Genomic DNA, 54499 nt, shown 5'->3' with positions numbered 1-54499 from the left:
CGATGGCCTGCACGATCGAGATCGGCAGGTCGCCCTGCGTCAGCGACAGCGTCGGCAGGTCATCCCCGATGCCGCCCTTCTCGAACACCTCGCGCGCGGTGGCTTCCGCCGCCGCAGCCGCCTCGGCCCCGTGGCACAGGGTCGTGACCTCGCCCGCGAGGATGATCTTGGCGTCGTTGATCTCGGACCCCGCAAGCGCCCCCAGACGGTCGCATTCCGCGACCGGCAGTTCGGTATAGAGCTTGAGGAACCGCCCGACATCGGCATCGGTGGTGTTGCGCCAGAACTGCCAGAACTCGTAAGGGCTTAGCATGTCGGCATTGAGCCAGATCGCGCCGCCCTGGCTCTTGCCCATCTTGCGCCCGTCGCTGGTGGTCAGCAGCGGCGAGGTCAGCCCGTAGATCTCGTGATCGAGCACCCGGCGGGTCAGGTCGATTCCGTTGACGATATTGCCCCACTGGTCGCTGCCGCCCATCTGCAACAGGCAGCCATAGCGCCGGTTCAGTTCGAGAAAGTCATAGGCCTGCAGGATCATGTAGTTGAATTCGAGGAAGGACAGCGACTGCTCCCGGTCGAGCCGCGATTTCACCGATTCAAAGGACAGCATCCGGTTGACGGAAAAATGCCGCCCGATGTCGCGCAGGAAATCGAGATAGTTCAGATCGTCCAGCCATTCGGCGTTGTTCAGCATCAGGGCGTCGGTCGGCCCGTCGCCATAGGTCAGGTATTTGGCAAAGACCTGCTTCATGCCGGCGATATTCTCGTCGATCTGCGCCGGGGTCAGCAGCGGCCGTTCGTCGGCGCGGAAGCTGGGATCGCCCACCTTGGTGGTGCCGCCGCCCATCAGGGTGATCGGCTTGTGCCCGGTCTTTTGCAGCCAGCGCAGCATCATGATGTTCAAGAGATGCCCCACATGCAGCGACTTGGCGGTCGCGTCATAACCGATATAGGTGGGCACCACCCCGGCGATCATGGCCTCGTCCAAGCCCTGGTAATCGGTGCAGTCGGCGAGATAGCCGCGTTCCATCATGATGGCGATGAAATCCGATTTGGGATGGTAGGTCATGGCTTGCCTCGGGTTGCTGTTGCGGGGCAGTGTATAGGCGGCAGTTGCGCAAAGGAAAAGGCCATGAATAAGGCCGTGAAACGATCAGGCAGGACCACTGGACCGATGCTGGCGCTTGGCCTCATGTCGGGCACATCGCTGGACGGGGTGGACGCCGCGGTCGTGGAAACCGACGGGCATTGGATCATTGGATTCGGGCCAAGCCGATACCGGCCGTATTCGCGCGAAGAGCAATCGGTTCTGCGGGCGGCCCTGGGGCAGTGGACCGGGCCGGATGTCGAGGCCGCCGCCGCCGCCGTGGACGCGGCCCATGCCGAACTCGTGCAGGCTTTCGATCCGGTCGATCTCATCGGCTATCACGGGCAGACCCTGGCGCATGACCCGCGCGGACGCGGCACGCTTCAGGTCGGCGACGGAGCGGCATTGGCGGAAGCCGCCGGCGTTCCCGTCGCCTGGGACTTTCGGAGCGATGACGTGAGGATGGGCGGAGAAGGCGCTCCGCTGGCGCCATTTTTTCATTTCGCCTGCGCCAAGATGATCGGCGCCACGGACCCGATCTGTTTTCTCAATCTCGGCGGTGTCGGGAACCTGACCTATGTGGACCCGTCATTCGCCCGGCCCGAAATCGCCGGTGCCTTGCTGGCCTTCGATACCGGCCCGGCCAATGCCCCGGTGAACGACCTGATGCAGGCGCGTCTGGGTCAGGACATGGACAGGGACGGTGCGCTGGCGGCCCGTGGCGCGGTGGAAGCCGGCGCGCTGGAGTTGTTTCTGGCGGAGCCGTATTTCTCAAGGATTCCGCCGAAATCTTTGGACAGAAATGACTTTTCAGAGATGATCGACCTCGTCCGGGAATTGGCGGATGCCGATGCGGCGGCGACGCTGACCGGCATGTGCGCCGCCGGGGTCGTGCAGGCGATGGAGCATTGCCCGAGCCCGCCCGCGCGCATGCTGGTCACGGGTGGCGGGCGTCACAACCCGGTCGTGATGGAAATGCTGCGCGTGGCGCTGGATTGCCCGGTCGATCCGGTCGAGACTGTCGGACTCGATGGCGACATGCTCGAAGCGCAGGCATTCGCGTTTCTTGCGGTGCGGGTGGCGCGCGGGCTTGCGACCTCCTGTCCGGGAACGACCGGGGTGAGCGCGGCGGTGGGCGGCGGGGTGATCAGCGTTCCCTCGACAGAAGCCACACCCGTCTAGGTCCCGCCCGGCCGGGAGAGCCTGATCTCAACCCCGAGGGATGTCAAAGCCTTGCGGCGCGAGGGTGAAACCCGAGAACCGGAACCCCGGCGACACGGCGCAACTGACCAGCGTGAACGATCCGGTGCTGCGCGCCGATTGCCAGTGATCCGCCGGCACGATGACCTGCGGGCGGTCGGTGGCCAGATCCGGTCCAAGCCTGTGATCGGTGCAGGGGCCCGCGTCCGTCGCGGCAATCGACAGGATCAACGGCGCGCCCAGGTGAAACAGCCAGATTTCGGTGGCATCCACCCTGTGCCAATGGCTGCGTTCGCCGTTTCGCAGCAGGAAATAGATGCAGGTGCCGGTTGCGCGCCCGGCATTGTCCGCCTGCCAGGTCTGGCGATACCAGCCGCCTTCGGGATGCGGGGCGAGATCGAGCCGGGAAATGATGTCCTCTGCGGTCATGGAGCCTCCTCGTCCGGCCGAACCGGATACCCGGCGCGCGCCGGGTCTATGGTAATTTCGAACTGGTCGATTATCTATCTCCCATGGCCCTGATGATCCCGTTTGACAACAGCTATGCCCGCCTGCCCGCGAGTTTCTATTCGCGGCAGGCGCCCGATCCGGTGAAATCCCCGCGCCTCGTCGCCTTCAACGACGATCTGGCGCGGCTTCTGGGGATCAGCCCCGGCGATGCCGAACAAATGGCGCAGGTCTTTGCGGGCAATGTGGTGCCGGATGGCGCCGCGCCCATCTCTCAGCTTTATTCCGGCCACCAGTTCGGCCAGTACAATCCGCAGCTTGGCGACGGGCGCGCGGTGCTGCTGGGAGAGACCCTGGGCACCGACGGGGTGCGCCGCGATATCCAGTTGAAGGGATCGGGCCGTACGCCCTATTCGCGGGGCGGCGACGGGCGGGCCTGGCTGGGTCCGGTGCTGCGTGAATACGTGGTCAGCGAGGCGATGCATGCCATGGGCATTCCGACCACCCGCGCACTGGCGGCGGCGGAAACCGGCGAAGCCGTCTATCGCGAGACGGTTCTGCCCGGAGCTGTCCTGACCCGCGTCGCCAAAAGCCACCTGCGGGTGGGAACTTTTCAGGTGTTCGCGGCGCGCGGCGATGCGCGCAGCCTCAAACAGCTGACCGACTATGCCATCGCGCGCCACTATCCGGATGTCAGCGGTCCGATGGGGCTGCTCGCCGCCGTGCGCGACGCGCAGGCGCGTCTCATCGCGCAGTGGATGGGCGTGGGGTTCATTCACGGGGTCATGAATACGGACAATTCGTCGATCTCCGGCGAAACGATAGATTACGGTCCCTGCGCCTTCATGGATGTCTATCACCCGGACACGGTGTTCAGTTCGATCGACCGGATGGGGCGCTATGCCTATTCCAACCAGCCTGATATCGCGGTCTGGAACCTGGCCCAGCTGGCCACCGCGCTGATCCAGCAGGCCGAAGACCGCGAGGCGCTGGTAGAGGAGGCGACGGAAATCGTTCATGCGATGCCGGGGCTGATCCGCGATCGCTGGCTTCACGTTTTCCGCGCCAAGATCGGTATCACGCAAGCCTCGGACGGCGATCATGTGCTGATCAACGACCTGCTCGATCTCATGGCGGCGGGGCAGGCGGATTTCACCAACACTTTCCGTGCGCTGGCCGGGACCGCGGCGCGGGATCAGTTCGCCGACCCCGAAGCCTTCGACGCCTGGGCCGACGGGTGGCGCGCGCGGCTTCGGGATGAACCGGATCCCGTGCCCGTGATGAATGCCGCGAATCCCGCCTTCATCCCGCGCAATCACCGGATCGAACAGATGATCGCGGCGGCGGTCGATGGCGACTATGCCCTGTTCGACCGGCTGAACGCGGTGCTGAAGCGGCCGTTCGACGATCAGCCCGACCATGCGGACCTGATGCGTCCCCCGGCGCCTTCCGAAGTCGTCGCTGCGACCTTCTGCGGAACCTGAAAGGTCAGCGGCGGTTGATCAGCGTGATTCCCGCGGCAACGAGGCCAAGTGCGACCCAGATCTGGACCCCGATCGTTTCGCCCAGAATCGCCCAGCCGAAGAACACCGCGAGAACCGGCGACAGGAACGAAAACGACGCGACCGCGTTGGCCTGATAGATCGTCATCAGCCAGAACCACATGAGATATCCCAGACCGACGACGACGATGGCCTGAAAGCCGATCCCCGCGATGTGAAACCATTCCGGTTCGCGGATCAGGGCGCCAAAGAGCGGAGCGAGGGCCATCAGCACGACCGCCGACACCGCCACCTGGCAGAGCAATTGCGATTCCGGCCGCATCCGCGCCATCGGCGTCACGCGCACCATGATCGCGATGGCGGCCCAGGCGAGCGCTGCGCCAAGCGCAAGAAGGTCGCCCGCGAGACTGGCCTGGCCGCTGCCGCGGTCGGCGAAGGCGAGCGCGACGCCCACCAGCGCCAGCGCCAGTCCGATGGCGCGCACCGGAGTGAGGCGCTCGCCGGGCAACAGCATGTGGCCGGCCAAGGCCACCCAGACCGGCATCGAATAGAAAAGAATCGAAGCCCGCGATACGGTCGTCAGGTCAAGTGCGTTGTATATGAATATGAATTCAATGGAAAAAACCAGTCCCGATAGCGTTCCCCACAGCAGGGTTCCCCTTGGCGGGGCCAGCGGAATGTTGCGGGCGCGCATCCAGATCAGGAGAAAGAACGCCGCTCCGACGGAGCGCAGGGCTGCCTGAAAGACCGGTCCGAACCCGTCTCCCGTGACCTTGATCACCACCTGGTTGAACGCCAGGATCGCGGCAAATCCGGCGAGTGCCGCCGCTCCGAACCCGTCGATTGCGCGCTTTTGATCCATTCGCTCAAGGGATGTGCAGATGCTTCACAAGTCAAGGGGTTCAGGATTGCCGGGCTTGCGGTTCCGGAGAACTGGCCGCAAGAAATGGGAGGACCGAAACGGGAGTCCCAAACCGCATGAAACCGTCTACCGCCGATTCCGCGACCCTGCGCCTGGGCAGCTACAACATCCAGAAATGCGTCGGGCTCGACATGCGGCGCCGGCCGCGGCGCATCCTCCAGGTGCTGGACGGGATGGGCGCTTCGGTCGTGGTTCTTCAGGAGGCCGACAAGCGGCTACCGCCCCGGCCTGCGGCGCTGCCGCATTTCGTTCTGAACGAAGCGGGCTGGCAGATCGCGGATCTCGGCGGCGCCGGATCGCTGGGCTGGCATGGCAACGCGGTGATCTGGCGCGACGACCGTATCCGTCTGACCGGATTGGGGCATGTTTCCCTGCCGGGTCTGGAACCGCGCGGGGCCGTGCGGGTGGAACTGGACACGCCGCTGGGACCGTTGCGGGTCATCGGCCTGCATCTCGGGCTGATCGGTCAGTATCGCCGCCAGCAACTGTTGCACCTGACCGCGGAAATGTCAGACTGGCCGGAACTCCCCACGGTCTGGGCCGGCGATTTCAACGAATGGTCGCGCCAGCCGGTTCTGGACCATTGTGCCCCGCAGATGCGTTTCCTGCCGCCTCAGGCCAGTTTTCCCGCGCCGCGCCCTGTCGGGGCGCTGGACCGGATCGCGCTGGGGCGCGGGCTGAGCGCGGCGCGGCACGGGGTCTATTCCCAGCGTCCCGCGCAGATCGCGTCGGACCATCTTCCGATCTGGGCCGATCTCGTCGCGGACTGAATCGGCGGGACGGCAAGTTTTGTGGCCCGGACCATTTTTTTCTTTCATACTGCGTGCGATCTGTCACCGTAAGGCAGGTTTTTCATTTTGGACCGGGGGGTGACACGATGAGTTTGATGGGAACGCTGGCGAAGGTTGCGATCGGCTATGCCGCGGCGCGCGGAATCGACAGGATGGGCGGGTCGAAAGGCATCGGGGAACTGTTCGGCGGCGCACGCATATCGCCGGACGAGGCTGAAGCGGATCAGGCGCCGGGCCTGGGCAACATGCAGGACATGATGTCCCAGATGGCCAGCGGCTCCGGCATGGGCGGCTTGCAGGACATGTTGGCCAAGATGTCCGGCGGCGGCGGTCTTGCCGACATGCAGAACATGATCGCCAAGATGGCGGGGCAGAGCGGGTTCGACCTGTCGTCGATGCTTGGCGGCGGCGCATCTTCGGGCGACAAGGGCGGATTGCTGTCCGGCGCCGCCACCGGCGGCGGGGCCGGGGCGGGGCTGGCCGGGATCCTGGCCGCTCTTGGCGGAGCCGCCGCCGTGACCGGAAAAAGCACCAGCGCGATGATCGACCAGTTCGATACGGCCAGGACCGCCCCGCAGGCGGAGGATGCCGCCGGGCTGATGCTGCGGGCGATGATCCAGGCGGCCAAGGCGGATGGCGAGATCGACCGCGCCGAACAGGACAAGATCATGGAAACCGTCGGTGAAGACGCCGACGCAAAAGATATCGCCTTCGTCAAGGCGCAACTTGCCGCCCCCGTGGATGTGGAAAGCCTCGCCGCGGATACGCCGGACGCGCAGAAGATGCAGGTCTATGCCATGTCGCTGATGTCGATCCGGCTCGATACGCAGGGCGAAGCGCATTATCTGGACCGGCTTGCCAGGGCGCTGGGTCTCAACCAGCAGATTGTCAATGCGCTGCATTTACAGATGGGGGCTCAGCCGCTTTACGCTTGATCGCGAACGATGCTCGCATCGTGAGCACATGGCTCCGGCAGGGGAGGGACTGGTAAATGGCGGTGGTGGCGACCCTCGCGAAGGTCGCGGTGGGCTATGCCCGGTCGCGCAGCTTGCTGAAAGGTGCCGCGGACGAGGATGACGAACAGAGAGCGGTCGATGCGGAACGGGCGCGGGCCTTGCTCGACCGGGCCAGCGAAGGGCGCGAAAAGGTCGAGCGCCTGGCCAGTGATCTCAGGGACGGCAAGGGCAAGGAGAGGCTGCGCAACCTGGTCAGGGAACAGGCGGGGCGACGCCTGCCCGAACGTTTGAAGGCGCCGGATAGCGATCCGGCACCCTCCGCCTCGGAACCTGTCGACAGTGAAGTCACCGTGCAAACCGCATCCGACAGCGAAGCCGATCTGGGTGTGAACGCGATGATGACCGCGCTCAGCGGCGCGGCGGCTGAAACCGGTGAAACCATCGGCGACCTGCTGGATACCTACAATTCGGGCGCGCCGGTTCCCGAGGCCGAGAAATCCGCGGCTCTGATACTGCGCGCCATCCTCATGGCCGCGAAGGCGGATGGGGAAATCGACGCGGAGGAAAAGGAGGTCATACTCGGCAGCCTCGGAGCGAATCCGGACCCCGCCGACAGGGCCTTGGTTCAGGAACTTCTGGCGGAGCCGCTGGACGTCGCGGCCTTGGCGCAAGCGACGCCGGCAAGCCAGATCGTCCAGATCTATACGGCGGCCCTGATGGCGGTCCGGCTGGACACGCCGCCCGAGGCGGTGTTCCTGCATCGCCTGGCGGAAGGTCTGGGCATGGGCGAGAGGGTGGTCAACGCGCTGCATGCCCAGATGGGGCGGCCGCTGTTGTATGTTCAGGACTGACAGGCCGGGCCAGAGCCCGGCCTTTTCGCCATCAGGCCGCCGATTTCTGGCCGCCGCCCTTGCCCCGTTGCGGGCCGCGGCGACGCCTTGATGCGTTCCCCGGCTTGCCGCCGGACGGACCGCCCCGGCGCGGGTTTCCGCCCGGTCGTCCGCCACCGCGTTTGGGTTTGGCTTCTTCTTCCATCGGTTCCCACGGGCGTCCCGACGCAACCGGAATGCGAAGCCCCATGGTTTTCTGGATCGCCTTGAATTCGTCCATCTCGTCGGGCGCGCAGAATGCAATCGCGGCTCCGTCCTTGCCGGCGCGCGCGGTGCGGCCGATCCGGTGGACGTAATTGTCCGGCACGTTCGGCAGGTCGTAGTTGTAGACGTGCTTCACATCCGGGATGTCGAGCCCCCGCGCGGCGACATCTGTCGCCACCAGAACCTTGATCTGGCCGGACTTGAAGGCCGCGATCGCGCGGTCCCGCTGGCCCTGGCTCTTGTTGCCGTGGATCGAGACGGTGGCGAAGCCGCGTTTTTCAAGCGTCTTCATCAGCTTCTCGGATCCGTGCTTGGTCCGTCCGAACACCAGCGCGCGTTCGTCCCGGTGCTTGTCGAGCAGTTCGATCAGCAGGTTGGTCTTTTCCGCCTTGGCGATGAAATGGACTTCCTGCGTGACCTTGTCGGCGGCCTTGCCCGGCGGGGAAACCTCTATCCGGATCGGACGGTTGAGATAGCTGTTGGCGATCTCGTTCATCTGCTTGGGCATGGTCGCGGAAAATAGCATCGTCTGGCGTTCGGCGGGCAGCATCGCGGCGATCTTGCGCAGGGCATGGATGAAGCCCAGATCGAGCATCTGGTCAGCCTCGTCCAGGACCAGGAACGAACAGCTGTCCAGCGTCAGCGCGCGGCGGTCCAACAGGTCGAGCAGGCGGCCCGGCGTGGCGACGAGCAGGTCGGTGCCGCGTTCCAGGCGGTTGATCTGGGTATTGATGGATTGCCCGCCGACGACCATTCCGACCTTCAGCGGCGTGCCTTCTGTCATGGCGCGCAGGTTGTCCGCGATCTGTCCCGCCAGTTCCCGCGTCGGAGCGAGGACGAGACCCCGCACGGTGAAATTTTCCGGCTTCCTGCCGAATTCGAGGATGCGCGTGACCAGCGGCAAGCCGAAGGCCGCCGTCTTGCCGGTCCCGGTCTGGGCCAAGCCCATCACATCGCGCCCGTTCAAAGCGTGCGGGATCGCCTGCTTCTGGATCGGGGTCGGGTCTTCGAAACCCATCTTCTTCAGGCGCTCCACCAGTTTGGCGGGCAGACCCATCATTTCAAAGTCGCTCAAGTCAAATCCTTTCGAGCCCGCGATGATCGCGGGCCGATTCAATCGGGCCATCCTGCGATGGCCCATGGGGGCGCCAGCCCTCGGGTCCGGCGGCGACATGCCGCGATCGGACTGGTCCGGCGTTTTGGCCCCACGCGTGATTTTGGGAACACGGTGCCGATGTCTCTCAGTCGGGCCAGCGTCTGGCCGGGCGGATGTGCCGCCTCCGGTCTGTCCTGCTCACGCGGCAGAAGACATCGAATGAACGGGACATGGGCCTTTTCGCGCCTCAAGTCAACCCGCTAGGCTTGCGGGGGCGGGAAGTCGCGCTGCGTCACGGACGGGCGCGGGCAGGGTTTTATCGTCTGGCTCTGTCTTTTCCTGCCCGTGGAAATGATCTAGACCCGGCGCCACCGCTGCAAGGACGAGGATGGCCATGGCGAAACCGATCATCTCACGTTGCGAGGCCATGGGCCTGCGCATGACCGGCCAGCGGCGCATCATCGCGCAAGTGCTGGAGGACAGCCAGGATCATCCGGATGTCGAGGAACTCTATGCGCGGGCGAGCGCGCAGGATTCGGGCATTTCGATCGCAACGGTCTACCGGACGGTCAAGCTCTTTGAAGAGGCGGGCATCCTTGACCGTCTCGAATTCGGCGATGGGCGGGCGCGTTATGAAGACGCGGAACGCGATCATCACGATCACCTGATCGACATGAATTCCGGCGAAGTGATCGAGTTCGTCGATCCCGAGATCGAGGCGCTGCAGGAACGGATCGCGGCCAAGCTGGGTTATGAACTGCGCGGCCACAAGCTGGAACTCTACGGCGTTCCGGCCCGCAAGCGCTAGCCCGACGGGCTGACCTGCGTTCGGCGTCCGGCGAAGATCGGGATCAGCACGATCAGGATCATCAGCCGCGCGACGTGACATGCGGCGATGAACCCCGGACTGGCGCCCATGGTGACACCGAGGGCGATCATCGTTTCCAGTCCGCCGGGGGCGAAGGCGGCCAAAACATGCGCTGTCGGCATCTGCAAGGCCATCGCCACCGGCGCAGCGGCGAGGATGGCGATCGCGACGGAAATCATGGTGGTGGAGGCGCCCGCCAGCAGCGAGCCGCCGAACTGGGCGCGGCTCATTCCGCTGAACCGGGTGCCGATCAGGGTTCCGAGCACCAGCAGGGCCGGGGTCAGCAGAAGCTGCGGCACCGCGCCGGGCGTCAGGCCGGTCACATGGCCGCAGGCCGACACGGTCATCGCCGCCATCAGGAGCGGGGCCGGGAACCGCAGGGCGCGAAATGCGAACCCCAGCACGATGGAGGCCACGGCCAGCGCGAGCAGAACCGCCATGTTCATCGGTGGCCCCGAGGACATCTGGATCGTTGCGAATTCGTATCCCATGGCCTGCGCCGCGAACGGGACCGACACCGTCAGAAACAGCAGGCGGATGGACTGCACGACCGCGATGCGTCCGACGTCGCTTTTCAGATCGGCTGCGAGGCCCAGAACGAAACTGAGATGACCGGGCGCGGCGGCAAGACTCGCGCTCCGGGCGTCAAATCCGAATCCCCGGATCAGGACCGCGCGGCAGCAGAGCATCGTCACGGCAAGCGCGACCGCCAGGACGACAAAGGCCATCGGCCAGCGGAACAGGACCTCGCGGGCATCCGTATCGAACCCCGCTCCGATGCTCAGCCCAAGAACCACGAAACAGGCATCGCGGATGGGATCGGCGACCTGCACCCGCAGGCCGGTCAGGGCGCCCAGGCTGACGGCCAGCGCGGGGCCCATCAGGACCCAGGCGGGCAGGGATGCGGCATGGGCCAGCCAGGCGCCGAACGCGCCCAAGGCGACCGTGAACACCGAAACGACCAGGATGTTGTGGCGAAATGTAACCGGCATGGGCCTGCCTAGCATCGGGCCACCGTCGCCGCAATCCGGGTCGCCGGCCCTTGAAGTGTCGTTCGAATCGGCCCACTGCCGGTGCCGACGACTTATTTTCCCGAAAGAGGCTGACATGGACAATCTGCGAGGCGCAGCGCTGATGACGCTCGCGATGCTCGGCTTCGCCATCGAGGACATGCTGATCAAGCTGATGTCCGGGGCTCTGCCCACGTGGCAGATCATCGGCGTGATGGGTTTGGGCGGGTCCGCCGCCTTTGCCGGTCTCACGCTCTGGAAGGGCCAGAGCCTGCTGCCGCGCGCCGCGGTCAGCCCGGTGATGCTGTTGCGCAACCTTGGCGAACTGGTCGGCACCGTCGGATTCGTGACGGCGATTGCCCTGACTCCGATCTCGTCGGCCTCGGCCATTCTTCAGGCGACGCCGCTGACGGTGACGCTGGGGGCGGCGCTGTTTCTCAAGGAACCGGTCGGCTGGCGGCGATGGAGCGCGATTCTCGTCGGTTTCTGCGGCGTCCTGCTAATCATCCGGCCGGGTATGGACGCGTTCGATCCCCTGTCGCTGTTCGCGGTTCTCGGCGTTGTCGGTCTCGCCCTGCGGGATCTGGCGACCCGCAACGTGCCGCCCGCGATTTCATCCTTTCAGGTGAGTTTCCTGGCATTCCTGACCCTGATTCCGACCGCGGGCCTGCTGTCCCTGTTCAGCCCGCAGGACATCGTGATGCCGACGCCGCGTCTCTGGCTGCTGATCGCGGGGGCCATCGTTATGGCGGTCGGGGCGTATTACGCGATCGTGGCGGCGATGCGTGTCGGGGACGTCTCTTTCGTGACGCCATTCCGCTACAGCCGGATGATCTTCGCCCTGATCGTCGGGGTCACGGTCTTTGACGAAAACCCGGACGCGGCCATGCTGTTCGGTTCCGCGATCATCGTGGCCTCTGGAATCTATACGGTCTGGCGGGAACGCAAACGCGGTTATGCGACCCAAGCGCCTCTTCCCCTTGTGGGGATGGACCGCTATGACGCGGGCGAGCCATCAGCGAGGAACAACTGACATGAGCACGATTATCGACATTCACGCGCGTGAAATCCTGGACAGCCGGGGCAACCCGACGGTCGAGGTGGATGTGATCCTCGAAGACGGCACCATGGGCCGTGCCGCGGTTCCCTCGGGCGCGTCGACCGGGGCCTACGAGGCGGTCGAAAAGCGTGACGGCGACAAGTCGCGCTACATGGGCAAGGGCGTGCTGGAAGCCGTGGCCGCGGTGAATGGCGAGATCGCGCAGGAACTCGTGGGTTTCGATGCCACCGAACAGGTGGCCATCGACAGCGCGATGATCGAACTTGACGGAACCGACAACAAGGGCCGGCTCGGCGCCAACGCGATCCTGGGCGTCAGCCTCGCCGTGGCCAAGGCGGCCGCCGATTTCACCACCCAGCCGCTGTTCCGCTATGTCGGCGGCACTTCGGCCCGCCTCCTGCCGGTGCCGATGATGAACATCATCAACGGCGGCGAACATGCGGACAACCCGATCGACATTCAGGAATTCATGATCATGCCGGTCAGTGCGACCAGCATCCGCGAGGCGGTGCGCATGGGCGCCGAAGTGTTCCACACCCTGAAAAAGGAACTTTCCGCCGCCGGCCTGTCTACCGGCATCGGCGACGAGGGCGGGTTCGCTCCGAACATCGCTTCGACCCGCGAGGCGCTGGATTTCGTGCTGAAATCGGTGGAAAAGGCAGGCTACAAACCTGGCGAGGATATCTGGCTGGCGCTGGACTGCGCCGCCACCGAATATTTCCGCGACGGCCGCTATCAGCTCAAGGGCGAGGGCGTCAGCCTGACGTCCGAGGAAAACGTCGGCTATCTCAAGGCGCTGGTCGCCGATTATCCGATCCTGTCGATCGAGGACGGCATGTCCGAAGATGACTGGGAGGGCTGGAAGATGCTGACCGAGGTTCTGGGCGACAAGGTGCAACTGGTGGGAGACGATCTCTTCGTGACCAACCCGGCCCGACTGGCCGAAGGCATTAGCCGCGGCTGTGCGAACTCGATGCTGGTCAAGGTCAACCAGATCGGCAGCCTGACCGAAACGCTCAGGGCGGTCGATATGGCGCATCGCGCGGGCTATACCAATGTGATGAGCCACCGTTCGGGCGAAACCGAGGACGCCACCATCGCCGATCTCGCGGTCGCCACCAATTGCGGCCAGATCAAGACCGGCAGCCTCGCGCGTTCCGACCGGCTGGCGAAATACAACCAGCTGATCCGCATCGAGGAAGTGCTGGGCGAGGTGGCGGAATATGCCGGGCGCTCGATCCTGAAATAGCCGGGACCACAGTCTGATCGACGCGGGGGAAATTCAATCCCCCGCGTTCGTTCGCCGGCAAGCGCCGGTCACAACTTGCGCGACATCAGCATGTATCGTTCACGCGGGGAAAATCCCGAACGGGCATAGAGCCGCCGCGCCGCCTCGTCTTCGCGGCCCACTTCCAGGTGAAGCCCCTTGACCCCGGCCTTGGCCAGCGCCTTGGGCAGGGAAACCAGCACTTCAGAGGCTATCCCGCGGCCGCGCACCGCACGGCGCATGTAGATTTCGTCGATGAAGGCATCCATGCCGCCGAATTCCACCGACCAGCCGAAGGTCACGATCACATAGCCGATCGGCGCGCGCGCGGGTCCGATCAGGTAGGCGGCCCCGTGCGGACTCCCGTCAAGCAGCGGGGACAGGCCGTCGCGCCGCGCCGCATCCGACTGGACGATGCCCTGTTCCTCGTGAAAGGTCGCAACGAGGGCGGCGAGCCGGTCCAGATCCTCCGGCTTGGCGAGGTGAAGCGCGGTGCTCATAGCCGGGCCAGACGCTCTGTAAGCAGGTCAAAGAATCCGTCCGCATCGACATCCCCGATGAACAGCGCATTGGCCGGGCGGTCCGTCACCCGCCACCAGTCGGCCACTGTCATGCCCATGGTCAGTTCCGACCGGGTTTCGATCTCGACGTTGATGCGGCGGCCGGAAAAGAGCTCCGGGCGGATCAGGTAGGCGGTCACGCAGGGATCGTGCAGCGGCGCGCCCGCGCTTCCGTATTTTTCCTTGTCGAACCGTTCGAAGAAATCGGTCATGTCGGCCACCGCCGCGCCGACCCGGTTTCCCAGGGCGCGGAACGCGTCGTTGCGTGGGGCGGTGACGAGCGCCTTGTGGGTCACATCCAGCGGCATGACGGTAATGTCTGTCCCTGATCTAAACACGATATCGGCGGCTTGTGGGTCGACATAAATGTTGAATTCCGCCGCAGGCGTGATGTTGCCGACCTGGAAATAGGCCCCGCCCATCAGCACGATCCCGGCCAGACGGTCGATGATGTCGGGCGCCTTTTCAAAGGCCATGGCGATGTTGGTCAACGGGCCTAGCGGGCACAGGGTCACGGCCCCGGAATCCTGCGCGCGCACCGTGTCGATGATGAAATCGACCGCATGCGCGTCCTGCAGCGGCATGACCGGGTCCGGCAGCACCGGCCCGTTCAGCCCGGTCTTTCCATGCACATGTTCCGCCGTCACCAGTTTGCGCCCCAGCGGACGGTCGCATCCGGCGTAGACCTTGATGTCCGGGCGGCCGGCCAGTTCGCACACGATCCGCGCGTTGCGCGCGGTTAGCGCCAGCGGCACGTTGCCGGCGACAGCGGTGATGCCCAAGACCTCGATCTCTTCGGGGCTGGCGAGGGCCAGCAGGATGGCGACCGCGTCGTCCTGGCCCGGATCGGTGTCGATGATGATCTTGCGCGCGCTCATGTCGTTGTATGCTCCGGGGTGCAGGCGCGGACAGTGTCAAGCCGCGCCCGGATTGTCCAGAAGCCGATTGCGCCCCGGCATGGCTTCGCCCATCGTGCCCGCATGAAGAAAGCGGTTTTCATTCATGCCGGCGCCCACCGCACCGGGACCAGTTCCTTCCAGGCCTGCCTTTCGGAAAACCGCGGCTGTCTCGACGCGCTGGGATACGACCTGGCCTATCCCGGACGGGACGGCGTGCCGGGGGGCAGTTTGCGTCTGCGCCTGCCACGCCCGCGGCATGGCGAAAAGCGCATCCCGGAATTCGCCGCCGGGGTGCGAAACAGGCTCGCGGAGCTGAGCCCGGACCCGTCGCGCCGCCTGATCCTGTCCGAAGAAAACCTTGCCGGGCCGATGCACCATCTTTACGAGGGCCGGTTCTTTCCCGCCGCGCGCAAACGATTCCGGACTCTCGCTGCGGCGCTGGACGCACCGCCGGATCATTTGGTCTTTGTCGTGCGGTCCTATGCCGATCTCTATGTGTCGGCCCATCGCAAACGGGCCGAAGACAATGCCGTAGCGCCTTTTTGCGAACTGGTTCCGCATTTCATGGCGATGGATCGGGGTTGGCCCGGCCTGCTGGCCGACCTGCGGGATCATTTGAAACCGGCGCGCCTGACAGTCCTGGCTTACGAAGGTCGTGGTGAAAGCCGCGCCTTGCTCCAGACGCTGGTGCCGGGCCTCGCGTCTGCCGATCTGGCCGAGCCCGCCGTTCCGATGAACCAAAGCGCGACGGATGCGGCGCTGGATGCAGTGCAATCGCGCTACCACGCTGGCGACAAGCTGCGCCGGCGGGAGTGGCGCACAATTCTGAACGACCATTCGCACGAGACGGCTTCAACCGGTTTCGCGGCTTTCCCGGATCGGGAACGCGCGCTACTGGAAGACCTGTATCACGCCGATCTGGCGCGGCTGAGCGGCATGGGCGGGATCACGTTTCGGCGCCACGTTCCTCTGCCTTGACGGTGTCCCAGATCCTGTCCATCTCGGCGAGATCGCTGTCCTGCGGCGACTTTCCCATCTCGGCCAGGCGCGCTTCGACCGCTTGGAACCGCCGGATGAACTTGGCATTGGCGCGTCGCAGGGCGGTTTCGGGTTCGACGTTCAGGTGGCGGGCCAGATTGGCCATCACGAACAACAGGTCACCGAATTCCTCTTCGATCTCCGCCGGACCCAGGCGGTCGCGGGCATCGGCCAGTTCCGCCGCCTCTTCGGTGATCTTGTCCAGCACATGCGATGCATCCGGCCAGTCAAACCCGACCCGCGCGGCGCGTTTTTGCAGTTTGACGGCCCGCAGGAGGGCAGGCAGGTTCGCGGCCACCCCGTCAAGCACCCCGGCCTGCGCCTTGCCCGCGCGTTCGCCTGCCTTGATCGCTTCCCAGTCGCGGGTCTGCTGCTCTGCGGATTTGTCGCGCGACTCGTCGCCGAACACATGCGGATGTCGCTCCACCATCTTGTCGGAGATCGCCTGCACGACGGTTTGAAATGTGAAATGCCCGGCTTCCTCGCCCATTTGCGTATGATAGACCGTTTGCAGCAACAGATCGCCCAGCTCGCCCTGCAACTCGCCCCAGGCCGCGCGGTCGATGGCGTCGGCGACCTCGTATGCCTCTTCGATGGTATAGGGCGCGATGGTCTGGAAATTCTGTTCGATATCCCAGGGGCAGCCCGTCCGGGGGTCGCGCAGGCGGCGCATGATTTCAAGAAGGCGTTCGATTCCCGCCGTCCGGTCGTGAATCAGCGTGTCATCTGGCATTGCGGCGACCTTTGTTCCTGTGTCAGATGCATCATCCACCGCATGAGAGAGGAGTCCACCCCATGCCGGTCGTGAACCGCATCGCCGATTTTTCAGCCGACATGACGGCGTGGAGACGGCATCTGCACACCATTCCGGAACTGGCCTTCGACTGCCCGCGCACCTCTGCATTCATCGCGGAACGCTTGCGCGACTTCGGTGTCGACGAGATCCACGAAGGGATTGCGCAGACGGGAATCGTCGCGCTGATCAACGGCCGGGAAGACGGGCCGACGATCGGGCTGCGCGCCGATTTCGATGGCCTGCCGATCCCCGAGGAAACCGGGCTCGATTATGCCAGCACCCACCCCGGAAAGATGCATGCCTGCGGTCATGACGGACACACGACGATGCTCTTGGGCGCGGCGCGGTATCTCGCGGAAACCCGCAACTTCGCGGGGCGCGTGGCGCTTATATTCCAGCCCGCTGAAGAGGCCGGCGGCGGTGCCGGGGTGATGGTGGAAGAAGGCATCATGGACCGTTTCGACATCGGACAGGTCTATGCCTTGCACAATGCGCCCGGATTCGATGTCGGCGCGTTCTACACGACACCGGGTCCGCTGATGGCGGCGGTGGATACGTTTCATGTCCATGTGCAGGGGGTCGGCGGGCATGGCGCGATGCCGCACGAAACCCGCGATCCGGTGATGGCGGCCTGCGGCATCGCCATGGCGATCCAGACCATCGTCAGCCGCAACCACTATGCCCTGGACGACCTAGTCGTGTCGGTCACGCAGATCCACACCGGCACGGTCGACAACGTCATCCCGGACACGGCCTATCTGAACGGAACCGTGCGCACCTTCGATCCGCAGGTTCAGGCGATGGTGCGGCGGCGGATGCGCGAAATCGTCGCCGGGCAGGCCGCCAGCTACGGGGTCGAGGCGGTTCTGGACTACGAAACCGGCTATCCTGCCACGATCAACGACCCCGACAAGACCGGCTTCGCGGCGATGATCGCGGGCGAAGTCGTCGGGGAAAACAGGGTGGTTGCCGACGCCGGCCGCGAGATGGGTGCTGAGGATTTTTCCTACATGCTTCAGGAACGGCCCGGCGCCTACCTGTTCCTCGGCCAGGGCGAAGGGGCCGGGTTGCATCACCCGAAATACGATTTCAACGACGAGGTCGCCCCGGTCGGGGCGTCCTTCTTTGCCCGGCTGGTGGAACGCGCCCAGCCGGTCCGCGCCACCATGGAGGTTTGAATGGCACTGGAAGATGCGAAGAACCAGGTCGATCAGGCATTCACCCGTCAGGACCTGAAGGGCCTGTCTTTCGAGAACGCCTTCGGGGGGGCCACGTCCTTTCTGCGCCGGAAATACACTAAGGATCTCGACGGCGTCGATGTCGCGGTGACGGGCATTCCTTTCGATCAGGCCGTGACCAACCGGCCGGGAACGCGCCTGGGGCCGCGGGCGATCCGCGAAGCCAGCGCGTTGCAGGCATTCGACCCGCCCTACGGCTGGCCGATCGACGTGCTGAGCGATCTGGCGGTGGTCGACTATGGCGACATGGCTTTCGACTATGCGAATGTCCCGGCCTTTCCCGATACGCTGACGGCGCATATCCGCACCATCCTGAACGCCGGGGCGGCGACCCTGACGCTGGGGGGCGATCACTATATCAGTTTCCCGATCCTGAAAGCCTATGCCGAGAAATTCGGCCCGCTGTCCCTGTTGCAGTTCGACGCCCATACCGACACCTGGCAGGATGATGACATGGGACGCGTCGATCATGGCACGATGTTCTACAAGGCGGTGAAATCCGGCATCGTCGATCCCGCAAGGTCGGTGCAGGTCGGCATCCGGACGGTGAACGCAGACACGCTGGGCGTCAACATCATCGACGCGCGGGAAGTCCATGCAGAGGGGCCGAAAGCGACGGCGCAGAAGATCAGATCGATCCTCGGCGATCATCCCGCCTACCTCAGCTTCGACATCGACGGGCTCGATCCCGCCTATGCGCCGGGAACCGGGACGCCGGTCTGGGGTGGTCTGACCACGGCGCAGGTCGCGGTGATCCTGCGTGACATCGCGGGGATCAATATCAAGGGCGGCGACGTGGTCGAAGTCAGCCCGCCCTTTGACACCACCGGCGCGACCGCCATCGCCGGTGCGCATGTGGCGACGGAAATCCTGTGCCTGTTGGGCTGGAACAAGCTTGCATGAGCGGGTTCAATCAACCGATCAGCGGCAACGATCTGGCCCGGTTCTCCGGGCCAAACACCTTCATGCGGCTGCCGTCCGCGAATGCGCTGGACGGGCTTGACGTCGCGGTGCTGGGCATTCCGATGGATATCGGCACGTCGTGGCGGTCGGGCACCCGGTTCGGCCCCAAGCAGATCCGGGCGGAAAGCGCGATGATCCGCCCCTACAACATGGCGACAGGGGCGGCGCCTTTCGACTGCCTTCAGGTCGCGGATATCGGGGATCTGGCGATCAACACCTTTTCGCTGGCCGACAGTCTCGGCATCATATCCGAAAGCTATGACGCGATCCTTGCGCATGACGTGATCCCGGTGGCGATGGGTGGGGATCATTCCATCACGCTTCCGATCCTGCGGGCCATCGCCCGGAAACACGGCCCTGTGGCCCTGGTGCATGTCGATGCCCATGCGGATGTGAACGACGAAATGTTCGGCATGCGCGAAACCCACGGCACGGTGTTCCGCCGCGCCTTCGAAGAAGGCCTGATCGAGCCGGACAAGACCTACCAGATCGGGTTGCGCGGCACCGGATACGGGGCGGACGATTTCACCGAAGCCCAGGGCTGGGGCTTTCAACAGTTTCCGGCGCATGATCTCTGGCACCGGTCGCTGGCGGGCATGGGTGCGGAAATACGTCGCGATATTGGCGATAGGCCGACATATGTGACCTATGATATCGACAGCCTTGACCCGGCCTTCGCGCCGGGCACGGGGACTCCGGAAGTCGGTGGCCTGACGACACCCCAGGCGCTGGAACTGATCCGGGCGCTCGGTGGGATCAGGATCGTCGGCTGCGATCTGGTGGAGGTGTCACCCCCCTACGACGCGTCGGGGAATACGGCGCTCACGGGGGCGAATCTCTTGTACGAACTGCTGTGCGTGCTGCCCGGTGTGACAAAACGTTGACAGGACAGGCAGGCTCCGCATCGGCAGTCCGCCTTGACCTGAAGATGGGGCCGGAAGACCGAGATGGGAAGACTTGTGATGCTGCTTTGGGTTCTCGTGGCCATGATCGTGGTCGGTCTCGGCTACATCCGGCTCGCCCCCAGCGATCCGGTGACCTGGCACAGGATGCCCGAGACAGCGGCAGACAAGGATTTCGCGAACGGGGTGATCCGGCGGCTGCAAACCGGCCCGGACGGGCTGACCCGGCTGGACCGGATCATCACCGACACGCCGCGGACCAATCTGTTGTTCGGATCGCCGGGAGACGGGTTTGCGACCTATGTCACCCGCAGCGCCGTCATGGGGTTTCCCGATTACACGACCGTCGAGCAGGATGGCGATACCCTGACGATCTATGCCAGGTCGCGGTTCGGGCGATCAGATTTTGGGGTGAACCGGGACCGGGTCCAGACCTGGATCGGCCTGTTGCAACCGGGATGACAGGCATCCCTTGCTCACCTCTCGCCACATCGGCACGTTGAGGGACATCTGGCACTGGGCCATGAACATGCGCCCGTCCACATGCAGGCAGATGGTTTCGCCAAGTTCCACCCGCGCGCCGGACGTGTCGGTGCAATAGCAATCCTGCACCTTCCCGTTCGGCCCGGTGACATCCGACACCGCCGGTGCGGCAAGAACCGTCAGTCCGAGAACGATCGCGCGTATCATTCCGCAAGGCTAGCACAGCCCGCCTCTTGACCAAAGCCCCCTTATATCGGACACCCCGGAAATGGTTCCTCAAGAACGCCTCGAACAGATACTGCAACGGTTTCAGTTTCTTGAAGCCGCGATGGCCGATGGCGCCAGCGGCGCCGATATCGCCGCGCTCGCCAAGGAATATTCCGACCTGCGTCCGGTGGTGCAGCAGATAGAAACCTATCGCGGCCTGCTGTCCGATCTGGCCGAAGCGCGGGCGATGCTCGCCGATCCCGACATGAAGGCGCTGGCGGAAGAAGAACTTCCGGTTCTCAAGGCGCGCCTGCCCGGTGTCGAACACGCATTGCAACTGACGCTCCTGCCCAAAGACGAGGCGGATTCGCGCCCCGCCATGCTGGAGATCCGTCCCGGAACCGGCGGCGACGAAGCGGCGCTTTTCGCGGGCGATCTGCTGCGGATGTATCAGCGCTATGCCGAGGCGCGGGGCTGGAAATTCGAGATCATAGAGGAACAACCGACGGAACTGGGCGGGATCAAGGAAGTCGTCGCCCATATCAAGGGCGACAACGTCTTTGCCCGGCTGAAATACGAAAGCGGCGTGCACCGGGTGCAGCGCGTGCCCACCACCGAAAGCGGCGGGCGCATACACACCAGCGCCGCCACCGTTGCGGTTCTGCCCGAAGCCGAGGACGTGGACGTGCAGGTCGACGCCAACGACATCCGGATCGACACGATGCGCTCTTCCGGCGCTGGCGGACAGCATGTCAACACCACCGATTCCGCGGTGCGCATCACCCACATACCGACGGGCATCGTGGTGACGAGTTCGGAGAAGTCTCAGCATCGCAATCGCGAGATCGCGATGCAGGTCCTGAAGACAAGGCTTTTCGATCTGGAACGGCAGCGCGTGGACAGCGAACGATCCGCCAGCCGGGCGGCGCAGGTCGGCAGCGGCGACCGGTCCGAACGGATCCGGACCTACAACTTTCCGCAGGGACGGATGACGGATCACCGGATCAACCTGACGCTCTACAAGCTGGATCAGGTCATGCAGGGCGATCTGGACGAGGTGATCGACGCCCTGACCGCCGACGATCAGGCGAGGATGCTGGCCGAGATGGGCACATGACGACCGCGGCCGAAGCCATGGTCGCGGCAACGGCGCGGCTGCGCGCCGCCGGGATCGCGGAACCGGCGCGGGACGCGCGTATCCTGCTGGCACATGCCGCGCGGATCGAAGCCGCCCGCGTCACCCTCATCGCGCCCGAAGACCTCGCCCCGGATGTCGGGGAACGCTACGAGCAGCTGATCGCCTTGCGGGCGGTGCGGGTTCCGGTCTCGCACCTGTTGGGGGAACGGGAATTCTATGGCCGCCGGTTCAAGATCAGCGCCGATGTCCTTGACCCGCGCCCGGAAACCGAAACGCTTGTCGAGGCGGCCCTGTCCGCCCCGTTTCACAGGGTTCTCGATCTCGGCGTGGGGTCGGGGTGCATCCTCGTGACCCTCTTGGCGGAAAACCCGGCGGCGCGGGGCATGGGCGTCGACCTGTCGGAAGCGGCCTGCCTGCAGGCCAGCGCCAATATCGTGCTGCACCGGGTGCAGTCGCGCGCCGAAGTGGTGCAGTCGGACTGGTTCGGCGCGGTGACCGGGCGCTTCGACCTGATCGTGGCGAACCCGCCCTATATTGCGCGCGACGACATGGCCGGGCTTCAGGACGAGGTGCGGTGCCATGAACCCGAGATGGCGCTGACAGACGGTGCGGACGGGCTGGATGCCTATCGCGCCATCGCTGCCGGAGTGACGGAACACCTTGAACCGGGCGGACGGCTGTTGCTGGAAATCGGCCCGACACAGGCAGATGCCGTCACGGATTTCCTGCAAAAAGCCGGCATGACGGGCCTTGGGGTCATTCACGACCTGGATGGCCGGCCCAGGGTCATACGAGCGCAGCGCCCGTGAAAAGCGCGCTCTTGTAGCCGAAAAACGCCGAAACGGATCAAAAATATCGAAAACTTGCCGGCAAACCCTTGTCTCGCGCGGCGGGACATGCTTACTCACAGGGGTCGCCCCGACAGATGCTGCCCGCAGTATGCGAGCGACACCAAGCCCAAAAAGTCGAAGATCCGGTGCATTTTGAACGCAAGAGGCGTGAAACGGGTCAGAAGACATCGAAAACAAGGCTGACACTAGTCATATGAGATCGTCTAAATCACGTTCGCGGTCAAAGTCGAACCGCAACCGGCCGCAGAGCGGCGGCAATGTCATCAACCGGGTCTTCGACAGTTCCGGTCCCGAAGGCAAGGTGCGCGGAACACCGCAACAGATCATCGAGAAATACAATCAGTTGGCCCGCGACGCGCAACTGGCCAACGATCGGGTCGCCACCGAGAATTTCCAGCAGCACGCGGAACATTACCTGCGGCTGCTGAGCGAAGCGCAGCGCGAAATGGACGCCCGCCGCGAGGAACAGGAACGTCAGAACCGCGAACGGCAGGCCGAACGGGACCGGGAACGGTCGGAGCGACAGGAACGCGAATCGGCCGAAGCCGCCGATCTCGCCGATGCGCCACAGCCGGATGTGGTGGACCTGGGCGAGCGGTCCGACGACGGCGACGACAGCGGTCTGGTCGAGACACCGGAAAGCGCCGCACCGAAGAAACCGGCGCGCCGCCCCAGAACCCGGAAAACCGCCCCCAAGCCGGAGGCTGACAGTTCGGGCGACGCCGGCGGCAACCCGGAAGCGGCCGAGTAATCCGGCCGCCGCGCCCGGTTCAGGACATCAGGACACGGGCGAGGGCGCAGAAGCGTTCCAGCGAAACCTGTTCGGCGCGGTCGGTCGGCGTCAGCCCTGCTTCGACAAGTCGATCCTCGATATCCGGCGCCAAGGATTTCAGCGCAGAACGCAGCATCTTGCGACGCTGGTTGAACGCCATGGCGACCACCCGTGACAGCATTGCGGCATCCGCCGGGAAACGCGGTTCGGGCAGGGCCGTCAGGTGAACCACCGCGCTCGAAACCTTTGGCGGCGGCGTGAAGGCGCCGGGCGGCAGGGACATGACAATGCGCGCGTCGCTGCGCCACTGGGCCAGAATGGCAAGGCGGCCATAGGCCTTGCTGCCGGGCCGCGCCACGATCCGTTCCGCGACCTCGCGCTGGAACATCAGCGTCAGACTTTCCCAGAACGGCGGCCAGTCGGGTGGCGTCAGCCAGCGCACGAGCAACTCTGTCCCGATATTGTAGGGCAGGTTCGCCGCCACCCGGATCGGCGGCGCCAGATGCGCCAGCGGGTCGATTTCCAGCGCGTCCCCTTCGAGGATTTCGAGCCGTCCCGGATAGGCACTTGCGATCTCTTGCAGGGCCGGGATGCAGCGGCTGTCCTTTTCCAGCGCCAGGACCTTGCGGGCTCCTTCCGCCAGCAGACCGCGCGTCAACCCGCCGGGACCGGGGCCGATTTCCAGCACGTCGCAGGCCGTCAGATCCCCGGCCTGCCGCGCGATCTTGGCGGTCAGGTTCAGGTCCAGCAGGAAATTCTGGCCCAGGGATTTGCGGGCGGACAACTGATGTTCGGCAATCACCCGGCTGAGCGGCGGCAGCGAATCTATCGCGCTCATGATCCGCGCGCACCCCGTGCCATGCGATGCGCCATCTTCAGCGCCTCGATCAGGCTGGTCGGCCTGGCGATTCCCTGTCCGGCAATGTCCAGCGCGGTGCCGTGATCGGGCGAGGTCCGGATAAAGGGCAGTCCGAGCGTGACGTTCACGCCCCGGTCGAAATCCAGCGTCTTGATCGGGATCAGCGCCTGATCGTGATACATCGCAATGGCCGCGTCATAGGTCCTGCGGGCTGCGGCATGAAACATGGTGTCCGCCGGATGCGGTCCGGTCAGATCATAGTCCTCGGTTCGGTTCATGTCGTGGATCAGGGGGGCGATCCAGTCCAGTTCCTCCCGGCCCATGGCGCCACCTTCGCCGGCGTGCGGGTTCAGCCCCGCAACGGCAAGCCGGGGTCTGGCGATCCCGAATCTCCGGCGCAGGCCCTCTGCGGCAATCGAGATGGTTTCGCGCAACAACTCTGGTGTCAGCAGGTGCGGAACGTCCGCAAGCGCCACATGGATCGTTGTCGGAACGACCCGCAATTCATCGCTGGCAAGCATCATGACGACGCGCTCGCACCCGCCGAGCGTGCCCAGGAATTCCGTGTGGCCCGGATAGCGGAAGGCCGCGCCGTCGATCAGGGCTTTCTTGTGAATCGGGGCGGTGCAGACCGCACCGGCCTGTCCGATCTGCACCAGAGCGACGGCCCGTTCGATCACCTCGATCACGCCGCGGGCGTTTCTCGGGTCCGGCAGGCCCGGCGTCGCCGGTGCGGCGAAGTGATGGGGCAGGACCGGAAAGGTGTCCGCGCAGACCGATGCCGCCTGATCCGGCGTCGAAATCTCTGCGATCCGGGTTCCGGAGGGCAGATGCCGCGGATCGCCGATCCAGACGAACGGGCAGTCCGACCGCAGGAGATCCCAGGCTTTGACCGCCAGTTCCGGTCCTATTCCGGCAGGTTCGCCGCAGGTCAGGGCGATTGGCGCCGTCATCTTTCGATGATCACCGCATCCGCGCGCAACTGATCCAGAAAGCTGTCCGCCGATGCCGCCAGGCGTTGCTGAACCAGCGCATTCGCCACCTCTGCGCGCGAGGCGTCCTCGTTGAGCGCCGCCGTGCGTCCGCACAGCATCAACAGCATCAGCGTCTGCCCGTTTGACCGGGTCAGCGTGGTCGAAATTTCTCCGTCGTCCAGTTTCGCCAGTTCGATCGCGATATCGCGCGGTATTTCGGACGGCGCCTGTGAAATCCGTTCCAGCCTGTCCGCGGGCTGGCCCTTTGCGATGCCGTAAAGGTCGTCGCAGGTGTTGATCCGACCGGCGATGCCCGCCGCGATTCCGAGGGATTCGGCGCTGCGTCCACCCGGAATGTAGTAGATCGCATAGTCGATCGCCGAATACCGCGGTTCCGAAACATTGCTTTCCTGGATGCCGCGCATCTGAAACAGCGCCACCGCGTCCGGCAGCGCAATCGGTGCGGTCACGTCGCCCGGCGTGAGCGCCAGGATCAGCGGACGCAGCCCCGGCGGCAGCGTATTCAGATCGATCCAGTTCATCCGCCCGCCATTGTCGCGGGTCTGGGCCGCGGAATACTGGGCCGCCGCCTGGGAAAACGCGTCGTAGCTGGTGATCTGCGCGAGCTGCGCGGCCAGTTCGTCCACCTGATCAAGGGTCTGCGGCGTCACCGGTATGATGATTTCCGACAGCAGCACCCGGACTCCGCTGCCACCGCCCGCGCCGCCAAGGGCGCGGTCGATTTCCGCGTCCGTCGGGCGCGCCTGCGCCAGGAACCGCGCCCGGATCAGATCGCGCCAGGCCACATTCGCCCTGGCGAAATCGCGCAGGGTCTGGACCGAAACCCCGCCTTCTTCCAGGGCGTTGACGAATTCCTCCGGCGACAGGTCCGTGCGCGAAGACAGTTCCTCGATTCCCGCGTCTATGTCATCCTGCGTGACCTCGATTCCCGCCGCCTTGACGGCCTGGATGCGCAACCGATCGTCGATCAGCGCCTCGCGCGCGAGTTCCTCGGGGTTTCCGGGGGCGCGCAGCAATCGCAGGAACTGGGCCCGCTGTTCCAGTTCATACTGGGTGATGACCTCGTCATTGACGGTGATGACCGGGGAAAACAGTCCCTGAGCGACGGCCGCGCCCGAAACCAGGCCGAAAAGCGCCGCGAAGCCTGCGCCTCGCAACGGCGTGAGAGTGAAGATTCGGATCAACTGCATGCCCGCCTGTACTTTTCTGTTCCGCCTTCGACGGCAAAGCCGTTCAACTCGATGGTAAAACCGAAATCGGTCGAAGGCTCAATACTTGTGGAAGATGTATAACGGCGGCGGATCGAAAGATCGACCGTCACGCATTCGTTTCGATAGATCAGCCCGACACCGGCGCGGGTCGCGCGGGCGTCGGATATGTCATAGCGCAGGTCGGCCCCGGCGGCCCAGCTCGGGTTGATCTGGTAATCGCCGTCGAACCAGAGTTCGGACAGGGGCTTTTCCCGCCCCTCGGCAAGATCGGTGCCCAGCCACAGATAGCTGCCGGTCACGTTGATGCGTTCGCTGCGCCAGTCGCCGCGGAATTCCGCCTTGGACAGGCTGAGCGACCCGTCGATCAGGCCGCGTCCGGTCAGGGCCAGACCGTAGTCCGTCTTGTACTGGCCCGCCACCAGAATATCGGACGACGTGCCCGACAACCCGGAGGTCGCGGTGAAGTTCGGGTCGGCCGTTTTCCGGAAGACCTGGCCGACGGTGGCCCAGGCCTGCCATCCCGACGGCGCGTGCCGCGACCATTTCAGACCATAGGCCAGCGCCGGTCCGTCCTCGCGCCGGTCGGGCGCGGGAAAGCGGGACAGGGACAGAAGATTGCCCTGATCGAATTCGACGAATCTGCTTTCGTCATTGGGCGGATCATCGCCTTGCACGTCGCTCCATGCCAGGTGCAGCAGCGGTTCCAGGTAATGCGTGACGCCGCCCGCGTTGGTCTTGGTCATCGGATAGCTCAGCGTCACGGCCGTACTTGGCGTGAAACGCTTGATATCGTCCGGGAAAGCGCTGTCCTGGTAGATCTTGAACAGATCCGCGGCGAAACCGAGCCGCCAATCCGCGCGGACGCCACGGGTGGAGATCCAGGTGCGTTGCCACGACAGGCTCGCGCTTGCGCGCAGGATATCGCGACCGAGCTGGTCCAGATCGGATTCCCGTTCGTGGCCGTGCAGGTCGAAGTTCAACCGGGCCTCTCCGCCGATCGCCGCCGGGAAGAAGCGCCGCTCGTAGAATGCATCTCCGATCAGCAGCGGCTGGGTCGTTTCGTCCTCGTCGCGCAGCGACTTGAACTTGATCAGATCGAATTGGAAGGCGCTGTCGCGCCGGACCCGGTCCAGGGCGATCTCACTACGCAACCGGTCCACATCCGGAAGGCCATAGTCGTTGACATAGGCATTGTCGCTGACGGTCTCGATGTCGAACCGCAGACGAAAGTCCTGCGGCAGGTCAAACCGGCCCACCCCGAACAGATATCCGCGGGATTCGCCGGGGATGAGGTCATCGCGTGTATAGGCCCCCTCGATCCCGAGACGGCCGTTCCGAAAGGCCTGCCGGTATCGGAAATCCAGCGTCCTGGTCTTTGGCGACACATAGGGGGCCAGCGTCAGATCCTTGCTTTCGCCGATCGGAATGAAATAGGGCAGGCGCAGCCCGGTTCCCAGTTGCGTCGTCGTGCGCAGCGACGGGATCAGAAAACCCCTGGCCCGTTCCAGCGTCGGGTCCGGAAGCCGGAACCGGGGCAGGTAGAGGATGGGCACGTCCAGTACGCGGAACTGCGCGTCCTCGAAATACAGCTGGCGTTCCTGCTGATCGTGGATCACCTTGCGGGCCCGGATCTGCCAGAGCGGCGGGCTGCCATCCTCGCAGACGTGGCATGCGGTGACGGCCGTCTTGTAAAGCTGGGTGTAGCGCCCGCCGACCCGCGTCATCTGCAAGGACGCCATCTGCAACTGCTGGTCCAGCACCATCCTGGCGCCCGTCAGCAACCCGTTCTGCAATTCGCCGTCCATCTCCGCGAAATCGGCGAGGATCGTGACGGTCCCGCCCTCGTCGATGCGGATCGGTCCCTCGATGGTCATGGTGTCGGTGGCGCGGTCAAAGGTGATGCGACGGGCGCTCAGGCGCACATCGCCCTGGAACGCTTCGACATTGCCCTCCGCGATCAACTGGCGTTCGGGGGTGATCACGACGCTGTCGGCGACCAGCAGGGCGGGAACGACCGCGTCGGTTTCGGAACCGTCCTGTGCGAGCACAGGTCCCGCCAGGCATGACAGCACCAGGACCATGGTCCGGAATGACGCCAGCAACCGGCGCATCATCCGTCTTCCGCATGCAGCAGCAATCCGACCGTAAGAAGGATTGACGCGACCGGCGGCCCCCAGGCGGCAAAGGCCACCGGAAGCTGCCCGTTTTCGCCAAGGATCTGCGCAAAATTGCGGATGAAATACAGCCCGAAACCAAGAAGCACGGCCGCGAGCACCGCGACGCCGGTGCCGCCGAACCGGGTGTGGCGCATGGTGAAGGATGCGCCGACGAGAACCATGGCCATCAGAAACAGCGGCCGCGCCAGTTCGACCTGCAACCAGACCTCGTGCCTCTTTGTCGAGAATCCTGCCTGCCGCATCTGTCGGATGGTTTCGGGGAGATCGTAGATAGAGATCCCGGATGCCCGCCCGAGGCTGTCCCGGATCCGGGTCTCCGTCAGGGTTGTCGGAATGCGCAGTTCGTCATGGGTGACGGCCGCCGACTCGGGGTTCAACCCGGCGACCAGCGGCCACACCTTTGCGTCGGTCAGCAGCCATTCGTCCTGCATCAGGCGGGCGCTGGCCGCCCTGATGCGGCGGATCGGGCCGCCTTCGGCGGAATAGGTTATGATCGTCACCCCCAGCAGGGTGACGTCCTGGTCATCTCCGCCATATCCGGTCGCATGGATCACCGACTGGCCGCGTTCCGAGCCCTGCCGCAGCCACAGGCCCTCGCCGCTGAGCGATACGGCGGACTGGCCTCCGCTCTTGTATGTTTCAAGCAGCGACTGGTAGCGGTTCGACGTGGCCGCCACGATCGGATTGAGCGTGCTGACGGTCAGCCCGCCGATAACCAGAGAAACCAACAGGGGGCCGGCCAGGGCGCGAATGCCGGACCGGCCGGTCGCGCGGGTGACGACGAGTTCGCTGCTGCGCGCCAGACCGACGAAAAGCACGATGGTGGACAGGATCATCAGAAGCGGCAGGATCTCGTTGATCGCGGCGGGCGCATTCAGCAGCATCAGGCGGATCAACTGCCCCATGCTGACATCGAGGCCTTCGAACTTTCGCAACTGCTCGATCAGGTCTATCAGCAAGATCAGCGACAGGAACACGGCTCCGATCATGAGAAAGCTCTGGGTGAAGCGGCGGGCGAAGTACCGGTCGAGGATCATGGGGCAACCTCGTCCGAGATCCTGTCCCTTCGCCGGAACAGTCCCGGCAGCGGCCGCGCTGCCAGTTGCAGGAAAACCATGGCCAGAACCAGCCCGACCACGGTTGGCAGATAGATCAGCAGCCAGAGGTCGGGATCGTTCAGTACCGGTTCGGAAACGATACCGCGCAGAATTTCCAGCATGATCAACAGAACAAAGGCCAGAAGCGCCTGCCGCCAGACGCCGAAACGGGAAAATCCGCCCAGCATCAACGTGGAAAATCCGATAAGCGTGACTGCGATGCAGACCAGGGCCCGTGCGAACCGCAGGTGCAGTTCTTCGGTCAACTGGCCGAGTCCGAACCCTTCGGCCATGGAGATCGTGTTCCGGTGCCGCAACAGTTCCGCCGTCGGGATCGCGCGGATATTGCGGGACCGGTCGTCGCGCTTGTTCACGAGCGAACTGATGTCATAGGAAAAATCGGCGAAGATCGTTGTGGACAGCGTGTTGGTCGCGATGTCCAGCCGCTGCGCCAGCCCGTCGATCATGACCAGGTTCGCCCGGTCCCCGTCGCGGACGAGGAACGCTTTCAACCCGGTGTAGACAACGCTCTGGGCAGGATCGCGCAGGTCGGACAGGAACACGTCGTTGAGCGTTCCATCCGGATCGATCTGCCGGATATAGAACGTCACCCCGTTCGCCGGGTGCAGGAAACTGCCCTCGCTCAGCAGGCGGGCCGTGACATTGCGCGCGACTTCGGCTTCCCGCTGGGCCAATTGGCTGGTCGCGGCCGGCAACAGCACATGGGTCAGGATGCTCATCATCAGGGCCGTCACCAGACCGAAGGCAAGCGCGGGGCGCGCCATGCGCCACGGGCTTGATCCCGTGGCCTGCATCACGGTCAGTTCGCTTTCGTTCCTTAGCCGGTTGGTCACGTAGATCGCCGCGCCAAAGGCCGCCATTGGCAGCACCATGCGGATCAGGTTCGGCAGCGTGAGCGCCGTGAACTCAAAGAAGACGAGAGCGGATTGCCCGTCACCGATCAAACGGTCGAACAGAACCACCGCCCGATTGATCCAGAACACAGCGACAAGAATCAGCGCGAAGAAGCCGAAGAAGACCAGGTACTGCGACAGGACATATCTGTCGTAACGTGACACTGCGCTCCCCCGGTTGCATGCGATTTTCTGGGCGCATCCCTACAGCAACCGATATGCGGTGAAAACTCCCATCTGGTCAAGGCGGGCACGGCACGCTACCTGTGGTCGCAACCGAAAAGAGGAGCCACTACATGAGCCGTCTGACACCGATCCGATTTGAAGCCACCGATCTGGACTGCATCGCGGCCGCGACCGGGCGCGTGGCCATCTTGGTCACGCCGGACGGCAAGCTCGATCCCGCCGCGCGCCGGGCGAACCGGCTGACCAGGGGGGCGGTGGCGCGGTTGGTGGACAGCGATCGGTTTGCCAAGGCGAAATCGGGTCAGGTGATCACGCTTGCGCTGCCGCTCGGCATGTCCGCCGAGGCGCTCGACGTCCTGGTTCTCGACCGCAAGGTGACGCCGGTCGCGGCGCGCAAGGCCGGGGCGGCACTGGCGAAAGCGAAGGGCACCAAGGCGCTGACGCTCATGGCGGGCGCCACGCGCGAGGCGGCCAACATTGCACTTGGGATCGCGCTGCGGGACTATCGGTTCGATCTCTACAAGTCCGCCGAGGACGACGCTGACGGCAAGGAGTCCGAACCGGTGGCGATCCATCACAGTCACCCGGAAGACATGACCGAGGCGGTCGCGCCGCTGCTGGCCGTGGCGGAGGGCGCGCATATGACCCGCGATCTCGTCAACGAACCTGCAAATGTGCTGACGACGACGGAATTCGCCAACCGGCTGGCGGAAATGGAGTCGCTGGGGCTCACGGTCGAGGTTCTCGAGGAAGACGAACTGGAAAAGCTGGGAATGCGCACCCTGCTCTGCGTCGGGCAGGGGTCGGACAGCCCGTCCAAGGTTGTCGTCATGCAATGGAACGGCGGCGCCAAGGGCGACGCGCCGCTGGCCCTGGTCGGCAAGGGCGTCGTGTTCGATACCGGCGGCATTTCGCTGAAACCGGCGGGCGGCATGGAAGACATGACCATGGACATGGGCGGGGCCGGCGTGGTCGCGGGCACGATGCGCGCGCTTGCCCTGCGCAAGGCCAAGGCCAATGTGGTGGGGCTCGTGGGCCTGGTGGAAAACATGCCATCGGGAAATGCGACGCGCCCCGGCGACGTGATCAGGTCGATGAAGGGCACCACGGTCGAGGTCATCAACACCGATGCGGAAGGCCGGCTGGTGCTGGCGGATGTGCTTTGGTATGCGCAGGAACGGTTCAATCCCGCGGGCATGGTCGATCTGGCCACCCTGACCGGCGCAATCATCATCGGGCTGGGTCATGAGAATGCGGGTGTCTTCTCCAACGAAGATGCATTCTGCAACGCCTTCCTGAAGGCCGCGAAGGCCGAAGGCGAGGGCGCGTGGCGGATGCCGCTGGGCAAGGGCTATGACGAGCTGATCAAGTCGCGCATCGCCGACATCAAGAACACCGGCGGCCGTCCCGCGGGGTCGATCACGGCGGCGCAGTTCCTGGCGCGGTTCGTCAAGGACGAAACCCCGTGGATTCACCTCGACATCGCCGGGGTGGCGTCGGTGAAGTCCGATACGGATTTCGCGCCCAAGGGCGCGACCGGCTGGGGCGTCGCGGCGCTGAACCGACTGGTGCAGGACAAGTTCGAAAAGGGCTGACATGGGCGACTCCTATTTCTATCACCTGACGCGGCATCCGCTCGAACACACCCTGCCCGTGCTTCTGGGCAAGGCGCGTCAGGCCGGCTGGCGCGTCGCCGTGCGCGGAACGGATGGCGGACGCATGGCGCAGTTGGACGAAACGCTTTGGCTGGGGGCCGAGGACGGGTTTCTTCCGCATGGCATCGCCGGCGGGCCGCACGATGCCGATCAGCCGATCCTCCTGACCACAGCGCCCGAGGCCGCCAACGCGCCGGACTGCCTGATGGCGGTGGACGGGGCAGAAGTCACCCCGGAGGATGTCAAGGCGTTGGCCCGCGTGTGTATCCTGTTCGACGGCAATGACGGGGCGGCGGTGGACCGTGCCCGCATGCAATGGAAATCGCTGACGGATGCCGGTTGTCCGGCGCAATACTGGTCCGAGGAATCGGGCCGCTGGGAAATGAAATCGAAACGCTGACGGATCAGCGCGACAGCACCAGAGCGTTGCCGGTGATCTCGATCCGGTTCCAGCGTTGCAGGTAGGACATGCCCAGAAGCGACTTGTCCATTTCACCCTCGTTCACCCAGGCCCGGACATTGCGGTCCAGCACCGGACCCAGTTCGACACTGTCCAGCCGCACCGGCGCGGTGCGCACCTCTCCGTTCGCGGTCATCGCCCGCCCGGTATAGGCCAGATCGGGCGTGACCAAGCCCAGGTGCTCGGCATCGGAATGCGACAGAACTACCTGCGAAGCCCCGGTGTCGATCAGGAAATCCACCGGTTTGCCGTTGATCACAAGCGTCAGGTAATAATGCCCGTCGCGGGCGCGGGGCACTTCGATCTGGCCGGTTTCGGTCAGCACGCCCTGGCTTGGCACGATGGTCTGGCGAATGTCGTCCCAGACCCCGATGGCGGCGATCACCCCGACGAAGATCAATCCCCACGCCAGCGCCTGCTGCGCGAGTTTGCCGAGCGACCGGCGGTTCTGCGCCACGAACCACGACAGGATCATGGCAAGCAGCAGACCCAGGTAGATCAGATTGCCCCACTCGATCCCGTTCATGCACTTTCACTCCGCTTCACGCTTTGGATATAGGCGGTTTCCGGCGGACTCCTATGCCGCGAACCCGAAATCCCGCAACCCGTCGAGCACGAATTGCACCGCAAGCGCCGCCAGCAGCATGCCGAAAAGGCGCGTCACGACGTTGATCCCGGTCTTGCCGAGCGCGCGGGCGAGGATGCCACTGACGAGGAACAGCAGGAATGCCAGCCCCACCACCGAAATCATCACCCCGACCACCAGGGCGAAGCCTTCGACCCCCGGTCTCTGACCAACCAGCAGTATCATCGTCGCGATGGCGCCGGGTCCGGCAATCAAGGGGATCGCCAGCGGAAACACCGAGGGATCATGCCCGTCTTCTTCGGCCTGATCCTCGCGCCGTTTGCTGCGCCGTTCAAACAGCATGTCCAGCGCGGTCAGGAACAAGAGGATGCCGCCGGCGACGCGGAAGGCGGCCATCGAGATCCCGATGAAGCCCAGAACCGCTTCGCCGAAGCCCGCGAACAGGGTCAGGATTCCGATCGCGACAAGACAGGCCCGCAACCCGATGGCGCGGCGTCGCGCGGAGTCCATGCCGTGAGTCATGGTCATGAACAGCGGCGCCAGCCCGATCGGGTCGATCACCACGAACAGGGTGACGAAGGCGGTCACGACAAAGGCGCCGTCGACGATCATGCCTCGGCCTTTTCCAGTTTTTCGAGCGCCGTCATCCACAGCGCCTCGGCCCGGTCCAGCCCGTTCATGACCTCGGCATATTTGCGCTGCCAGACTTCGGCCTCGCCCTGCTTGCCGTCTTCATACAACGCCGGGTCCGCCAGTTTCTTCGCCAGCTTGTCGCGCATGTCGTTCAGCTTCTGAACGCGTTCCTCGCCCTTTCGGGCTTCGGCGCGCAGCGCCAGTATCGCATCGCGGGACGGGCGTTTCGGTTTGGGCGTTTCCGGCCTGGGGCCGGGTTTGTCGCGGCTGAGCAGCAGTTTCCGATAGGACGGCAGGTCGCCGTCATAGGGTTTCACCGTGCCGTCGCTCACCAGCCAGAGACGGTCCGCGACAAGCGACAGCAGGTGCATGTCGTGGCTGACCAGGATCACCGCCCCGGAATAGGCGGTCAGGGCCTCGACAAGCGCCTCTCGGCTTTCGATGTCCAGATGGTTGGTCGGCTCGTCCAGAATCAGCAGATGCGGCGCGGGCAGGGTGGCCAGCAGCAGCGACAGCCGCGCCTTCTGTCCGCCCGACAGGCGGCCGACGGCGGTTTCGGCCTGATCCGCGCCAAGACCGAAGCCGGCCAGCCGCGCGCGCAGTTTCGCCTGGCCTTCGGCGGGGCGTTCGCGCAGCAGATGTTGCAGCGGGGTTTCCTCGACGCGCAGTTCCTCGACCTGGTGCTGGGCGAAGAAGCCGATGCGCAGCTTGCCCGACCGGGTCATCTTGCCCGCCATCGGGGCCAGCCGGTCGCTGAGCAGCTTGGCGAGAGTCGACTTGCCCTGACCGTTCTTGCCCAGAAGCGCAATCCGGTCGTCCTGGTCGATGCGCAGGTTCAGGTTGCGCAGCACCACGGTGTCGCCATAGCCGACCTGCACGCCTTCGGTGGCGATGATCGGGGGGGACAGTTCTTCCGGTTCGGGGAAGGAAAACACGGTGCGCGCCGCGTCTTCGGGCGCGCGGATGGTTTCCATCTTCTCCAGCATCTTGACCCGGCTCTGCGCCTGTTTCGCCTTGCTGGCCTTGGCCTTGAACCGGTCGACAAAGGCTTGCAGGTGGGCGCGCCGCGCATCCTGTTTCTTGGCCGCCGCCGCCTGCACCGCCCGGTTCGCGGCGCGCTGGCGGGCGAACTGGTCGTAGTTGCCGGTGTAATAGGTCAGCCCGCGATTTTCGAGATGCAGGATGCCGCCCACAGCGCGGTTCAGCAAATCGCGGTCGTGGCTGATGATGATGACCGTATGCGGGTAGCGCATCAGGTAGTTTTCCAGCCAGAGCGCGCCTTCGAGATCGAGATAGTTGGTCGGTTCGTCGAGCAGCAGATAGTCCGGCTGCGCGAAGAGCACCGCCGCCAGCGCCACCCGCATCCGCCAGCCGCCGGAAAAGGCGGAACAGGGCATCAGCTGTTCCTCGGCCTCGAACCCCAGGCCGCGCAGGATCGACGAGGCGCGCCCTTCGGCGGACCAGGCGTCGATATCGGCCAGCCGGGTCTGCACCTCGGCGATGCGGACCGGGTCGGTGGCGGAATCGGCCTCGGCCAGCAGTTCGGCGCGTTCGGTGTCGGCGGCCAGAACGGTGTCCAGCAGCGACACATCATTGCCGGGAACTTCCTGCGCCACGCCGCCGATACGGGCGCGGGCGGGCAGGGTGATGCTGCCGCCTTCCAGGTGCAACTCGCCCCGAATGAGCCGGAACAGGGTGGTCTTGCCCGCCCCGTTGCGCCCGATCAGGCCGACCTTGTGGCCGGTCGGAATGGTGGCGCTGGCGTGTTCGAACAGCGGGCGGCCTTCGACCGCATAGGATATATCGGTGATGCGTAACATGGGCGCGGTTTGACGGAGTGCAGGCGTGCTGTCAATTGCGGGCGGAACAAGTCTCTTTTCAACGCCAGCGCCCCATGTTAGGCGGCGCGCGATATGTATCGGCGGGCGACAATGTCCTGCCGCCAGACAAGGAGACGCCCGATGGCCCTGGAACGCACTTTTTCGATCATCAAACCCGATGCCACCCGCCGCAACCTGACCGGCAAGATCAACGCCAAGTTCGAGGACGCGGGCCTGCGCATCATCGCGCAGAAGCGCATTCACATGACGAAGGCGCAGGCGGGCGTGTTCTACGCCGTCCACGCGGAACGCCCGTTCTATGACGAACTTTGCGACTTCATGTCCTCCGAACCGGTCGTCGTGCAGGTTCTGGAAGGCGAGAACGCCATCACCAGAAACCGGGAAATCATGGGCGCCACCAACCCGGCCGACGCGGCCCCCGGCACGATCCGCGCCGAGTTCGCCGAATCCGTCGGCGAAAACTCGGTCCACGGGTCGGACGCGCCGGAAACCGCAGCGGTCGAAATCGCCTATTTCTTCTCGGGTCTCGAACTGGTCGGCTGAGCCGCCTGCCGTTCAATCACCCCGATCGCATCGAGGGCCGCTTCCAGACGGGAGCGGCCCTTGTCATGCGCGGCGGCCTTGATCGCGTCGAACCGGGCGCGCAGGGAGTCCTTTTCCTTGCCCTTGCAGTCGTTCCAGGGGCGTCCCTGCAAGCCCATGACCAGGACGTAATAGCCGATGAAATGCGGCTTTGTGCCGGTGCGCAAAAGGCGCGCATAGGCTTCGTCGGGACCAAGCGCGCGCAACGCCTCCGCCGAATGGATGCCCGCGCGGGCGCAGGCTTGCTCAAAGGCCGGGCCGAGATTTCGGATCGAGGATACGGGTTCGTTCATGATCGCCTGTCTATCCCGCCGTTTCGCGGCTGTCATCGGCAGAGCCGCCGATTGACAGACAGGGCGCACTGCGGAACGCTGCGGAAAAGCAGGTCGAGGGGAGGACGAAACAATGACGGCGCAGAGACCGGACAGGGATATCGCGCGGCAGTTCGACCTGGCCGATCCGCCGGATGGCTTCGTCGACCAACCCTTCCCGTTCTACGACGCGCTGCTGGAACATGCCCCGGTGCTGGCCCAGCCTGACGGTTCGGTGCTGCTGTGCCGTCATGCGGATCTGGATCGGGTCTATCGGGACACGCGTCTATTCATCTCGGACAAGAAGGCGGTGTTCGGGCCGAAATTCGGCGTCGGCTCGCCGCTTTTTGAACATCACACCACGTCCCTCGTGTTCAGCGACCCGCCGCTCCATACGCGGGTGCGCCGGATCATGACCGCCGCCCTGACCCCCCGCGCCATCGCGCGGATGGAGCCGGGATTGCGGGAAACGGTCGACGGCCTGCTGGACAATATGGCTGACAGGGGGGGCGTGGACCTGATCGAGGACTACGCGTCGTCGATTCCGATCCAGATCATCGGAAATCTGCTGGATGTCCCGCAGGATGAACGCGGCCCGCTGCGCGACTGGTCGCTGGCCATTCTCGGCGCGCTGGAGCCTGCGCTGACGGAGCAGCAGCTTGACCGCGGAAACCGGGCGGTGTCGGAATTCTCGGACTACCTTCGGGACCTGGTCGCGCGGCGTCGCGCGAAACCCGGAAACCCGGACACCGATGTCCTGACCCGGCTGATCCGGGGCGACGGCGCGGACGAACAGCTGAGCGAAACGGAGCTGATCCAGAACTGCATCTTCATCCTGAATGCCGGCCATGAAACCACGACCAATCTGATCGGAAACGGCCTTGCGCTGCTGAACGACCATCCGGATCAGAAGGCGCGCCTGCTGGCCGATCCCGATCTCATGACCTCCGCGGTCGAGGAATTCCTGCGCTTCCGGTCGCCCAACCAATTCGGCAACCGGGAAACCTCGGAAGCGGTCGAAATTGGCGGGCGGCGCATCGCGGCAGGCACGAACCTGCATCTCTGCATCGGGGCCGCCAACCGGGACCCGGAGGTGTTCGACGATCCGAAACGGCTGGATATCGCGCGAAAACCCAACCGGCACCTGGCCTTTGCGGGTGGGCCGCATGTCTGCATCGGCCTGACGCTGGCGCGGATGGAAGGCCGGGTCGCGATCGGGCAGTTCCTGACCCGGTTTCCCGGCTACCGGATCGCCGACGGGCGCAAGGGGGGCGGCCGGATACGGTTTCACGGCTACGCAAGCCTGCCCGCCGACCTGGGACCACAGGCCGGTTAGGCGTCAGAGCGGATTTCGTCCATCAGCCATTCGCCCCGGCGCAATTGTTCACGCACCACGTTCAGCTTTGATGTCAACCGCTCGGCCTTGTCGGTCTTGTGCGCGGCCTCCAGGCCTTCCAGAAGGTCACGTTCCTTGGCCCTGAGCTTTTCAAGCACCTTTTCGACGTGTTCGGGTTTGATCTTCGCCGCCTTGTTCTGTTCGAGCCGTTCGAAATAGTCGTCCAGCTTCGCCGTGCTTTTCTTCAAGCCCATGTCTGTCTGTTCCTTCGGTTTCCGGTGCCTGTTCTGTCCATGGCACAAGTCGGTGTCACGGGTATGTCACTTTGCCGGCCGCTTGCCATGGTCCGACATCTGGTCGAGGTCCTCCTCGTCAAGGGCCAGGATGCGTTCGACCTCGGCCATGGGGCCTTCGGTTTGGAAGGCATAGATGCGCGCCGCGGACAGCAGGTCCAGCATGGCCTGATAGGCGTAGCCGGAATCGTTCACGAAAGAGGTGGCTTTCCGCGCGTCCATCTCGCCGCTTCGGATCAGCGTTTCGATGGTGTGAATTGTGGCCTTGCGGTCCTTGTCGATCTGGGTCCTTTCCTGGTCCAGCCACAGGCTGCTGCGCTCTTCGGGCGCGGTTTGATCCAGCTTGTGAAGCTCGATCAGGATGCGCGCGATTTCGGTGCGCAACCCGTTGTAAAGGTCCGTGACCTTGCCCTGCGGACGGCTGGTATAGGCGGTTGCGTTCCGTCGCAGGTGTTTCACCGCCTTCACGGCACTGACAAGCTGACCCGCGGCGTCGCGCAGGTCATAGAGCCGGTTCATGACCGGTTCCGGCAGTTTCCTGCCCCCCGCGCGGGTCGCGAATTCGAGGATGGCGGCGTGAAGGACCTTGACCCGGTGATCGTAGAGCCTGTCGAAGTCGAGATCGGTCGCTGTCCTGCTCGCCTTCACCGTGGCCGCGATATCGGTCGAAGAATAGAGATCGTGACGGCGCAGGTTCAGGCCGTGGGCGATCAGTTCGATCGCGTTTTCGCCCAGATGCCCGACCTCCTTGCTCAGCGACGCTTCGACCGTTTCCGGGAACTGGTATACCGCATCCGACAGGTAGCGGGGCTGGCTGACATCCGTTTCCGGTTCGGGAACGGTCCGTTCCAGAAAACGGATCAGCCAATCGACCAGCGGCAGCATCAGCACCACGCCCAGAAGGTTGAACAGCGTGTGAAACACCGCCAGCTTCAAGGAATAGTCTGTTTCGGAAATCCCGATCCCTGCGCTGACCCCGTCCACGACCTCGACCATCCCGCTGATCAGGGCCAGTGCGACGCCCGCCGTCAGGACGTTGAAGATCAGATGAGCCAGCGCCAGGCGCCTGCCCTGGTAGTTCGACGAAAACCCGCCGATCAGCGCGGTAATCGTGGTTCCGATGTTCGCCCCGATGGCGAGCGCCAACGCGTTTTCATAGCTGATCTGTCCCGCCGCCAGGGCGGTGATGATCAGGACCATGGTAGCATGGCTCGATTGCATGACCACGGTCGCGGCGGCGCCGACGAGCGTGTAGACCACGAGTCCGAGAACCCCGCCCATGGCAAAGCGCGACAGGTCGAACTGGTCGTTGAAGGCGTCGAACCCTTCCTTCATGAAATGAATGCCGAGGAACAGGAACCCCAGCCCGCCAAGGGCGTAGCCCGCGCCGCGAAGGTATTTGTTGGATTGAAAGACAAGGATGATGCCGACGGCCAGCATCGGCAGGGCATAGGCGGAGATGTTGACCTTCAACCCGAAACCGGCCACCAGCCACGCCCCCGTGGTGGTGCCGATATTCGCGCCGAAGATGATGCCCACACCGGCCTTGAGCGTGATCAGACCGGCGCTGAGGAACGATATGGTGATGATCGAAACCAGCGAACTCGACTGCATCAGCGAAGTCGCGAGGAACCCGAATCCGATGGACCGGGGCAGGGTGTCTGTCGCCCGCGTCAGGAGCTTTTCGAGAAAACCGCCACTCAGCAGGCGGAAGCCGTCTTCCAGCATCAGCATTCCGAAAAGAAAGATCGCGACACCGGCCGCGATTTCCTGGAAGTCCGGACTCAGGTAGAAGCTGACGAACAGCATCGCCAGAACCACGGGCAGGAGCAGCTTCTGGATCAGCATGGCGCGGAGGGGCGCGGCAGAAAGGAAGCTCTGCAACAAATGTTTTCCCGGCGACCGGGACCGCGTCCGCCGGGAAAAATGCGACGTCCGCCATTCTCATCCGCCGGGGTATTCACGTCGCGATCTCTCGTCACAATACTGCGCCTGTGGCCTCGGATGATCGAGGCCGTTGTCGCCACCGGAGTCAAGGGAAACAGGATTTCGCCTGCCGGGGAATGACGTGGATCAATCCCATCGCCGTCCGGCGGGGCCGTTACCCGGCCGCGTCGCGAAAGCCGCTCAGGACGCTGGTCAGGTTGTCGCCGAGCGCATCGCAGATATACCCGCCTTCCTGCACGAAGAGGCAGGGCAGGCCGGTCCTTGCGATGGCGGCCCCGATCCGGGCAAAGCCGTCCGTGGTGACGGCAAGCCCCTTGAACGGATCGTCGATGGACGCGTCCAGACCCAGCGCGACGACCAGCACATCCGCGCCGAAACTGCGGATGCGGGTCAGCGCCGTGTCGAGCGTGCCCAGATAGGTCGCGTCATCCGCGCCGCGCGCCAGCGGCAGGTTGAGGTTGTAGCCCAGCCCCGGACCGGCCCCGCGTTCCTGCGCATGGCCCCAGAAGAACGGGTAGAAACGTTCCGGATCGGCGTGGATCGATACGGTCAGCACGTCGCTGCGGTCATAGAATATCCCCTGCGTGCCGTTGCCGTGGTGCACATCGACATCGAGAATTGCCGGACGCAGACCCTTCGCAAGAAGTCTCTGCGCCGCGATGCCGGAATTGTTGAGAAAACAGAACCCGCCGGCCAGATCGCCGAACGCGTGGTGTCCGGGCGGGCGCGCCAGGGCATAGGCGCTTCTGTCGCCCGCGTGCAGCAGGTCGGCGCCGGAAATCGCCGATTGGGCCGACCAGTAGGCGGCCTCCCAGGTGCCTTCGGCAATCGGACAGGCGGTATCCGCCTGGTGAAACCCGGCCTGTCCGACGGCGGATTTCGGGTATCCGTCGCCGCGGCTGGCCGGGTGGATGTTCGGAATGACTTCGTTTCCCGCACCTTCAATCCGACGCCACCGCGTATAGATGGTTTGCAGAAACGTCAGATATTCCGGCGAATGCAGCGCGGCGATGGGGCCGATCCCGGCGTCATCGGGGGCTTGAAACGCACATCCCGCCGCCTTGGCCCCTTCGGTCAGGCGGGCGATGCGCTCGCACTGTTCCGGGTTGGGCAGAATGGCGCCATTGGCCATGAAGTGGCCGGGTTCGTGTTTCCACTGCCGGTCATCGAAGATCGCTTTCATGTCTGTCCTTTCAAATTCTCCAGGGCCGCGCCGCTCAGGCGCAGGCTGGTTTCCGAGGGGCCCGGAACGAAGCCCAGCCGCCGGTAGAACCGTTCGGCCTCGGGATTGTCCCGGTAGACGGCCAGCTTGATGAACTGCGCGCCGCCGGCGACCTGCATCCCGGCGGCGAAGGCCAGAAGCCGCTGCCCGAGGCGCTGTCCCCGTTCCTCGGGCGCGACCCAGAGGTCGGAGACGAAGAGACCGCTGCCGCCAAGCGTCGTCGAGAACAGCGGCGAAGCGACCAGCGCTCCGACCGTGGTGTCGCCGCGCAGCGCCAGCGCGGCCCGAAAGCTCGCCCGCGCCCCGAATCCGGCCTGTTCCAGCGCCGCGAGATCGGCCCTGTGCACATCCCCCAGATCCGCGGACAACCGGCAGAGCGCGTCGTGCAACCGGGGCAGGTCGCCGCGCGTCGCGGTCCGGATGCTTGCGTCCCGCATCGATCAGATGGCCGTGCGGTCGCCGCCCTTGAGATGCAGCATCCCGCGGGCTTCTTCCGGCGTGGCGACGGTGCGGCCCAGTTCCTCGACAATGCGGCGGATCTTCAGCACCTGTTCGGCGTTGGACCGCGCCAGCGTCCCGCGCGAGATCATCAGGCTGTCTTCCAGTCCGACGCGCACATGCCCGCCGAGTATGGCCGACATGGTGATCAGCGGCATCTGGTGTCGCCCCGCCGCCAGAACCGAAAAGCCGTAGTCGTCGCCGAACAGCTTGTCGGCGATCAGCTTCATATGGGTCAGGTTCTCCGGGTCCGGCCCGATCCCGCCGAGCACCCCAAAGACGAACTGGATGAACAGCGGCGCCTGAACCAGCCCCCGGTCCATGAAGTGCCGCAGCATGTAGAGATGGCTGACATCGTAGCATTCGAATTCGAACCGCGATCCGCGCTTGTCGCCCATTTCGTTCAGCACATGCGCCATGTCGCGGGGGGTGTTCTTGAACACCAGATCGTCGGACCCTTCGAGAAAGGGTTTTTCCCAGTCATACTGCCAGTCGGTAATCCGCTCTGCCGCCGGGTAGAGCGCGAAATTCATCGTGCCCATGTTGAGCGAGCACATCTCGGGTTCGGCCATTTTCGGGGCGGCGAGGCGCTGGTCCAGCGTCATCGTGGCGCTGCCCCCGGTCGAGATATTGAGAACGGCGTCGCTGCGTTGCTTGATGCGCGGTAGGAACGCCATGAAATGTGCCGGATCGGCCGACGGCCGGCCGTTTTCCGGGTCGCGCGCATGCAGATGCAGGATTGCGGCCCCGGCCTCGGCGGCGGCGATGGATTGCTCGGTGATCTGATCTGCGGTGATGGGCAGGTGCGGCGACATCGACGGGGTATGGATCGACCCGGTGACGGCGCAGGTGATGATGATCTTGGACATGGTCCGCTCCTATGCCCGTCCCGCCGGGGCGGGAATTTCCGTCATGAACTGGGCCAGGCTGCGGTCGAGAATGCCGGCGATCTCGTCCAGTTGCGTTTCGTCCACGATCAGCGGCGGGCAGACGAGGAAATGGTCGCCCGACAGACCGCCGCGGGTGCGGCGCGAATAGATGATCAGCCCGTTGTCATAGGCGATATCGACCAGCCGGGAATGGGCGTTCAGCTCCTTGGGCAACGGGGCCCTGGTCGCGCGGTCCGCCATGAGTTCGAAGGCGGTGAGCAGGCCCTTGCCGCGCACGTCGCCGATCAGGGGATAGCGCTGCATCAGCCCGCGCAGGCGATCCGTCAGCGCCGCGCCCATGCGGGCCGCGTTGCCGGTGAGGTCATGCTGTTCGATCTGGTCGAGCACGGCGAGGCCGGCGGCGCAGGCCAGGGGATTGCCGGCATAGGTGAAGCCATGAACGAAGCCGCCCGCCTGCATCACGGCCTCGACGATATCGTCGCGCGCCACCATCGCGCCAAGCGGCACGTAACCGCCTCCGAACCCCTTGGACAGGGCGATCAGGTCGGGCGTGACGCCCCAGTGTTCGGCCCCGAAGAACCGCCCGGTGCGCCCGCCGCCGGTCATCACCTCGTCATGGATCAGAAGCACGCCGTATCGCGTGCAGATGTCGCGGACATTGCGCATGTAGCCTTCTGGCGGCACCAGCGCGCCGGTGGACGCGCCGCCGACGGGTTCCACGATGAAAGCCAGCACGGTTTCCGGGCCTTCCTCAAGGATCCGTGCCTCAAGCATATCCGCATAATGGCGTCCGGTCTCCGGATCGTCCGGGTCAAGCCCGTCGAGATAGGCACGCGGGGCAGGGACCTTGGGCATGGCGCGCATCATCGGGTCGAACGGGGCGGTCATCGGCGCATAGCCGGTGATCGCCAGTGCCCCGAGGGTGCAGCCGTGATAGCTCGGCATCCGCGAGATCACCTTGTAGCGCTGCGCCTGTCCCTGGGTCAGCGCGTATTGCCGCGCCATCTTGAGGGTGCTTTCGACGGCCTCCGATCCGCCGGAGACGAAGAACACCTTGTTCAGCCCTTCCGGGGCCAGCGCGGCGGTCCTGCGGGCCAGTTCTTCGGAGCTTTCGGTCTGGAAATGCAGCCGGTAGCCGAAGGTGGACTTGTCCATCTGCGCGCGCATCGCCGCCAGAACCGCCGGGTTGGAATGCCCGATGTTGCTGACCATCGCGCCCGAGGACCCGTCGATATACCGGTTGCCCGACGTGTCCCACATGTAAATGCCCTCGGCGCGGTCCAGCACGGGGCGGGCGGATTTCGTCTGGTAGAACAGGTTGGACATCTGGCGGTTCCCGGTCAGGCCTGCCCGGCGGCGCGGGCAAGATGTTTGCGCAGGAAGTTGCGCGTGCGCTCGTGGGCGGGGGTCTGGAAGATTACGCCGGGCGGCCCTTCCTCGACGACCACCCCCTGATCCATGAACAGGACACGGTCGCAGACCGATGCGGCGAAATCCATCTCGTGGGTGACGATGATCATGGTCATGTGCTCTTCGGCGAGCTGTTTCATGACGAGGTTCACCTCTTCCACCAGTTCCGGGTCGAGGGCGGAGGTCGCTTCGTCGAACAGCATGACCTTGGGCTTCATCGCCAGCGCGCGGGCAATGGCGACGCGCTGTTTCTGCCCGCCCGACAGGCGCGACGGGAATTCGTCGATCTTTTCGGACAATCCGACCTTGGCCAGCTGTTCCTCGGCCAGCCGGTCGGCTTCTTCGGTGGTCAGCCCCTTCAGCATCTTCGGTGCAAGGGTGATGTTGCCGCGCACCGTCAGGTGCGGAAACAGGTTGAAGTGCTGGAACACCATGCCGATGTCCTGGCGCACCTGGTTGACGTGTTTTTCATACTGGCGATGCGGCAGTTTCTTGTTGATCTGCACGCCTTCCAGCCAGACCTCGCCCGAGGTCAGCGGGTCGAGTTCGTTGATCGCCCGCAAAAGGGTCGATTTTCCGGACCCGGAGGGGCCGATGATGGCGACGATCTGGCCCCGATCGACGGTCAGGTTGATGTCCTTGAGAACCTCCAGCGCGCCGAAGCTCTTGGCCGCGTGGCGGATTTCGATGAAGGGAACGTCTGGCATCTGGGCCTCCGGTCAATGACTAGCGCGACGCCGCGATGCGCCGTTCCAGGCGCCGCAATCCGGCTTCGAGGGCAAGGTTGACGACATAGTAGCAAGCCGCCGCCGCAAGATAGAATTCGAACGGCCGATAGGTGCGGCTGATCGCCTGTTGCGCCGCCAGCGTGATTTCCATGACCCCGATCACCGAAACCAGGGCGGAATCCTTGAGCAGGGCGATCATGTTGTTGCCCATCGGCGGCACAACCGCGCGCACCGCCTGCGGGATGACGACACGGCGCAGGGTCTGCCCGCGCGACAGGCCGAGTGTGCGTGCTCCTTCATACTGGCCCTTGTCGACGGCCAGGATCGAGGCCTGGATCAGTTCCGAATTGTAAACCGCGAAATGCAGCCCCAGCCCGATGACCCCGGCGACGAAGGCCGGCAAGTCGATACCGATCTGGATCAGTCCGAAATAGATCAGGAACAGTTGCAGAAGCAGCGGGGTGCCCATGAACAGCCAGGCGAACAGGCGAACCGGCAGCCGCACGGACCAATGTCCGTAGAGCGCGATGACCGCGAACAGGATGCCGATGAAAAAGCTGAGCAGACCGGCGCCGATCGTAATCGCGATCGTCCATGCCCCGCCCAGCATCAGCACGCCGAAATAGTCGGGCACCACCGTGAAATCAAGCCCCATGGCGGCCTCCCCTGTCGCGCCGGCGGATCATGTGATCCGGGCCCGGCGGTCGAGCCAGGCAATGGCCCGCCCGGTGATGTAGATGATCAGCATGTAAAGCGCCCCGGACAGCAGGAACATTTCAAAGGGTTTGTAGGTGCTGCCGATGTAGCGTTGTGCCGTATAGGTCAGTTCGACCACCGAGATCGCGGCGACAAGGGCGGTGCCCTTGATCAGTGCGTTGATGTTCACCCCGAGCGGGCGGATCATGAGGCGCATCGCCTGTGGCAGCACCACCTTGCGCATGGTTTCCCAGCGGCTCAGTCCCAGGGTGCGGGCGGCTTCGGTCTGGCCCTTGTCGACGGACAGGATCGCGCCGCGCATGGTTTCGGTCATGTAGGCACCGATGTTGACGCCAAGCCCGATCACGCCGGCCTCGAACGCATCGAGCTGGATGCCAATCTGCGGGCCGCCGAAATACAGGATGAACAACTGGATCAGCGCCGGGGTGCCGCGGAACAGGCTGACATAGGTGGCCCCGATGGCGCGCAGGACGGCGCTGCGCGACAGGCGGGCCGCCGCCCCGAGCGCGCCGCAGATCAGGCCCAGGATCGTGGTCAGCACCGACAACTGGATGGTGACGAGCGCCGCTTCCAGGAAGAACGGATAGACTCGCAGGATCAGGTCGATGTCCAAAGGGGGACTCCGTGAAAGTTCGGCCGCATGTTAGTGATGATCCTTGCGCGGCAGGATCGGCAGCGCGCGGATTTCGCGGATCAGGGCGGTGGTTTCTTCGATAGCGGCCTCCAGGAACCGCTTGCCGGTCTCGGGGTCGGCGACCGTGGGGTCGCCCATCGTTCCGTCGGGCGAAACCTCGGACCACCAGCGCATCAGCATTGCGCCGCCGCCGCCCCCGGCCAGATCGAGGTTGAAGAACCTGCTGTCCGGGTTGTGCAGGTTCTGCGTTTCGGATTTTTCCGGGTGCACCCGGTCCGGATGCAGATGCATGTACATCGCCGTCTCGAATTCGCCGGCATGGGCGATCCCGCCGATCTCGGACTTGCGGATTTCGTTGATCCGCGCCGACATCAGGTTCCAGTAGGAAGCCGAGACGCAGATGATTCCGGTTTCGATCACCGTCTTGCGTGCGGCGAGGTCAAGAACCGGGTGGTTGGACCCGTGCGAGTTCAGCAGCAGGATGCGGCGAAAGCCGTGATGGGCGAGGGATTTCGTGATGTCGGTGACGAAGGCAAGCAGCGTTTCCGGCTGAATCCAGATCACCCCCGGAAAATCCTTGTGATGTTCGTTGAACCCGTAGGGCACGGCGGGCATCACGAAGACCTCGTCCGGCGCGGCGGCCGCGACGCCTTCGGCGACCGCCATGCCCAATACCGTGTCGGTGTCCAGCGGCATGTGCGGGCCGTGGTCTTCGGTCGCCGACACATTGAGAATGACGACGCGGTCCTTGTCGGCGTCGCGCACGTCTTGCCATGTCAGATGGCCATAGGTGGCTGTCATGCTTGCTGTCCGGCGTTGAAGCGGCCCGCCGGCTGGGACGGGGCAGGCCGCGGGTTCGGGTTGCTAGCGGATATCGCCGCCGACCCACTCCTCGGCGATGGCGAGATAGGAGCCGTCTTCCATCATCGAATCCAGCGCCGCCTGCATGGCCGCAGCCAGGTCCGGGTTGTTCTCGCGGATGGCGATTCCGGCGCCGATCGGCTCGGCCGAAGGATCGTCGATCACCGCCAGATCATACTGCCCGGCCTTCATCGCCAGCATCACCGGAATGGAATCGTTCACGATCGCATCGACGCGGCCATTGTCCAGTTCCAGCAGCAGTTCGGGCAGGCCCTTGTAGGTGTTGAGGTCGTAGCCCTGGTCGCGGGCCCATTGTTCATGCGTTTCGCCAAGCGTTACGCCGACCCTGACGTCGGAAAGCTGGTCGACCGAGGTGACCGGCGAGCCGGCCTTGGTGAAGATCGCGCGCTTGGTATTGTAGTAGGGGCCGACGAAGTCGATCACCTTGTCGCGTTCCTCGGTGATCGACATGGAGCCGACCACCGCGTCATACTTGTTGGCCAGCAAGCCGCCGATGATGCCGTCCCAGGCGGTGGTGATGATTTCGACCTCCAGCCCCATGCGCTTGGCGATCTCCGTGCCGATGGCGGGGTCGAACCCGACCACCTGGTTCTGTTCGTTGACGAAGTTGAACGGCGGATACTGGCCGCTCATGGCGATCTTGAGAACGCCGCGTTCCTTGATGCCTTCCAGTTCGTCGGCATAGGCCGCCGGCGCCAGCGTGGCGCCGATCAGGGCGGCAGCGCCCGCCAGAACCGAACGCCGAAGGATGTTCCCAGTCGTCTTCATGTCTTTCTCCCGATTGGTCGATTGTTTTCATTTTTCCCGGCCGGTCCGTTCCGGAGCCGGTCTGATCATTCCGTGGATGTTGCACTGCGGTTAATCATAGGGCAAATAGATAATGGAAATGCCTTGGATAGACTAAATTAATGAAGCAGCACTATGAACAAAGGTTTCCATGGACGCTGGACTGGAATCTCCTGCGCACCTTCATGGTCGTGGTCGAGGAAGGCGGGATCACCCCGGCCGCCAATTTCCTTGGCCTGAAACAGCCGACGATCAGTTCCGCGCTCAAGCGGCTGGAAACCGCCATGGGGCGTCGGCTGATCAACCGGTCTCCGACGCATTTCAGTGTCACGCCGCTCGGTCAGGTGCTCTATGCGGAGGCGAGTTCGATTTTCGGCACCGTCGCGCAATTGCCGAACCTGATGAGCGGTCCTGACGATCAGGTGACGGGGCATGTCAGCATCGCCGTGGCCAGCCATGTCGTGTCGCCGCATTTCGATTCCGTGCTCGAAAGGTTCAATGCGGGCTACCCGCAAGTGACCTATTCGATTTCCACCGTCGACAGCGCCGAGGTCGTCGCACGCCTGCATCAGAACCGGACGACGCTGGGGATCTGTCTCTTGCAGGAACAGCCAAACCGGCTGGTGTCGCGCGTGTTGTATCGGGAATTCTTCGGGTTTTACTGTGGGCCGCTGCACCGGCTGTTCGGGCGCGACGACATCCGCCTGGCCGACCTGCGCAACGAGAATGCGGTGTCGTTTCAGACGGACGAGGTGGACGGACCGCTGTTTGCTGTCGCGGGGCTGCGCAAGCAGGTCGGCATGAAACCGGGCCTGAAGGGGATTTCATCGAGTCTGCCCGAGGTCCGGCGCATGATCATATCCAACATCGGCATCGGCGCCTTGCCGGTGCATGTCGCCCAGAAGGACGTCCAGCTAAAGCAGCTGTGGCAATTGCCGCCCTACACCAACATGCCCGCGGTGGACATCCATCTGCTGACCAATCCGCGGCGCACGATGAACCGGGCGGAAACGACCTTGCTGGCCATGCTGGACGCGGAACTGACAAGCGTTCCGCTGGACGAACGCACCTACAGGTGACTTTGCCCGATGCGGTCCGCCCGAAGCGGTTTCACGATATTCCATCTCGACCTGAGAGGTCTGCCGCGCTAGCTCTTGGGCAACGGATGCGTTTTCAGGAGGATATCCTCATGTCATTTCCAAACTGGGCCGTTCCCGCCGTTCTGGCCGGTCTGCTGTCTTCGTCGGCCGCTTTCGCGCAGGTGGCCGTGGCGCCGGGCAGTGACGGCTTTGAGCCCTATGGCGCATCGGGGGACTGGAACGTCTTCATCGACAGGGAACGAAAGTCCTGCCTGATCGAACGGGTCGGGGAGGACAGCATCGTCCAGATGGGACTGACCGCGGATCACGCCTTTGGCTACATTGGCGTGTTCTCGTCCAGGGACACGGGAATCAAGCGGGGCGAGAAAGAGGACATCTTCATCGACATTGATGGCGTCATTTTCCAGTCGCAGGCGACCGGCATGAAAGGCAACATAACCGAAGGCTTTTCCGGCGGCTATATCCTGGCCAACAACCCGGCCTTCATCGACGCGGTCGCCAATGGATCAAGCATGATCGTCTTTCCCGAAACGGATGGAATGTTCACCGTGGACCTGGAAGGCACCAAGAAGGCGATGGAAATGGCCCGAGCCTGCAATCTGGAACAAGCGGGCTGATTTGCACCGCGACCGGCCCGGAGGCGCGAAGCCGAAGCGCCGGGGCGCCGTCTGGACATGTGCGGCGATGCACGGTCGCCCGGCGTATTTCAGCATTCCGTTTCCGGATCTCGCGGCTATCCTGTCTTGCAGGGCAACGCATGGAGACGAGCGATGAGCTGGAACCCGATCCTGGACCCTCAGACCCCCATCGGCGATTCGGTCGATGCAATTGAAACGGTGATCGTCCCGCGCGCGCGGGACCTCGGCGATTTCGAGGTGCGCCGCGCATTGCCCGCGCCGAAACGCCAGATGGTCGGCCCGTTCATCTTTTTCGACCAGATGGGACCGGCCGAGTTCCTGACCGGGCGCGGCATCAACATTCGCCCGCACCCGCATATCGGGTTGGCGACCGTCACCTATCTTTACAGGGGAAAGTTCCATCACCGCGACAGCCTGGGAACGAACCAGTGGATCGAACCCGGCGCGGTGAACCTGATGACGGCCGGAAACGGCGTCACCCATTCCGAAAGGGTGGACGAACACGCGCTGGAAAGCCCCTACGAGATGTTCGGCATCCAGACGTGGATCGCGCTGCCCAGGGATCGGGAAGAGGGCCCGGCGGATTTCGTTCATGCGCCCAGGGACAGCCTGCCGCTGCTGCGGGGCGAGGGCAAGACGGTGCGGCTCGTCCTGGGGTCGGCCTATGGCGAAACCGCCCCTGTCGCCACCCCGTCCGAGATGTTTTACCTCGATGCCGAACTGGATGCGGGGGCGTCCATCCCGCTGCCGGGCAATCACGAGGATCGCGGGGTCTATGTCGTCACCGGCGATGTGGCCGTGGCGGGCCAGAGATTCGAAGCCGGCCGGATGATGATCTTCCGGCCCGGTGACGCGATAAGCCTGAAGGCCGGCGCTTCCGGCGCGCGGATCATGCTGCTCGGCGGCGCGACGCTGGACGGTCCCCGGCACATCTGGTGGAACTTCGTCGCATCGTCGAGGGACCGTATCGACGCCGCCAAGGAAGCCTGGCGGGCTGGGGACTGGATGCACGGCCGGTTCCGGCTGCCGCCGGACGACAATCAGGAGTTCATTCCGCTGCCGGACCGGTGACGCGGCCGGCATCTGCGGCATCAGGTGGCGAATGCCCAATTTCGAGAATTTGCGCAAACCCCGCTTGACGAGGCTGGGTGCGCGCCATATTACCGCGAAACGCAGCGGGCGGTTGTAGCTCAGTTGGTTAGAGTACCGGCCTGTCACGCCGGGGGTCGCGGGTTCGAGCCCCGTCAACCGCGCCACTGCTGCGTATCCCGGATCGGGGAGACGTCGATCATGCCGGAAGGCACATGCGCGGTTGTAGCTCAGTTGGTTAGAGTACCGGCCTGTCACGCCGGGGGTCGCGGGTTCGAGCCCCGTCAACCGCGCCACTTCGAATTGCCTTTTCCGGCCAAATCGCAATCGCCGCGCCTTCAGTAGCCGTATCCCATCGCCTGTTCCTGGGTGGGGTCGCATTGGTCGCGCAGAAAGGCGAGATCTTCGTGGCCGATCCGATCCGGCGGGCCGGGACGGGACGCGATGGCCGGCTTGAACCTGTTGCCAAGACGCTTTGTCACCGGGCGGAACGCTTCCGATCGAGGGGCATGCCCCAAACCGGCGAGAACCTCATCCAGGGTGGACCGGGGATCGGCCTGCAGGTTTTCCAGGCGCAGGAAAACGCAGGTGCAGCGCCGTTTCAGATAGGTTTGAAGGCCGGCCAGCTTCGCATTGCGCATCTTGAAAAGATTGGCGAAAACCGCGCCGTCAAGAGGGTTGCGGTCCTGTTGCAGCGGTTGGCCGGACATGCCCTGCACCCCGCCGAAATAACGCGGACGGTCGATGATCGTCTGCCACGGCGCCCGGATGAAGGCGGAGAAATCCAACGCTTGCAGTTCCGGTGTCGCATGCCAGGGTTTCTCGTGCATCGACAGAGCCCAGTCGACGGCATTCCGAACGACGCAGACAACCGCCAGGTCTTCGGGTATCGCCAGAGCGCAAGGAAACCCGTGCTTCCAGCCCAGGACCCGTGCCGGTTTCAGGGCTGTGTTGCGTCCGAACAGCCGATGCGTCAGGTTGGTGCCCGAAGACCTTTCGCCCAGGACCTCGAACCGGGTCGGGACCGGGCCGGTTCGCTGCACATGAATGCCGGTATCGCGGAAATCAGGGGGCAGCAGGGCGTCTTCCTTTTTCGGCGGGTGCTGGCCGGGCCGTCGCGCGGGCCGGCCGCGTTGCGAAACATTTCATGATTCTCTTATAGTGCAACGGCGGACGAGTATAAGCCGGAACCGGAGCAGGAAGAGCGAAATGCAGACAGCGGCGGCGCTGACCATGGTGCGCGACGACGTTTTCTTCCTGAAAGCCTGGCTGCGCCATTACGGCGGCTTGTTCGGGCGCGAAAACTGCTACGTGGTGAACCATGGACGCGGTGCCGACGTCGCCGAACTGGCGCGGGGATGCAATATCATCGGGATTCCCGGCGACGCGCACAAGAATTTCGACATGAAGCGCTGGCGGATGCTCAACAACATGGTGATGGGGCTGCGGTGCTATTATCATCACGTGATCGTCGGCGATGTGGACGAGCTTGTGGTGCTCGACCCTGCGTCCGGCACCGATCTTCTGTCCTTTCTGCAAGGGGTTCCGGCCAACCGGGTGCTGACGCCCCTGGGACTCGAGGTGATCCACCGGATCGACCTGGAACCGGAACCGGTCACGCAGGCCATCCTCGGCCCGCGCCGCCATGTGCGCCCCGCGCCGCACTATTCCAAGCCTTGTGTCGTATCGGTGGGCACCAAGGTTTCGCGTGGCGGGCATTTCACCCGCTATGAACGGTTGCATGCGCCCGAACATCTTTACCTGTTGCACCTGAAATTCTGCGACCTGACCGCCTATTCCACCGCGATGAACCGGCGAAACGCTGTGGCGGCATCGACGGGGACCGGGGTCAGGGACGCGGCCGTCGGGCGGCATTGGTTCTCCGAGGCGCGCGGTGACGACCGGGCGGTGTTTCAGGCGTTTCAGCGCCTGAAGCAGCGCGAGGCATTCGACATGGCGCCGCTGCGCGCCCGGATGCACCGCAGCTGGCGGCCGCGCGGTCAGACCGGCTACTGGGAATTCGACCGGCCCGACTCTGACGCGCAATATGTCCTGCCGGATCGCTTTATCGGGTTGATCTGACGATCCGGGCCGGAGCGGGCGACCGGGAAAGCCGCTTTCCCGATCCCCTGGCACGTATTGACGTCTTGAAGAAACGGGGTTGCTGAACTAGCTAGTCCCACAACGGATGACTCTGAAGGCGGACCATGACCTATATCGTCAATGACAGTTGCATTGCCTGCAAATACACCGACTGCGTCGAAGTCTGCCCGGTGGATTGTTTCTACGAGGGCGAGAACATGCTGGTGATTCACCCGGATGAATGCATCGACTGCGGCGTATGCGAACCGGAATGCCCCGCCGACGCGATCCGTCCCGACACGGAGCCCGACATGGACAAATGGGTGGAGTTCAACCGCAAGTATTCCGAGTTGTGGCCCGTGATCATCACCAAGAAGGATCCGCTGCCCGACGCCGAAGAGCGGGATGGTGAAGCCGGCAAGCTGGAGAAGTATTTTTCCGAGGCTCCCGGCGAAGGCGGCTGACTGATTCGCTAAAAATCAGTTTTCCGGCATATGTGTGGCCTCGGTAAGGCTTTGAGATAGTGACATTTTTGCAAAGTTGACCTTACGTCCACTTTTGGGTGGCCGTTTTTTGTGCTATATATTGATCAGAGATGGTGTCAAAGACCGGACAGATCGCCCATATGCGCTCGTATGGGACGATTTTCTTAGTGCAAAAAATACGTCAGACGGGTCATTCGAGTGTCCCGCCGGTGTTTTTTGCCGTCAGGAACGGTGCAAGCGAGGAAACCTGAATGACCAAGAACAAGAAGCTCGATTTCCGGCCCAACGAATATGTCGTCTATCCCGCACATGGGGTCGGACAGATCGTTTCCGTGGAAGAGCAGGAAGTGGCCGGCATCAAGCTGGAACTTTTTGTGATCTCCTTCGAGAAGGACAAGATGACCCTGCGGGTGCCGACCCACAAGGCGACGGAAATTGGGATGCGGTCGCTGAGTTCTCCGGATGTCATCACCAAGGCGATGACGACCCTCAAGGGCAAGGCGAAGGTGAAGCGCGCCATGTGGTCGCGCCGCGCGCAGGAATACGAACAGAAGATCAACTCGGGCGACCTGATCGCCATCGCGGAGGTCGTGCGCGACCTGCACCGGACCGACGATCAGCGCGAGCAGAGCTATTCCGAACGCCAGCTGTACGAAGCCGCGTTGGAGCGTCTGACGCGCGAAGTGGCCGCGGTTGGCGGTGGCGACGAGGATCTGGCCGCCAAGCAGGTCGGCGATGTGCTGATGTCGCGCGCCGCCTGATTCCGGTGAAAGGAAACGAAAAAGCCGCGTCCGGCTGGGCGCGGCTTTTTCGTGCGCGGGCCGCCGCCTCATTTCCCTTTTGCCACTGTGCGGTTTGCCCCTAGGGTGGCCCGGATGCGGCAGGAAATACGGTGCAGAGGAAAATGGTGACGCCAAACTGGTTCGATCGTGTCATTCTGGATCTGGGCCGGCAGGTGCGCTGGACGTTTCTTCCGCCGCTGATGATCTATTTTTCCTATGGGGTCTCGGGCCTCACGGCGATTGTCGGGACGTTTTTCGTCAAGGATTACCTTGGCCTGTCGGCTGCGTTTCTGGCCGGGATCGCATTCTGGGCCGGGCTGCCCTGGGCG

Annotated in this window: 58 protein-coding genes and 2 tRNA genes (2 of these 60 running past the window's edge); 29 read left to right on the top strand and 31 right to left on the bottom strand. The window is 64.2% G+C overall.

What is annotated here, in order from left to right:
* Window positions 1–1066: the 5' portion of a tyrosine--tRNA ligase gene (tyrS, locus tag QO034_RS08195; RefSeq protein ID WP_284485026.1), read on the bottom strand. 182 nt of this gene lie to the left of the window's left edge; 1066 of the gene's 1248 nt are visible here — the first part of the coding sequence; its start codon is at window positions 1064–1066; its stop codon lies beyond the left edge, outside the window.
* A 63-nt stretch (window positions 1067–1129) separates the two neighbouring features.
* On the opposite strand from tyrS, the gene QO034_RS08190 reads away from it, so the two are divergent.
* Window positions 1130–2266, top strand: a complete 1137-nt coding sequence (locus QO034_RS08190; protein WP_284485025.1) for an anhydro-N-acetylmuramic acid kinase — start codon at window positions 1130–1132, stop codon at window positions 2264–2266.
* Between the two features lie 27 nt (window positions 2267–2293).
* Here QO034_RS08190 and QO034_RS08185 read toward each other — a convergent pair whose 3' ends face one another.
* Window positions 2294–2713, bottom strand: a complete 420-nt coding sequence (locus tag QO034_RS08185) for a cupin domain-containing protein (RefSeq protein WP_284485024.1) — start codon at window positions 2711–2713, stop codon at window positions 2294–2296.
* Window positions 2714–2796: 83 nt separating this feature from the next.
* Between QO034_RS08185 and QO034_RS08180 the strand changes: the two genes are divergently transcribed.
* Window positions 2797–4215: a protein adenylyltransferase SelO gene (locus QO034_RS08180; protein WP_284485023.1), complete on the top strand. Its 1419-nt coding sequence runs from the start codon at window positions 2797–2799 to the stop codon at window positions 4213–4215.
* A gap of 4 nt (window positions 4216–4219) precedes the next feature.
* Here the strand turns inward: QO034_RS08180 and QO034_RS08175 are convergent, their stop codons facing one another.
* Window positions 4220–5095, bottom strand: coding sequence for a DMT family transporter (locus tag QO034_RS08175; RefSeq protein ID WP_284485022.1), 876 nt, complete (start codon window positions 5093–5095; stop codon window positions 4220–4222).
* A 116-nt stretch (window positions 5096–5211) separates the two neighbouring features.
* On the opposite strand from QO034_RS08175, the gene QO034_RS08170 reads away from it, so the two are divergent.
* From QO034_RS08170 to QO034_RS08160, 3 genes are all read left to right on the top strand, one after another.
* Window positions 5212–5925, top strand: a complete 714-nt coding sequence (locus QO034_RS08170) for an endonuclease/exonuclease/phosphatase family protein (protein WP_284485021.1) — start codon at window positions 5212–5214, stop codon at window positions 5923–5925.
* A 107-nt stretch (window positions 5926–6032) separates the two neighbouring features.
* Window positions 6033–6881, top strand: coding sequence for a tellurite resistance TerB family protein (locus tag QO034_RS08165; RefSeq protein WP_284485020.1), 849 nt, complete (start codon window positions 6033–6035; stop codon window positions 6879–6881).
* Between the two features lie 56 nt (window positions 6882–6937).
* Entirely contained in the window at window positions 6938–7753 is an 816-nt protein-coding gene (locus QO034_RS08160) for a DUF533 domain-containing protein (protein ID WP_284485019.1), read from the top strand.
* 31 nt (window positions 7754–7784) lie between these two features.
* Here the strand turns inward: QO034_RS08160 and QO034_RS08155 are convergent, their stop codons facing one another.
* Entirely contained in the window at window positions 7785–9071 is a 1287-nt protein-coding gene (locus tag QO034_RS08155; protein ID WP_284485018.1) for a DEAD/DEAH box helicase, read from the bottom strand.
* A 415-nt stretch (window positions 9072–9486) separates the two neighbouring features.
* On the opposite strand from QO034_RS08155, the gene QO034_RS08150 reads away from it, so the two are divergent.
* Complete coding sequence (locus QO034_RS08150; protein WP_284485017.1) at window positions 9487–9900, top strand: Fur family transcriptional regulator; 414 nt, start codon at window positions 9487–9489, stop codon at window positions 9898–9900.
* Here QO034_RS08150 and QO034_RS08145 read toward each other — a convergent pair.
* Window positions 9897–10952 (bottom strand): AbrB family transcriptional regulator, encoded by a 1056-nt coding sequence (locus QO034_RS08145; RefSeq protein WP_284485016.1) that lies wholly within the window; start codon window positions 10950–10952, stop codon window positions 9897–9899. The two genes, QO034_RS08150 and QO034_RS08145, sit on opposite strands and share 4 nt — an antisense overlap.
* A 115-nt stretch (window positions 10953–11067) precedes the next feature.
* On the opposite strand from QO034_RS08145, the gene QO034_RS08140 reads away from it, so the two are divergent.
* Entirely contained in the window at window positions 11068–12003 is a 936-nt protein-coding gene (locus QO034_RS08140; RefSeq protein WP_284485015.1) for a DMT family transporter, read from the top strand.
* Between the two features lies 1 nt (window position 12004).
* Complete coding sequence (gene eno / locus QO034_RS08135) at window positions 12005–13279, top strand: phosphopyruvate hydratase (RefSeq protein WP_284485014.1); 1275 nt, start codon at window positions 12005–12007, stop codon at window positions 13277–13279.
* A 68-nt stretch (window positions 13280–13347) separates the two neighbouring features.
* Here the strand turns inward: eno and QO034_RS08130 are convergent, their stop codons facing one another.
* Together QO034_RS08130 and QO034_RS08125 are read right to left on the bottom strand one after the other, a co-directional pair.
* Window positions 13348–13797, bottom strand: a complete 450-nt coding sequence (locus tag QO034_RS08130; RefSeq protein ID WP_284485013.1) for a GNAT family N-acetyltransferase — start codon at window positions 13795–13797, stop codon at window positions 13348–13350.
* On the bottom strand, window positions 13794–14735 hold the full coding sequence (locus tag QO034_RS08125; RefSeq protein WP_284485012.1) for a nucleoside hydrolase: 942 nt from the start codon (window positions 14733–14735) through the stop codon (window positions 13794–13796). Before QO034_RS08125 ends, QO034_RS08130 begins: the two co-directional genes overlap by 4 nt.
* Before the next feature lie 102 nt (window positions 14736–14837).
* Here QO034_RS08125 and QO034_RS08120 point away from each other — a divergent pair, with 102 nt between their 5' ends.
* On the top strand, window positions 14838–15734 hold the full coding sequence (locus QO034_RS08120) for a hypothetical protein (protein ID WP_284485011.1): 897 nt from the start codon (window positions 14838–14840) through the stop codon (window positions 15732–15734).
* Here QO034_RS08120 and mazG read toward each other — a convergent pair.
* Entirely contained in the window at window positions 15703–16527 is an 825-nt protein-coding gene (gene mazG, locus QO034_RS08115) for a nucleoside triphosphate pyrophosphohydrolase (RefSeq protein WP_284485010.1), read from the bottom strand. The genes QO034_RS08120 and mazG overlap by 32 nt on opposite strands.
* A gap of 62 nt (window positions 16528–16589) precedes the next feature.
* Here mazG and QO034_RS08110 point away from each other — a divergent pair, with 62 nt between their 5' ends.
* The 4 genes from QO034_RS08110 to QO034_RS08095 all read left to right on the top strand — a co-directional run bounded on the left by QO034_RS08110 (window position 16590) and on the right by QO034_RS08095 (window position 20155).
* Complete coding sequence (locus QO034_RS08110; protein WP_284485009.1) at window positions 16590–17768, top strand: M20 aminoacylase family protein; 1179 nt, start codon at window positions 16590–16592, stop codon at window positions 17766–17768.
* Window positions 17769–18731: an agmatinase gene (gene speB / locus QO034_RS08105; protein ID WP_284485008.1), complete on the top strand. Its 963-nt coding sequence runs from the start codon at window positions 17769–17771 to the stop codon at window positions 18729–18731.
* The gene (gene speB, locus QO034_RS08100; RefSeq protein WP_284485007.1) at window positions 18728–19675 is read left to right on the top strand and encodes an agmatinase; all 948 of its coding nucleotides are present in this window, start codon (window positions 18728–18730) and stop codon (window positions 19673–19675) included. The genes speB (QO034_RS08105) and speB (QO034_RS08100) overlap by 4 nt, the downstream gene beginning before the upstream one ends.
* 63 nt (window positions 19676–19738) lie before the next feature.
* On the top strand, window positions 19739–20155 hold the full coding sequence (locus QO034_RS08095; protein ID WP_284485006.1) for a DUF1499 domain-containing protein: 417 nt from the start codon (window positions 19739–19741) through the stop codon (window positions 20153–20155).
* On the opposite strand, the gene QO034_RS08090 is transcribed toward QO034_RS08095, so the two are convergent.
* Complete coding sequence (locus tag QO034_RS08090; RefSeq protein WP_284485005.1) at window positions 20093–20383, bottom strand: hypothetical protein; 291 nt, start codon at window positions 20381–20383, stop codon at window positions 20093–20095. The two genes, QO034_RS08095 and QO034_RS08090, sit on opposite strands and share 63 nt — an antisense overlap.
* Before the next feature lie 61 nt (window positions 20384–20444).
* On the opposite strand from QO034_RS08090, the gene prfA reads away from it, so the two are divergent.
* From prfA to QO034_RS08075, 3 genes are all read left to right on the top strand, one after another.
* A complete protein-coding gene (gene prfA / locus QO034_RS08085; protein WP_284485004.1) occupies window positions 20445–21500 on the top strand; it encodes a peptide chain release factor 1 in 1056 nt (351 codons plus the stop codon).
* Window positions 21497–22330 carry a peptide chain release factor N(5)-glutamine methyltransferase gene (prmC, locus tag QO034_RS08080; protein WP_284485003.1) on the top strand — a complete coding sequence of 278 codons (834 nt, stop codon included), beginning with the start codon at window positions 21497–21499 and terminating at the stop codon, window positions 22328–22330. Before prfA ends, prmC begins: the two co-directional genes overlap by 4 nt.
* A gap of 235 nt (window positions 22331–22565) precedes the next feature.
* Complete coding sequence (locus QO034_RS08075) at window positions 22566–23123, top strand: DUF4167 domain-containing protein (RefSeq protein ID WP_284485002.1); 558 nt, start codon at window positions 22566–22568, stop codon at window positions 23121–23123.
* A 19-nt stretch (window positions 23124–23142) separates the two neighbouring features.
* On the opposite strand, the gene rsmA is transcribed toward QO034_RS08075, so the two are convergent.
* From rsmA to lptF, 6 genes are read right to left on the bottom strand one after another with little or no spacing between them, the layout of a single operon-like run.
* Window positions 23143–23982 (bottom strand): 16S rRNA (adenine(1518)-N(6)/adenine(1519)-N(6))-dimethyltransferase RsmA, encoded by an 840-nt coding sequence (gene rsmA, locus QO034_RS08070; protein ID WP_284485001.1) that lies wholly within the window; start codon window positions 23980–23982, stop codon window positions 23143–23145.
* Complete coding sequence (gene pdxA, locus QO034_RS08065) at window positions 23979–24956, bottom strand: 4-hydroxythreonine-4-phosphate dehydrogenase PdxA (RefSeq protein ID WP_284485000.1); 978 nt, start codon at window positions 24954–24956, stop codon at window positions 23979–23981. Before pdxA ends, rsmA begins: the two co-directional genes overlap by 4 nt.
* Window positions 24953–26188 carry a peptidylprolyl isomerase gene (locus QO034_RS08060; RefSeq protein ID WP_284484999.1) on the bottom strand — a complete coding sequence of 412 codons (1236 nt, stop codon included), beginning with the start codon at window positions 26186–26188 and terminating at the stop codon, window positions 24953–24955. Before QO034_RS08060 ends, pdxA begins: the two co-directional genes overlap by 4 nt.
* Window positions 26179–28323, bottom strand: coding sequence for an LPS-assembly protein LptD (locus tag QO034_RS08055; RefSeq protein ID WP_284484998.1), 2145 nt, complete (start codon window positions 28321–28323; stop codon window positions 26179–26181). The genes QO034_RS08060 and QO034_RS08055 overlap by 10 nt, the downstream gene beginning before the upstream one ends.
* On the bottom strand, window positions 28320–29423 hold the full coding sequence (gene lptG / locus QO034_RS08050; protein ID WP_284484997.1) for an LPS export ABC transporter permease LptG: 1104 nt from the start codon (window positions 29421–29423) through the stop codon (window positions 28320–28322). Before lptG ends, QO034_RS08055 begins: the two co-directional genes overlap by 4 nt.
* Entirely contained in the window at window positions 29420–30562 is a 1143-nt protein-coding gene (gene lptF, locus QO034_RS08045) for an LPS export ABC transporter permease LptF (protein ID WP_284484996.1), read from the bottom strand. Before lptF ends, lptG begins: the two co-directional genes overlap by 4 nt.
* Before the next feature lie 131 nt (window positions 30563–30693).
* Here lptF and QO034_RS08040 point away from each other — a divergent pair, with 131 nt between their 5' ends.
* Window positions 30694–32178 carry a leucyl aminopeptidase gene (locus QO034_RS08040; RefSeq protein ID WP_284484995.1) on the top strand — a complete coding sequence of 495 codons (1485 nt, stop codon included), beginning with the start codon at window positions 30694–30696 and terminating at the stop codon, window positions 32176–32178.
* 1 nt (window position 32179) lies between these two features.
* The gene (locus QO034_RS08035) at window positions 32180–32638 is read left to right on the top strand and encodes a DNA polymerase III subunit chi (protein WP_284484994.1); all 459 of its coding nucleotides are present in this window, start codon (window positions 32180–32182) and stop codon (window positions 32636–32638) included.
* 4 nt (window positions 32639–32642) lie between these two features.
* On the opposite strand, the gene QO034_RS08030 is transcribed toward QO034_RS08035, so the two are convergent.
* Genes QO034_RS08030 through abc-f form a run of 3 tightly spaced genes read right to left on the bottom strand, consistent with a single transcriptional unit; the run spans window position 32643 to window position 35737 of the window.
* Entirely contained in the window at window positions 32643–33224 is a 582-nt protein-coding gene (locus tag QO034_RS08030; RefSeq protein ID WP_284484993.1) for a retropepsin-like aspartic protease family protein, read from the bottom strand.
* Window positions 33225–33275: 51 nt separating this feature from the next.
* Window positions 33276–33896: a MarC family protein gene (locus QO034_RS08025; protein ID WP_284484992.1), complete on the bottom strand. Its 621-nt coding sequence runs from the start codon at window positions 33894–33896 to the stop codon at window positions 33276–33278.
* A complete protein-coding gene (gene abc-f, locus QO034_RS08020; protein ID WP_284484991.1) occupies window positions 33893–35737 on the bottom strand; it encodes a ribosomal protection-like ABC-F family protein in 1845 nt (614 codons plus the stop codon). The genes QO034_RS08025 and abc-f overlap by 4 nt, the downstream gene beginning before the upstream one ends.
* A gap of 141 nt (window positions 35738–35878) precedes the next feature.
* Between abc-f and ndk the strand changes: the two genes are divergently transcribed.
* A complete protein-coding gene (gene ndk, locus QO034_RS08015) occupies window positions 35879–36301 on the top strand; it encodes a nucleoside-diphosphate kinase (protein WP_284484990.1) in 423 nt (140 codons plus the stop codon).
* Here ndk and QO034_RS08010 read toward each other — a convergent pair.
* Complete coding sequence (locus QO034_RS08010) at window positions 36268–36633, bottom strand: TfoX/Sxy family DNA transformation protein (RefSeq protein WP_284484989.1); 366 nt, start codon at window positions 36631–36633, stop codon at window positions 36268–36270. The genes ndk and QO034_RS08010 overlap by 34 nt on opposite strands.
* Window positions 36634–36745: 112 nt before the next feature.
* Here QO034_RS08010 and QO034_RS08005 point away from each other — a divergent pair, with 112 nt between their 5' ends.
* Window positions 36746–37987: a cytochrome P450 gene (locus QO034_RS08005; protein ID WP_284484988.1), complete on the top strand. Its 1242-nt coding sequence runs from the start codon at window positions 36746–36748 to the stop codon at window positions 37985–37987.
* Here QO034_RS08005 and QO034_RS08000 read toward each other — a convergent pair.
* From QO034_RS08000 to QO034_RS07950, 11 genes are all read right to left on the bottom strand, one after another.
* The gene (locus tag QO034_RS08000) at window positions 37984–38241 is read right to left on the bottom strand and encodes a coiled-coil domain-containing protein (RefSeq protein WP_284484987.1); all 258 of its coding nucleotides are present in this window, start codon (window positions 38239–38241) and stop codon (window positions 37984–37986) included. The two genes, QO034_RS08005 and QO034_RS08000, sit on opposite strands and share 4 nt — an antisense overlap.
* Window positions 38242–38307: 66 nt before the next feature.
* The gene (locus QO034_RS07995; protein ID WP_284484986.1) at window positions 38308–40164 is read right to left on the bottom strand and encodes a Na/Pi cotransporter family protein; all 1857 of its coding nucleotides are present in this window, start codon (window positions 40162–40164) and stop codon (window positions 38308–38310) included.
* Window positions 40165–40381: 217 nt separating this feature from the next.
* A complete protein-coding gene (locus QO034_RS07990; protein WP_284484985.1) occupies window positions 40382–41410 on the bottom strand; it encodes a histone deacetylase family protein in 1029 nt (342 codons plus the stop codon).
* Window positions 41407–41886, bottom strand: a complete 480-nt coding sequence (locus QO034_RS07985; protein ID WP_284484984.1) for a GNAT family N-acetyltransferase — start codon at window positions 41884–41886, stop codon at window positions 41407–41409. Before QO034_RS07985 ends, QO034_RS07990 begins: the two co-directional genes overlap by 4 nt.
* A 3-nt stretch (window positions 41887–41889) precedes the next feature.
* On the bottom strand, window positions 41890–42816 hold the full coding sequence (locus QO034_RS07980; RefSeq protein ID WP_284484983.1) for a BKACE family enzyme: 927 nt from the start codon (window positions 42814–42816) through the stop codon (window positions 41890–41892).
* Window positions 42817–42825: 9 nt separating this feature from the next.
* Complete coding sequence (locus tag QO034_RS07975; RefSeq protein WP_284484982.1) at window positions 42826–44163, bottom strand: aminotransferase family protein; 1338 nt, start codon at window positions 44161–44163, stop codon at window positions 42826–42828.
* Between the two features lie 14 nt (window positions 44164–44177).
* Window positions 44178–44954, bottom strand: a complete 777-nt coding sequence (locus QO034_RS07970) for an amino acid ABC transporter ATP-binding protein (RefSeq protein ID WP_284484981.1) — start codon at window positions 44952–44954, stop codon at window positions 44178–44180.
* 19 nt (window positions 44955–44973) lie between these two features.
* Complete coding sequence (locus tag QO034_RS07965; RefSeq protein ID WP_284484980.1) at window positions 44974–45630, bottom strand: amino acid ABC transporter permease; 657 nt, start codon at window positions 45628–45630, stop codon at window positions 44974–44976.
* A 27-nt stretch (window positions 45631–45657) separates the two neighbouring features.
* Window positions 45658–46305 carry an amino acid ABC transporter permease gene (locus tag QO034_RS07960; protein ID WP_284484979.1) on the bottom strand — a complete coding sequence of 216 codons (648 nt, stop codon included), beginning with the start codon at window positions 46303–46305 and terminating at the stop codon, window positions 45658–45660.
* 30 nt (window positions 46306–46335) lie between these two features.
* The gene (locus QO034_RS07955; protein ID WP_284484978.1) at window positions 46336–47127 is read right to left on the bottom strand and encodes a creatininase family protein; all 792 of its coding nucleotides are present in this window, start codon (window positions 47125–47127) and stop codon (window positions 46336–46338) included.
* A gap of 63 nt (window positions 47128–47190) precedes the next feature.
* Entirely contained in the window at window positions 47191–47976 is a 786-nt protein-coding gene (locus QO034_RS07950) for a transporter substrate-binding domain-containing protein (RefSeq protein WP_284484977.1), read from the bottom strand.
* Window positions 47977–48116: 140 nt separating this feature from the next.
* Between QO034_RS07950 and QO034_RS07945 the strand changes: the two genes are divergently transcribed.
* From QO034_RS07945 to QO034_RS07925, 5 genes are all read left to right on the top strand, one after another.
* A complete protein-coding gene (locus tag QO034_RS07945) occupies window positions 48117–49073 on the top strand; it encodes a LysR family transcriptional regulator (protein ID WP_284484976.1) in 957 nt (318 codons plus the stop codon).
* A gap of 110 nt (window positions 49074–49183) precedes the next feature.
* Window positions 49184–49711, top strand: coding sequence for a hypothetical protein (locus QO034_RS07940; protein ID WP_284484975.1), 528 nt, complete (start codon window positions 49184–49186; stop codon window positions 49709–49711).
* A gap of 153 nt (window positions 49712–49864) precedes the next feature.
* Window positions 49865–50803, top strand: a complete 939-nt coding sequence (locus tag QO034_RS07935; RefSeq protein ID WP_284484974.1) for a pirin family protein — start codon at window positions 49865–49867, stop codon at window positions 50801–50803.
* 108 nt (window positions 50804–50911) lie between these two features.
* Window positions 50912–50988: transfer RNA gene (locus QO034_RS07930), tRNA-Asp, on the top strand.
* 52 nt (window positions 50989–51040) lie between these two features.
* A tRNA-Asp gene (locus QO034_RS07925) sits at window positions 51041–51117 on the top strand.
* Window positions 51118–51159: 42 nt separating this feature from the next.
* Here QO034_RS07925 and QO034_RS07920 read toward each other — a convergent pair.
* Window positions 51160–51864, bottom strand: a complete 705-nt coding sequence (locus tag QO034_RS07920) for a hypothetical protein (RefSeq protein ID WP_284484973.1) — start codon at window positions 51862–51864, stop codon at window positions 51160–51162.
* Between the two features lie 166 nt (window positions 51865–52030).
* Between QO034_RS07920 and QO034_RS07915 the strand changes: the two genes are divergently transcribed.
* The 4 genes from QO034_RS07915 to QO034_RS07900 all read left to right on the top strand — a co-directional run.
* The gene (locus tag QO034_RS07915) at window positions 52031–52903 is read left to right on the top strand and encodes a glycosyltransferase family 2 protein (protein WP_284484972.1); all 873 of its coding nucleotides are present in this window, start codon (window positions 52031–52033) and stop codon (window positions 52901–52903) included.
* A 125-nt stretch (window positions 52904–53028) separates the two neighbouring features.
* A complete protein-coding gene (gene fdxA, locus QO034_RS07910) occupies window positions 53029–53367 on the top strand; it encodes a ferredoxin FdxA (protein ID WP_284484971.1) in 339 nt (112 codons plus the stop codon).
* Window positions 53368–53639: 272 nt separating this feature from the next.
* A complete protein-coding gene (locus tag QO034_RS07905) occupies window positions 53640–54149 on the top strand; it encodes a CarD family transcriptional regulator (RefSeq protein WP_284484970.1) in 510 nt (169 codons plus the stop codon).
* A 143-nt stretch (window positions 54150–54292) separates the two neighbouring features.
* Window positions 54293–54499, top strand: partial view of an MFS transporter gene (locus QO034_RS07900; RefSeq protein ID WP_284485108.1) — the start only. Its footprint extends 1416 nt past the window's final position; 207 of the gene's 1623 nt are visible here — the first part of the coding sequence; the start codon lies at window positions 54293–54295; the stop codon falls past the right edge of the window.

This window comes from Sedimentitalea xiamensis, assembly GCF_030164465.1.
Classification (GTDB): Bacteria; Pseudomonadota; Alphaproteobacteria; order Rhodobacterales; family Rhodobacteraceae; genus Sedimentitalea; species Sedimentitalea xiamensis.
This window is presented reverse-complemented; position numbering and strand designations above follow the sequence as displayed.

Excerpts from the sequence above, each read along its gene's own strand:
- QO034_RS08175 (WP_284485022.1), bottom strand. The coding sequence starts at position 5,095 with ATGGATCAAAAGCGCGCAATCGACGGGTTCGGAGCGGCGGCACTCGCC.
- eno (WP_284485014.1), top strand. The coding sequence starts at position 12,005 with ATGAGCACGATTATCGACATTCACGCGCGTGAAATCCTGGACAGCCGG.
- QO034_RS07980 (WP_284484983.1), bottom strand. The coding sequence starts at position 42,816 with ATGTCCAAGATCATCATCACCTGCGCCGTCACCGGGTCGATCCATACC.
- QO034_RS07975 (WP_284484982.1), bottom strand. The coding sequence starts at position 44,163 with ATGTCCAACCTGTTCTACCAGACGAAATCCGCCCGCCCCGTGCTGGAC.
- rsmA (WP_284485001.1), bottom strand. The coding sequence starts at position 23,982 with ATGAGCGCGATAGATTCGCTGCCGCCGCTCAGCCGGGTGATTGCCGAA.
- QO034_RS08095 (WP_284485006.1), top strand. The coding sequence starts at position 19,739 with ATGGGAAGACTTGTGATGCTGCTTTGGGTTCTCGTGGCCATGATCGTG.
- lptG (WP_284484997.1), bottom strand. The coding sequence starts at position 29,423 with ATGATCCTCGACCGGTACTTCGCCCGCCGCTTCACCCAGAGCTTTCTC.
- QO034_RS07970 (WP_284484981.1), bottom strand. The coding sequence starts at position 44,954 with ATGCCAGACGTTCCCTTCATCGAAATCCGCCACGCGGCCAAGAGCTTC.
- prmC (WP_284485003.1), top strand. The coding sequence starts at position 21,497 with ATGACGACCGCGGCCGAAGCCATGGTCGCGGCAACGGCGCGGCTGCGC.
- ndk (WP_284484990.1), top strand. The coding sequence starts at position 35,879 with ATGGCCCTGGAACGCACTTTTTCGATCATCAAACCCGATGCCACCCGC.
- QO034_RS08190 (WP_284485025.1), top strand. The coding sequence starts at position 1,130 with ATGAATAAGGCCGTGAAACGATCAGGCAGGACCACTGGACCGATGCTG.
- QO034_RS08005 (WP_284484988.1), top strand. The coding sequence starts at position 36,746 with ATGACGGCGCAGAGACCGGACAGGGATATCGCGCGGCAGTTCGACCTG.
- QO034_RS08000 (WP_284484987.1), bottom strand. The coding sequence starts at position 38,241 with ATGGGCTTGAAGAAAAGCACGGCGAAGCTGGACGACTATTTCGAACGG.
- fdxA (WP_284484971.1), top strand. The coding sequence starts at position 53,029 with ATGACCTATATCGTCAATGACAGTTGCATTGCCTGCAAATACACCGAC.
- QO034_RS08030 (WP_284484993.1), bottom strand. The coding sequence starts at position 33,224 with ATGAACGGGATCGAGTGGGGCAATCTGATCTACCTGGGTCTGCTGCTT.
- QO034_RS07950 (WP_284484977.1), bottom strand. The coding sequence starts at position 47,976 with ATGAAGACGACTGGGAACATCCTTCGGCGTTCGGTTCTGGCGGGCGCT.
- mazG (WP_284485010.1), bottom strand. The coding sequence starts at position 16,527 with ATGCCAGATGACACGCTGATTCACGACCGGACGGCGGGAATCGAACGC.
- QO034_RS08170 (WP_284485021.1), top strand. The coding sequence starts at position 5,212 with ATGAAACCGTCTACCGCCGATTCCGCGACCCTGCGCCTGGGCAGCTAC.
- QO034_RS07945 (WP_284484976.1), top strand. The coding sequence starts at position 48,117 with ATGAAGCAGCACTATGAACAAAGGTTTCCATGGACGCTGGACTGGAAT.
- QO034_RS08150 (WP_284485017.1), top strand. The coding sequence starts at position 9,487 with ATGGCGAAACCGATCATCTCACGTTGCGAGGCCATGGGCCTGCGCATG.
- abc-f (WP_284484991.1), bottom strand. The coding sequence starts at position 35,737 with ATGTTACGCATCACCGATATATCCTATGCGGTCGAAGGCCGCCCGCTG.
- QO034_RS08130 (WP_284485013.1), bottom strand. The coding sequence starts at position 13,797 with ATGAGCACCGCGCTTCACCTCGCCAAGCCGGAGGATCTGGACCGGCTC.
- QO034_RS08165 (WP_284485020.1), top strand. The coding sequence starts at position 6,033 with ATGAGTTTGATGGGAACGCTGGCGAAGGTTGCGATCGGCTATGCCGCG.
- QO034_RS08180 (WP_284485023.1), top strand. The coding sequence starts at position 2,797 with ATGGCCCTGATGATCCCGTTTGACAACAGCTATGCCCGCCTGCCCGCG.
- QO034_RS07915 (WP_284484972.1), top strand. The coding sequence starts at position 52,031 with ATGCAGACAGCGGCGGCGCTGACCATGGTGCGCGACGACGTTTTCTTC.
- QO034_RS07955 (WP_284484978.1), bottom strand. The coding sequence starts at position 47,127 with ATGACAGCCACCTATGGCCATCTGACATGGCAAGACGTGCGCGACGCC.
- QO034_RS08185 (WP_284485024.1), bottom strand. The coding sequence starts at position 2,713 with ATGACCGCAGAGGACATCATTTCCCGGCTCGATCTCGCCCCGCATCCC.
- QO034_RS08090 (WP_284485005.1), bottom strand. The coding sequence starts at position 20,383 with ATGATACGCGCGATCGTTCTCGGACTGACGGTTCTTGCCGCACCGGCG.
- QO034_RS08040 (WP_284484995.1), top strand. The coding sequence starts at position 30,694 with ATGAGCCGTCTGACACCGATCCGATTTGAAGCCACCGATCTGGACTGC.
- QO034_RS08010 (WP_284484989.1), bottom strand. The coding sequence starts at position 36,633 with ATGAACGAACCCGTATCCTCGATCCGAAATCTCGGCCCGGCCTTTGAG.
- speB (WP_284485008.1), top strand. The coding sequence starts at position 17,769 with ATGGCACTGGAAGATGCGAAGAACCAGGTCGATCAGGCATTCACCCGT.
- QO034_RS08075 (WP_284485002.1), top strand. The coding sequence starts at position 22,566 with ATGAGATCGTCTAAATCACGTTCGCGGTCAAAGTCGAACCGCAACCGG.
- speB (WP_284485007.1), top strand. The coding sequence starts at position 18,728 with ATGAGCGGGTTCAATCAACCGATCAGCGGCAACGATCTGGCCCGGTTC.
- QO034_RS07990 (WP_284484985.1), bottom strand. The coding sequence starts at position 41,410 with ATGAAAGCGATCTTCGATGACCGGCAGTGGAAACACGAACCCGGCCAC.
- pdxA (WP_284485000.1), bottom strand. The coding sequence starts at position 24,956 with ATGACGGCGCCAATCGCCCTGACCTGCGGCGAACCTGCCGGAATAGGA.
- QO034_RS07935 (WP_284484974.1), top strand. The coding sequence starts at position 49,865 with ATGAGCTGGAACCCGATCCTGGACCCTCAGACCCCCATCGGCGATTCG.
- QO034_RS07965 (WP_284484980.1), bottom strand. The coding sequence starts at position 45,630 with ATGGGGCTTGATTTCACGGTGGTGCCCGACTATTTCGGCGTGCTGATG.
- QO034_RS08110 (WP_284485009.1), top strand. The coding sequence starts at position 16,590 with ATGCCGGTCGTGAACCGCATCGCCGATTTTTCAGCCGACATGACGGCG.
- QO034_RS08025 (WP_284484992.1), bottom strand. The coding sequence starts at position 33,896 with ATGATCGTCGACGGCGCCTTTGTCGTGACCGCCTTCGTCACCCTGTTC.
- QO034_RS08125 (WP_284485012.1), bottom strand. The coding sequence starts at position 14,735 with ATGAGCGCGCGCAAGATCATCATCGACACCGATCCGGGCCAGGACGAC.
- QO034_RS07940 (WP_284484975.1), top strand. The coding sequence starts at position 49,184 with ATGTCATTTCCAAACTGGGCCGTTCCCGCCGTTCTGGCCGGTCTGCTG.
- QO034_RS08055 (WP_284484998.1), bottom strand. The coding sequence starts at position 28,323 with ATGATGCGCCGGTTGCTGGCGTCATTCCGGACCATGGTCCTGGTGCTG.
- QO034_RS07985 (WP_284484984.1), bottom strand. The coding sequence starts at position 41,886 with ATGCGGGACGCAAGCATCCGGACCGCGACGCGCGGCGACCTGCCCCGG.
- QO034_RS08145 (WP_284485016.1), bottom strand. The coding sequence starts at position 10,952 with ATGCCGGTTACATTTCGCCACAACATCCTGGTCGTTTCGGTGTTCACG.
- prfA (WP_284485004.1), top strand. The coding sequence starts at position 20,445 with ATGGTTCCTCAAGAACGCCTCGAACAGATACTGCAACGGTTTCAGTTT.
- QO034_RS07905 (WP_284484970.1), top strand. The coding sequence starts at position 53,640 with ATGACCAAGAACAAGAAGCTCGATTTCCGGCCCAACGAATATGTCGTC.
- QO034_RS08035 (WP_284484994.1), top strand. The coding sequence starts at position 32,180 with ATGGGCGACTCCTATTTCTATCACCTGACGCGGCATCCGCTCGAACAC.
- QO034_RS08140 (WP_284485015.1), top strand. The coding sequence starts at position 11,068 with ATGGACAATCTGCGAGGCGCAGCGCTGATGACGCTCGCGATGCTCGGC.
- QO034_RS08160 (WP_284485019.1), top strand. The coding sequence starts at position 6,938 with ATGGCGGTGGTGGCGACCCTCGCGAAGGTCGCGGTGGGCTATGCCCGG.
- QO034_RS08120 (WP_284485011.1), top strand. The coding sequence starts at position 14,838 with ATGAAGAAAGCGGTTTTCATTCATGCCGGCGCCCACCGCACCGGGACC.
- QO034_RS08060 (WP_284484999.1), bottom strand. The coding sequence starts at position 26,188 with ATGCAGTTGATCCGAATCTTCACTCTCACGCCGTTGCGAGGCGCAGGC.